Source organism: Caballeronia sp. LjRoot31, from assembly GCF_964253885.1.
GTDB lineage: Bacteria > Pseudomonadota > Gammaproteobacteria > Burkholderiales > Burkholderiaceae > Caballeronia.
The window spans coordinates 799,605-857,275 of the sequence record NZ_CAXURX020000002.1; the positions used below are offsets into that span (position 1 = coordinate 799,605).

The 57,671-nt window shown below is 60.3% G+C and carries 43 protein-coding genes (2 of these 43 cut by a window edge); 33 read left to right on the top strand and 10 right to left on the bottom strand.

Annotation, left to right across the window (positions count from 1 at the left end; translation table 11 throughout):
• The 10 genes from ACSQ8V_RS21990 to ACSQ8V_RS22035 all read left to right on the top strand — a co-directional run.
• On the top strand, positions 1 to 584 hold the final stretch of the coding sequence (locus tag ACSQ8V_RS21990; RefSeq protein ID WP_436207146.1) for an MFS transporter. It extends 1,051 nt beyond the left edge of the window; only the last 584 of its 1,635 coding nucleotides appear in the window; its start codon lies beyond the left edge, outside the window; its stop codon occupies positions 582 to 584.
• 114 nt (positions 585 to 698) lie between these two features.
• Positions 699 to 2,054, top strand: a complete 1,356-nt coding sequence (locus ACSQ8V_RS21995; RefSeq protein WP_436207147.1) for an amidase — start codon at positions 699 to 701, stop codon at positions 2,052 to 2,054.
• A gap of 235 nt (positions 2,055 to 2,289) precedes the next feature.
• Complete coding sequence (locus ACSQ8V_RS22000) at positions 2,290 to 3,750, top strand: mechanosensitive ion channel domain-containing protein (protein WP_436207148.1); 1,461 nt, start codon at positions 2,290 to 2,292, stop codon at positions 3,748 to 3,750.
• A 412-nt stretch (positions 3,751 to 4,162) separates the two neighbouring features.
• Complete coding sequence (locus tag ACSQ8V_RS22005) at positions 4,163 to 7,030, top strand: ATP-binding protein (protein WP_436207149.1); 2,868 nt, start codon at positions 4,163 to 4,165, stop codon at positions 7,028 to 7,030.
• Positions 7,031 to 7,225: 195 nt separating this feature from the next.
• A complete protein-coding gene (locus tag ACSQ8V_RS22010) occupies positions 7,226 to 7,864 on the top strand; it encodes a hydrolase (protein WP_436207150.1) in 639 nt (212 codons plus the stop codon).
• Between the two features lie 131 nt (positions 7,865 to 7,995).
• On the top strand, positions 7,996 to 9,873 hold the full coding sequence (locus tag ACSQ8V_RS22015) for an amidohydrolase family protein (RefSeq protein ID WP_436207151.1): 1,878 nt from the start codon (positions 7,996 to 7,998) through the stop codon (positions 9,871 to 9,873).
• Between the two features lie 91 nt (positions 9,874 to 9,964).
• Positions 9,965 to 10,606 (top strand): HD domain-containing protein, encoded by a 642-nt coding sequence (locus ACSQ8V_RS22020; RefSeq protein WP_436207986.1) that lies wholly within the window; start codon positions 9,965 to 9,967, stop codon positions 10,604 to 10,606.
• Between the two features lie 49 nt (positions 10,607 to 10,655).
• The gene (locus ACSQ8V_RS22025) at positions 10,656 to 10,898 is read left to right on the top strand and encodes a DUF1427 family protein (protein ID WP_213762060.1); all 243 of its coding nucleotides are present in this window, start codon (positions 10,656 to 10,658) and stop codon (positions 10,896 to 10,898) included.
• 69 nt (positions 10,899 to 10,967) lie between these two features.
• Positions 10,968 to 11,903, top strand: coding sequence for a glyoxalase (locus ACSQ8V_RS22030; RefSeq protein WP_436207152.1), 936 nt, complete (start codon positions 10,968 to 10,970; stop codon positions 11,901 to 11,903).
• On the top strand, positions 11,900 to 13,381 hold the full coding sequence (locus ACSQ8V_RS22035) for an alginate export family protein (protein ID WP_436207153.1): 1,482 nt from the start codon (positions 11,900 to 11,902) through the stop codon (positions 13,379 to 13,381). The genes ACSQ8V_RS22030 and ACSQ8V_RS22035 overlap by 4 nt, the downstream gene beginning before the upstream one ends.
• Before the next feature lie 1,056 nt (positions 13,382 to 14,437).
• Here the strand turns inward: ACSQ8V_RS22035 and ACSQ8V_RS22040 are convergent.
• Together ACSQ8V_RS22040 and ACSQ8V_RS22045 are read right to left on the bottom strand one after the other, a co-directional pair.
• The gene (locus ACSQ8V_RS22040; RefSeq protein ID WP_436207154.1) at positions 14,438 to 15,346 is read right to left on the bottom strand and encodes a LysR family transcriptional regulator; all 909 of its coding nucleotides are present in this window, start codon (positions 15,344 to 15,346) and stop codon (positions 14,438 to 14,440) included.
• A 546-nt stretch (positions 15,347 to 15,892) separates the two neighbouring features.
• On the bottom strand, positions 15,893 to 17,302 hold the full coding sequence (locus tag ACSQ8V_RS22045) for an LLM class flavin-dependent oxidoreductase (protein ID WP_436207155.1): 1,410 nt from the start codon (positions 17,300 to 17,302) through the stop codon (positions 15,893 to 15,895).
• Between the two features lie 256 nt (positions 17,303 to 17,558).
• Between ACSQ8V_RS22045 and ACSQ8V_RS22050 the strand changes: the two genes are divergently transcribed.
• The 3 genes from ACSQ8V_RS22050 to ACSQ8V_RS22060 are packed head-to-tail and all read left to right on the top strand — an operon-like array spanning position 17,559 to position 21,532.
• Positions 17,559 to 19,007 (top strand): MFS transporter, encoded by a 1,449-nt coding sequence (locus ACSQ8V_RS22050; RefSeq protein WP_436207156.1) that lies wholly within the window; start codon positions 17,559 to 17,561, stop codon positions 19,005 to 19,007.
• Positions 19,004 to 20,488, top strand: a complete 1,485-nt coding sequence (locus tag ACSQ8V_RS22055) for a sugar ABC transporter ATP-binding protein (protein WP_436207157.1) — start codon at positions 19,004 to 19,006, stop codon at positions 20,486 to 20,488. Before ACSQ8V_RS22050 ends, ACSQ8V_RS22055 begins: the two co-directional genes overlap by 4 nt.
• Before the next feature lie 3 nt (positions 20,489 to 20,491).
• Positions 20,492 to 21,532: an ABC transporter permease gene (locus ACSQ8V_RS22060; RefSeq protein WP_436207158.1), complete on the top strand. Its 1,041-nt coding sequence runs from the start codon at positions 20,492 to 20,494 to the stop codon at positions 21,530 to 21,532.
• 1,085 nt (positions 21,533 to 22,617) lie between these two features.
• Here ACSQ8V_RS22060 and ACSQ8V_RS22065 read toward each other — a convergent pair.
• The 4 genes from ACSQ8V_RS22065 to ACSQ8V_RS22080 all read right to left on the bottom strand — a co-directional run bounded on the left by ACSQ8V_RS22065 (position 22,618) and on the right by ACSQ8V_RS22080 (position 29,217).
• Positions 22,618 to 23,577, bottom strand: coding sequence for an aldo/keto reductase (locus ACSQ8V_RS22065; RefSeq protein ID WP_436207159.1), 960 nt, complete (start codon positions 23,575 to 23,577; stop codon positions 22,618 to 22,620).
• Between the two features lie 78 nt (positions 23,578 to 23,655).
• Positions 23,656 to 26,586, bottom strand: a complete 2,931-nt coding sequence (locus tag ACSQ8V_RS22070) for a bifunctional diguanylate cyclase/phosphodiesterase (protein ID WP_436207160.1) — start codon at positions 26,584 to 26,586, stop codon at positions 23,656 to 23,658.
• Positions 26,587 to 26,830: 244 nt separating this feature from the next.
• Positions 26,831 to 28,069, bottom strand: coding sequence for an MFS transporter (locus ACSQ8V_RS22075; protein WP_213762068.1), 1,239 nt, complete (start codon positions 28,067 to 28,069; stop codon positions 26,831 to 26,833).
• Between the two features lie 122 nt (positions 28,070 to 28,191).
• Entirely contained in the window at positions 28,192 to 29,217 is a 1,026-nt protein-coding gene (locus ACSQ8V_RS22080; RefSeq protein WP_436207161.1) for a GlxA family transcriptional regulator, read from the bottom strand.
• A 103-nt stretch (positions 29,218 to 29,320) separates the two neighbouring features.
• On the opposite strand from ACSQ8V_RS22080, the gene ACSQ8V_RS22085 reads away from it, so the two are divergent.
• The 3 genes from ACSQ8V_RS22085 to ACSQ8V_RS22095 all read left to right on the top strand — a co-directional run bounded on the left by ACSQ8V_RS22085 (position 29,321) and on the right by ACSQ8V_RS22095 (position 31,816).
• Entirely contained in the window at positions 29,321 to 30,004 is a 684-nt protein-coding gene (locus ACSQ8V_RS22085; protein ID WP_213762070.1) for a DJ-1/PfpI family protein, read from the top strand.
• A 69-nt stretch (positions 30,005 to 30,073) separates the two neighbouring features.
• The gene (locus tag ACSQ8V_RS22090) at positions 30,074 to 30,370 is read left to right on the top strand and encodes a DUF4148 domain-containing protein (RefSeq protein WP_436207162.1); all 297 of its coding nucleotides are present in this window, start codon (positions 30,074 to 30,076) and stop codon (positions 30,368 to 30,370) included.
• Positions 30,371 to 30,748: 378 nt separating this feature from the next.
• The gene (locus tag ACSQ8V_RS22095; RefSeq protein ID WP_436207163.1) at positions 30,749 to 31,816 is read left to right on the top strand and encodes a hypothetical protein; all 1,068 of its coding nucleotides are present in this window, start codon (positions 30,749 to 30,751) and stop codon (positions 31,814 to 31,816) included.
• A gap of 66 nt (positions 31,817 to 31,882) precedes the next feature.
• Here the strand turns inward: ACSQ8V_RS22095 and ACSQ8V_RS22100 are convergent, their stop codons facing one another.
• Both ACSQ8V_RS22100 and ACSQ8V_RS22105 read right to left on the bottom strand, forming a co-directional pair.
• Entirely contained in the window at positions 31,883 to 33,679 is a 1,797-nt protein-coding gene (locus tag ACSQ8V_RS22100; protein ID WP_436207164.1) for a hypothetical protein, read from the bottom strand.
• Between the two features lie 219 nt (positions 33,680 to 33,898).
• Positions 33,899 to 34,144: a hypothetical protein gene (locus tag ACSQ8V_RS22105; RefSeq protein WP_436207165.1), complete on the bottom strand. Its 246-nt coding sequence runs from the start codon at positions 34,142 to 34,144 to the stop codon at positions 33,899 to 33,901.
• 1,370 nt (positions 34,145 to 35,514) lie between these two features.
• Here ACSQ8V_RS22105 and ACSQ8V_RS22110 point away from each other — a divergent pair.
• The 13 genes from ACSQ8V_RS22110 to ACSQ8V_RS22170 all read left to right on the top strand — a co-directional run bounded on the left by ACSQ8V_RS22110 (position 35,515) and on the right by ACSQ8V_RS22170 (position 51,093).
• Positions 35,515 to 36,225, top strand: coding sequence for an energy transducer TonB (locus ACSQ8V_RS22110; protein WP_436183711.1), 711 nt, complete (start codon positions 35,515 to 35,517; stop codon positions 36,223 to 36,225).
• A 77-nt stretch (positions 36,226 to 36,302) separates the two neighbouring features.
• Entirely contained in the window at positions 36,303 to 37,208 is a 906-nt protein-coding gene (locus ACSQ8V_RS22115) for a MotA/TolQ/ExbB proton channel family protein (RefSeq protein ID WP_213762075.1), read from the top strand.
• Between the two features lie 12 nt (positions 37,209 to 37,220).
• Positions 37,221 to 37,643 carry an ExbD/TolR family protein gene (locus tag ACSQ8V_RS22120; RefSeq protein ID WP_213762076.1) on the top strand — a complete coding sequence of 141 codons (423 nt, stop codon included), beginning with the start codon at positions 37,221 to 37,223 and terminating at the stop codon, positions 37,641 to 37,643.
• Positions 37,644 to 37,714: 71 nt separating this feature from the next.
• On the top strand, positions 37,715 to 38,146 hold the full coding sequence (locus tag ACSQ8V_RS22125; protein WP_213762077.1) for an ExbD/TolR family protein: 432 nt from the start codon (positions 37,715 to 37,717) through the stop codon (positions 38,144 to 38,146).
• Positions 38,147 to 38,155: 9 nt separating this feature from the next.
• The gene (locus tag ACSQ8V_RS22130; protein WP_213762078.1) at positions 38,156 to 39,361 is read left to right on the top strand and encodes a tetratricopeptide repeat protein; all 1,206 of its coding nucleotides are present in this window, start codon (positions 38,156 to 38,158) and stop codon (positions 39,359 to 39,361) included.
• 306 nt (positions 39,362 to 39,667) lie between these two features.
• Positions 39,668 to 40,243 (top strand): helix-turn-helix domain-containing protein, encoded by a 576-nt coding sequence (locus tag ACSQ8V_RS22135; protein ID WP_213762079.1) that lies wholly within the window; start codon positions 39,668 to 39,670, stop codon positions 40,241 to 40,243.
• A gap of 376 nt (positions 40,244 to 40,619) precedes the next feature.
• Positions 40,620 to 43,364, top strand: a complete 2,745-nt coding sequence (locus tag ACSQ8V_RS22140; protein ID WP_436207166.1) for a TonB-dependent receptor — start codon at positions 40,620 to 40,622, stop codon at positions 43,362 to 43,364.
• A 189-nt stretch (positions 43,365 to 43,553) separates the two neighbouring features.
• Entirely contained in the window at positions 43,554 to 45,194 is a 1,641-nt protein-coding gene (locus tag ACSQ8V_RS22145; protein ID WP_213762081.1) for a peptide ABC transporter substrate-binding protein, read from the top strand.
• Positions 45,195 to 45,298: 104 nt separating this feature from the next.
• On the top strand, positions 45,299 to 45,481 hold the full coding sequence (locus ACSQ8V_RS22150; protein WP_436207167.1) for a hypothetical protein: 183 nt from the start codon (positions 45,299 to 45,301) through the stop codon (positions 45,479 to 45,481).
• A complete protein-coding gene (locus ACSQ8V_RS22155; RefSeq protein WP_436207168.1) occupies positions 45,474 to 47,324 on the top strand; it encodes an extracellular solute-binding protein in 1,851 nt (616 codons plus the stop codon). Before ACSQ8V_RS22150 ends, ACSQ8V_RS22155 begins: the two co-directional genes overlap by 8 nt.
• Before the next feature lie 7 nt (positions 47,325 to 47,331).
• Entirely contained in the window at positions 47,332 to 48,378 is a 1,047-nt protein-coding gene (locus ACSQ8V_RS22160; RefSeq protein ID WP_436207169.1) for a microcin C ABC transporter permease YejB, read from the top strand.
• The gene (locus ACSQ8V_RS22165) at positions 48,332 to 49,483 is read left to right on the top strand and encodes an ABC transporter permease (protein WP_436207170.1); all 1,152 of its coding nucleotides are present in this window, start codon (positions 48,332 to 48,334) and stop codon (positions 49,481 to 49,483) included. Before ACSQ8V_RS22160 ends, ACSQ8V_RS22165 begins: the two co-directional genes overlap by 47 nt.
• A complete protein-coding gene (locus ACSQ8V_RS22170; RefSeq protein WP_436207171.1) occupies positions 49,480 to 51,093 on the top strand; it encodes an ABC transporter ATP-binding protein in 1,614 nt (537 codons plus the stop codon). Before ACSQ8V_RS22165 ends, ACSQ8V_RS22170 begins: the two co-directional genes overlap by 4 nt.
• A gap of 51 nt (positions 51,094 to 51,144) precedes the next feature.
• Here ACSQ8V_RS22170 and ACSQ8V_RS22175 read toward each other — a convergent pair whose 3' ends face one another.
• Entirely contained in the window at positions 51,145 to 52,233 is a 1,089-nt protein-coding gene (locus ACSQ8V_RS22175; RefSeq protein WP_436207172.1) for a hypothetical protein, read from the bottom strand.
• Positions 52,234 to 53,049: 816 nt separating this feature from the next.
• Between ACSQ8V_RS22175 and ACSQ8V_RS22180 the strand changes: the two genes are divergently transcribed.
• The 4 genes from ACSQ8V_RS22180 to ACSQ8V_RS22195 all read left to right on the top strand — a co-directional run bounded on the left by ACSQ8V_RS22180 (position 53,050) and on the right by ACSQ8V_RS22195 (position 57,286).
• Complete coding sequence (locus ACSQ8V_RS22180; RefSeq protein ID WP_436207173.1) at positions 53,050 to 53,904, top strand: oxidoreductase; 855 nt, start codon at positions 53,050 to 53,052, stop codon at positions 53,902 to 53,904.
• A gap of 381 nt (positions 53,905 to 54,285) precedes the next feature.
• Positions 54,286 to 55,251, top strand: coding sequence for a LysR family transcriptional regulator (locus tag ACSQ8V_RS22185; protein WP_436183721.1), 966 nt, complete (start codon positions 54,286 to 54,288; stop codon positions 55,249 to 55,251).
• A 58-nt stretch (positions 55,252 to 55,309) separates the two neighbouring features.
• Positions 55,310 to 56,104 carry an N-formylglutamate deformylase gene (hutG, locus tag ACSQ8V_RS22190; protein ID WP_436183722.1) on the top strand — a complete coding sequence of 265 codons (795 nt, stop codon included), beginning with the start codon at positions 55,310 to 55,312 and terminating at the stop codon, positions 56,102 to 56,104.
• 156 nt (positions 56,105 to 56,260) lie between these two features.
• Positions 56,261 to 57,286, top strand: coding sequence for an aldo/keto reductase (locus ACSQ8V_RS22195; RefSeq protein WP_213762089.1), 1,026 nt, complete (start codon positions 56,261 to 56,263; stop codon positions 57,284 to 57,286).
• 76 nt (positions 57,287 to 57,362) lie between these two features.
• Here the strand turns inward: ACSQ8V_RS22195 and ACSQ8V_RS22200 are convergent, their stop codons facing one another.
• On the bottom strand, positions 57,363 to 57,671 hold the 3' portion of the coding sequence (locus ACSQ8V_RS22200; protein ID WP_436207174.1) for a HigA family addiction module antitoxin. 12 nt of this gene lie beyond the right edge of the window; 309 of the gene's 321 nt are visible here — the last part of the coding sequence; its start codon lies beyond the right edge, outside the window; the stop codon is at positions 57,363 to 57,365.

A 57,671-nucleotide genomic window follows, 5' to 3' on the forward strand; every position in this document is an offset into this window, starting at 1 on the left:
CGTGGCTTGCGGGCCGGTTTTCCAGCGTCACGCTGCTGACCGTTGGGCTTGGCCTGATCGGCGCGGGGAATTTATTGACCGCGTCAGTAGCAATGGATCAAAGATACTGGCTGGTCGCACTCGGCATGATCGTCACGGGTTGTGGTGCCGGCATACTGAACGGGGATACGCAGAAGGCGATCATGGCGTGCGTTCCGCCTAATCGAACCGGCATGGCTTCCGGCATCAGCACAACCACGCGGTTTACCGCGATCGTCACGTCAGTAGGGGTGCTTGGCGCCGTGCTTGCCTCGCGGACTCAGACGGCACTCGACTTAGCCTTGGTTAATGCTCCCGCAGTAAGGCATTCGCTTGGTGCCGACTTCATGTCCAGATTGCTAGCCGGCGACGCGGTTCACGCGACCGAGCATTTAGCGCCAGCCGCAAAGGTGTTCCTGGCAGTTGCGGCCCCGGCAAGTTTCGCTAGTGGTTTCGCTTCGGCGCTGTACGTTGCGGGCGTGCTCGCCCTGGTCATTGCTGCAATCGTGTGGGGTTTGGCTGGCCGGCGCATGCGTCCTGCGACGCAACCGCTTGGAGGTAGATGAGCAAATACTTACCCCTCTTGCCATTATTGTCTCAGGTCAAGTGACTGGCATACTAAGGCATTAGCGCGCTTAGGCCATGGAACACGCGGAACACACACCGGGATTATTCACGAGATGACTGAACCAGCAAACGCATTTACCCTGCTCGACATCCGCCGTGCTGTCGAGAGCGGGGTTCTGACAATCCAGCAAAGCATTGAAGCCGCCGATAAGGCAGCCCGGCAAACCCAACCGTGGTTGCACGCATTTAGTTATCTGCCGGACGCGCCGGTGGTGAATCAAGCCGACATAGGGTTGCCGCTCGCGGGTGTTCCCATCGGCATAAAAGATCTTATCGACACGGCGGACATGCCGACCGAGTACAACTCGCCGGCGTACGCGGGCCGCACGCCCGGCACTGATGCGGTACTTGTAGCGCGCTTGCGGCAAGCAGGTGGAACCATCGTAGGAAAGACGGTGACAACAGAGTTCGCCTGGCGCCACCCGGGTCCGACGGTCAATCCATGGAATGAAAAGCATACGCCCGGCGGCTCGTCCAGCGGCTCTGCCGCGGCTGTGTCAGCGGGGATTGTTCCTCTTGCATTCGGGACGCAGACGTTTGGTTCCGTTATTCGCCCTGCGGCGTATTGCGGTGTCGTGGGGTTCAAACCGACCTATGGGAGCATTGCCAGAACCGGTGTGTTGCCGCTGGCGCCATCGCTGGATCACGTCGGAATGTTCACTGCCAACGTCGCGGATGCGGCGTACGCCTTTAAAGTCGTAGCGGGTTCCGACGACCAGGACTTTCACTATTCCCACGTATGCAGCAAGAACAAAAGCCAGGGCAACGACGGCAGTGCGGTCATCCGTATCGGCATGCTGCGCAGGCAAGTCGGCACTGCGATGGAACCCGCTCAGGACAACGCGCTGGCGCGACTGGCGGCACAACTGAAAGCCGATGGAGCGGACGTCGTCACGGTCGACTTGCCGGCGGAACTGGAGGACATGGGGGCGCTGGTATCGGCGATATTGGCGGTCGAAGCGGCGGTGGTGCATGGCGCGCTTCTGGACCGGTCGCCCGGCCTCATCAGTTCGGTCATGACGTCGTTGATCAACGAGGGCCGCGGCGTATCGAGTCTCGACTATGCGCGAGCGAGGGCTGCGCAGGTGCGGCTGGCCCATCTCTTTGACCGCTGGTTGCTGGAAGACATGCGTCTGGATGCACTTCTCGTCGCGCCGGCCACAGGGGAAGCGCCCGTGGGACTCGGCTATACCGGCGACGCTTCGATGTGCGCTCCATGGACATTCCTGGGCGTTCCCGCCATCAGTCTACCGATCGCCCTCGGGGCCGCCGGTCTTCCGCTCGGCGCTCAACTGATCGGCGCGGCGCAACACGACGAGCGTTTGCTCGCGGTTGCAGAGTGGGTGGAAGCGCGAGCGGGCTGGAAGGCTGTAAAGCTGCAGGCAAAAGGCGGTCCGGACAGCGCCTGACTGTTTAGGGTCCGGCCGCGTGCAGGGCGTATGACGGATCAAGTCGACTCTCGTGCTCTCGCCCAAATCCGTGCATCTGCATCGTGCACGTTGTGAACGCCGGACGCACGACACGTTCTACGGATAAGAGCCGGAAACCGTAGAATGCGAAGGCATTCGGACAAAACATCCGTGACTGTACGCAGCCGTTCGTTGCGCAGCAACACGGGAGGTCCTCCATGTCGGGAGCAGTCCTGTGAAAGATCCGCTGGTTCTTGGCTTCGTGTTGGTCATGGTGGACGTCGTGCTCTGGCGCGCAGCGTTTCCACGCAACGACACCATCCGCTTGCTGCTCAGACTGGTGATTTTCGCGCTGCTGAGCGCGCTGTTGTTCGGATCGGCGCTAAGTCCCTTCACGCCGGCGCCGTGGCCTGAATCTGCGGGCCGTCATCTTGCGGCCCAGATTCTCGAGGTTTCGTGGTGGCTGATCGGCGCGCGTCTTCTCACGTTGTCGCTGGACGCAGCGTTCCGATCGCGCCATTGGCACAGGGAGCGTCTTTTCCAGGACGTGCTGGGTGCGCTGGTTTTTCTTGCAGCCGTCGTCGCCTCGCTTGCATTCGTGCTGGGGCTGCCGGTCACCGGACTGGTCGCCACCTCCGGTGCACTGGCAATCGTGCTGGGTCTCGCCATACAAAGCACGCTTAGCGATGTGTTCGCCGGGATCGTGCTGAACACAACCGAGCCGTATCACATTGGGGACTGGGTCTCGGTTGATGGCGTGGAGGGCAAGGTGCTGGAGATGAACTGGCGTGCGACGCACCTGCTCACGTCCCAGGGCAATGTCGTCATCGTCCCCAACAGTGTGGCGGCCAAGGCAAAAATCACCAACAGCAGCCGTCCCGTTGCGCTTCACGGCGTGTCCATCGCGCTGCAGATTTCACCGGAAGAACGTCCGGCTACCGTCCTTGGCGCGTTGGAGCGTGCGGTCCTGGGAAGCAGTCTGGTGCTGCAAACGCCGGTGCCCTATACACTTATCAAGAACGCCTCGATCAACTCGATTGAATACGCAGTCACGGTTTATATCGATGACATGGGCAAGTCCGTGGTCGTGACGAACCAGCTTTACGACCTGTGCCATCGTCATCTTGCCGCTGCGGGAATCGAGCTCCGGCCATTGAGCGTTCCACGGCCACCACGCCACGACGCCGCTGACAGCCGGCAACGGCTCCTGTCACACGTCGATCTCTTCCGTGCCTTGCAGGGCGAAGAAATCGAAGCGCTGTCGAGGAGATTGTCCCGTCACGAATACGAAGCAAATCAGATGGTCGTCAAGTCGGACGAGGTGACGGACTACCTGACGATCGTGCAGTCGGGTGTCATGTCGGTGATGGTGACGGGACCCTCCGGTCCGGTCGAATCCGCGCGGCTGGGACCCGGCGACTCCATCGGCGAGGCGGGCGTCCTGGCGGGTTTGCCGGTTCAAGCGCAAGTCACGGCTTTGACGCGGGCTGTAGTCTATCGGCTGGACAAGGCGGACCTGACGCCCTTGTTAAAGAGCCGGCCGGAAATAGGTCAGCAGATGTGCCACCTGCTTTCGCAACGGCAAGACTCTCTGCGCAAGCTGAACGCCGAGATACCCGTGCTGGTGGACACCGAACGCACGCTGCTGGACTGGCTGCGCGATGGCATGCAGAAGCTACATGAATTGACCACTTAGCGAATCCGCGAAGTGAGCCGTAGAACAGGGTTCCATCGGTATGCGTGCAACTGTTGGCGGCATAAAACCATCTTTAAGCTGTCACGCAGCGGACTTAAAAAGAGGGCCTTATGTGTCGATACAAGCATCAATAAAGTCATCGCTATAAAAACGTCTGGTTTACTGACTGGTGCGAAAAGCGTATTAGTCATCATGGCGAGGGTGACATACCGTTAGCCTGAGCGCCCGCCTACCGGGTTGCTTACATTGCGCCGCTCGTCTATTTTTCTAACGAAACACATCAAGAATTTCGATGGGTCGAATCGAAATTTTTCAATCTTTCCTTCGTGTCCGTGCCGTAAGATCTGCCAACTGAATCGCTTGGCGCAGTGACCCGTTTTTTCATCCATCACCCTTCGGAATCGAGCGTGCGATGGTCCGGATCGGGCAACTTCTCATCTCCCTCGAAAGCAGGGAAATCCAGCTTAACAGCGAGTCGCTGCGCATTGGCAGCCGCGCATTCGACATTCTCGAGCTGTTGATCCGCGCGCAGGGAACGCTGGTCTCGAAGGACGAGATCATGCGTCGCGTATGGCCCGACACGGTGGTCGAGGAAAACAATCTGCAGGTTCATATTGCTGCCTTGCGCAAGGCGCTCGGCGTGGATCGCGATTTGATCAAGACGGTGCCGGGCCGCGGTTATCGGCTGATACCGGCGCATGAAGAGCCGCCCTCGCAGCGTGAAGATGCCGCAGTTTTGTTGCCATGCACTTCGACCGTGCTTACTGCCGGCGTATCGGCTTTGATCGGCCGGCAACAACTGGTTGCGCAAGTGCTGGATGCACTGAATGCCGCGCGGGTCTTCACGCTGGTTGGCGCGGGCGGTATCGGCAAGACGCGGGTTGCGCTGGAGGTTGCCGCTCAGTCCGCCATGCGTTTTCCAGACGGCGTGGTGTTCGTGCCGCTTGCTTCGGTGTCGAATGCGCGTTTCGCGCTGGAAGCACTCGCCGGTGCACTTGGTATGAAGTTGCCTGCCGGGCGCTTGTCGCCCGATCTGATCGGAGCGGAAACAGCCGGCCGCCGCATGCTGATCGTGCTGGACAATTGCGAACATGTGATCGACGCGGCTGCGGAGATAGCGCGCGCCATGACGGCTGCGAACCCTGCGCTATGCGTGCTCGCGACCAGCCGCGAGGCACTTCGCATTCAGGACGAGTTGCTGTATCACGTGCCGTCGCTCGATGTGCCCCAGGATGCCAGCCTTAGCGACGAGATCCTTCAGACAAGTGCGGTGCAGCTATTCCTTGCCCGCGCCCGCACGATCGATCCGTGCTTTTCTTCTGATGAACGCAGCATCTTTCTCACCGGCCTTGTATGCCGCCGGCTCGACGGCATACCGCTTGCGATCGAACTCGCGGCGGCGCGCGCGGCCGTGCTTGGCATTGAAGTGCTGGCCGACCATCTCGATGAGCGCTTTCGTATCCTGACGGGCGGCTTCAGGGGCGTGTTGCCGCGCCATCAGACGTTGAAGGCCATGCTCGACTGGAGCTATCGTCTTCTCGACGATACCGAGCGCACGTTGCTGCGTTGGCTTGGTGTATTCCTGAACGGATTTTCCTTCGATGCAGCCTGTCATATGGTGGCCGCCCACGGTTTTTCGCAAACCGAGATCCTCGATGCACTTGGGGGCCTGGTTTCCAAGTCGCTCGTGATTCACGATAGCGGCGCGGTGCCGTCGCGCTATCGCCTGCTTGCAACCACGAGGGCCTACGCGTTGCAGCAACTTGAAGACAACGGCGAGCGCAAGGCTGCCGCGCTGGCACACGCGACCTGGGTGCGTACAGTATTCGATCGTGCTCCGTACCACCGCACAGAACGTCCGCCCGGCGAATGGCTGTCCGAGTTCCGCCAGGAAGTGGGCAACCTGCGTACCGCGCTTGACTGGGCGTTTTCTCCCGGCGGGGACCGGTCGGTGGGCATCGAGCTCTCTGCGATGGCAGTGCCGTTTCTCTTCGACGTCTCGCTCGTGGACGAGTGTTGCGAGCGGGCTCGCATGGCTATCGACGCCGCCAGCCATGCCGATACCGCGAGCGTGTCCGTCAACACGAAGCTGCGGCTCCTGGCCGCCTATGCAGCGGGACTCGTCTATACGGAGGGGCCGACAGCGGCGCTCCGCGATGTCTGGTCCGAGGTGCTGTCCCTCGCTGTGGCTGCGAGCGATACCGAGTTCGAATCCCGCGCCCTGTGGGGTTTGTGGAACGCCTACCAGTACGGCGGCGAAGCACGGGCGGCGCTGTTGCTCGCGCGCCGCTTCGGCGCGCTTGCACAGCAGTCCGGGAACCGGACTCAGTGTGTCATCGGCTGCCGGATCGAAGGCATTGCGCTGCACTATGCGGGCGAGCCGTCCGCTGCCCGCGAGCAGCTCGAGGCAATGCTGAACGCGTACGTGCATGGCTGGCATCGCTGGAACACGGTCGGCTTTCGGGTCGATCACGGTATTGTCGCGCGCGCTACGCTTGCGCGGGTGTCATGGGTTCAGGGCGAAACGCAAGAAGCGTTGAGGCTCGCACACCATGCGCTCGATGCCGCGCTTGAATACGAGCACGACATGGTGACATGTTATGTCCTCGTCGAGGCGTTCATACCGGTCGCATTGCTGACGTTTGACCAAGCCGTTGCCGAGGCTGGTATCGCGATGTTGAGAACCCGCGCGTCGCACGCGGGGTTCGCGATCTGGGCGACTTGCTGCGACTGCTATGAAGAATACCTGCAATCGATGTCCGGCGAAGGCCAGTGCCGGTTGCCACAGTTCCGCGCGTCGCTCGACGCATTGCGCAAGAGCGGCTTTCTTGCACCGCTGACGCTGCTGCTTGCGCAGTTCGCACGGGCTTCGCTGGCTGCCGGCCGACGTGACGACGCGACGGCCGCGATCAACGAAGCGTTTCGTCATTGCGAGGAAACGGGCGAACGCTGGTACTACCCGGAACTGTGCAGGGTGAGGGGTGAGATCGCGCTCGCTGCGCACCAGACGACGGACGCCGAATCGTGGTTCGTCTCCGCACTCGATCACGCGGTGCGCCAAGGTGCGGGTGAACTCGAACGCCGTGCCGCCGCCAGCCTCGGTGAACTTCAAATAAGGCTGGGCAAGGCAAGCGAAATGCAGTTGCCGCATCCGTTATCTGACGTACCTAAGCCTGAGCACAGCGATGGCTATATCGTCCCGCCGCTGAACGGCTCCCCCGCGTCGTCCTCCGAACGCGACCTTGCTGCGCGTCCACGCACGAGCGGCTCGATCCTTTAAGAAGCGATCCTTTAAGAACGATTCAGGTCGTCCTCAGGACTTTAAGACTTCCTCTCTGTAGCCTCGAACCGGAATCGAGATGCGGCTCATGTGCGTCATGTGCGCCTCATGCCTGCCATCCCGGTTACCGACATTTCCCACGGTGGCGTGCGTCGCCGTCCCGATTCAGTCTGAGGCCAGACCAAGGAGCATTCCATGCCGCATGAATTACTTACCCCCGACACCTGTGCTCTCGCGTTGATCGACTATCAGCCGCAGATGTTCTTCGGCACGCATTCGCACGATCGTACGACCATCGTGCATAACGTCCAAGTCCTCGCAAAAACCGCCAAGCTGTTCAACGTTCCCACGATCCTCACGACGATCGCCGCACAGACTTTCAGCGGCGAGTTCATCCCGGAACCCCAGGCCGTCTTTCCCGAACAAAAACCGATCGACCGTACCTCGATGAATTCCTGGGAAGACGTGAACTTCCGCAACGCCATTGAAGCGACCGGGCGCAAGAAGATCGTGATCGCCGGCTTGTGGACCGAAGTCTGCGTGACGTTTCCGACCGTGCAGATGCTGGCCGCTGGCTACGAGATCTACGTCCCGACCGACGCTTGCGGCGACATCACGGAAGAAGCACATGAGCGTGCCGTGCAACGCATCATCCAGGCGGGCGCTGTGCCTATGACCTCATTGCAATTCATGTGCGAGCTGCAACGTGACTGGGCTCGCGGCGAGACTTACGACGGCTGCATGGATATCTTCAAGGCACATAGCGCCTACGGTATTGGCGTGCGTTACGCGAAGCAGATCCTCGGCGAGCACGCAAGCGAAGCGGGTGGCTAAAGGCAGGATGCCGAAGTACATCGAAGAAGCACATCGAACCAGCACGTCAACACGCGGCCGCGATCGGTGATTCCCACCTTCCGGTGGAACCCGTTCGCCGCCGTTGCGCACTCTAAAGCATGAGGACGACGATGACAGCGCCAACCCCTGCCGCCGCGTCCGCGGATGCCATTTTTTTCAACGGGAAGATCGCTACCCAGGATGACAAGCGATCTTTCGCGACGGCACTCGCGGTCAAGGACGGAAAAATTCTCGCCACCGGCACCGACGCTCACGCGATGCAATTTGCCCATGCCGGCACTCAGCGTGTCGACCTGAAAGGGCGCACGGTAATTCCGGGGCTTAACGACTCACATCTGCACGTGATACGAGGCGGCCTGAACTTCAATATGGAATTGCGCTGGGACGGCGTGCCGTCGCTTGGCGATGCGCTCGACATGTTGCGCCGGCAAGTGGCGCGCACGCCGGCGCCGCAGTGGGTACGCGTGATCGGGGGCTGGAACGAACTGCAGTTCGCTGAACGCCGCGCTCCGACGCTGGACGAGATCAACGCCATTGCGCCAGACACGCCCGTGTTCATTCTGCATCTCTATGACAGCGCATTGCTGAATGCGGCGGCGCTGCGTGCAGTGGGATATACCAAGGACACGGCTGACCCGCCGGGCGGCGAGATCCAGCGCGACAAGCGCGGCAATCCAACCGGCATGTTGATAGCGCGCCCCAACGCGGGTTTGCTGTACGCGACGCTGGCGAAGGGACCCAAGCTTGCCTACGACGACCAGGTGAATTCGACGCGGCATTTCATGCGCGAACTCAACCGTCTCGGCGTCACAAGCGCAATCGATGCGGGCGGTGGATATCAGGCCTATCCCGACGACTATGCCGTGATCATGGCGCTGGCTAAACGCGGCGAGCTGACCCTGCGCATTGCCTATAACCTCTTCACGCAGAACGCGAAGAAGGAGATCGAGGACTTCGCGCGCTGGGTGAAGATGACCAAGCCAGGTGAAGGCGATGACTTCCTGCGGATGAACGGCGCAGGTGAAATGCTGGTCTTTTCCGCGGCCGATTTCGAGGACTTTCTCGAGCCGCGTCCTGATTTGCCGGAGACGCTTGAAGCGGAACTGGAAGCCGTCGTTCGGCTGCTTGTCCAGAACCGCTGGCCGTTCCGTTTGCACGCAACGTATGACGAGTCCGTCGACCGCTTCCTGAACGTGTTCGAACGTGTCAACCAGGACACGCCGTTCAACGGGCTGCGCTGGTTCTTCGACCATTGCGAAACCATTTCACAGCGCAACATCGACCGTATCGCGGCGCTTGGCGGCGGCATTGCCATCCAGCACCGCATGGCGTTTCAGGGCGAGTATTTTGTCCATCGCTATGGGGCGCAGGCGGCCGCCAGAACGCCACCAATCCAGCAGATGCTGGCAGCAGGCCTGCCTGTAGGCGCAGGTACCGACGCCACGCGCGTGGCAAGTTTCAATCCATTTGTTTCGCTGTACTGGATGGTGTCGGGCTGCACGGTAGGTGGCATGCAGATGTATGCGCCGCAGGACCGCCTGGACCGGATGGAAGCGCTGCGCCGCTACACGGTTGGCAGTAGCTGGTTCTCGGGCGAAGAGGACCGCAAGGGCGCGCTTGTGCCCGGACAGTTCGCGGACTTCGCAGCGCTCACCGACGACTATTTCACGGTCGATGAAACGCGCATCAAGTACCTGTCGTCCGTGCTGACCGTGGTCAATGGCAAGGTCGTTCACGCGGACGCCGAGTTCAGCGCGCTCGGACCGCCGCCGTTGCCGGTCAGTCCATCGTGGTCGCCGGTAGCGGAGTTCGGCGGTTATAGCCGATACCAGCCCGGCACGATCGTCCAGCAGGCGTGCGCCGACGGTTGCGCCAACCTGTGCGGCATTCATGCACATGGTCACATGTGGGCATGGCGCAAACAGGTGCCGGTCAGCGATCCAAACGGTTTCTGGGGTGCGCTCGGCTGCAGTTGTTTCGCGTTCTGATGCGTCAAGGCGGATTAAGGACGATTCAGGTTGCTTGAGGGCGCATGAGGAGACGTATCGTGCAGGCCGGGGCAAGGAGAGGGCGATGACGATGACAAAGCGCATCGCGGGAATCACGATTCCGGACAGCGAGATGGCGTGTGCGGCGGCTGCCGCCGCGCGCGCGATTGAGCCGGATATCCTCTATCGCCATTCATCGCGGGTGTTCCTTTTCGCGTCGCTGATCGGCGTTCGCAGGCAGCTCGTCTTCAATGCCGAGTTGCTGTACGTAGCCGCGCTTTTCCATGACATGGGCCTGACCACGCCCTACCGCGACTCCCAGATGCGCTTCGAAGTAGACGGTGCGAACGCGGTCAGGAAATTTCTTGGTGGCTATGGCGTGCCCGAAGATGCTATCGCCGACGTCTGGAATGCCATCGCCTTGCACACCACGTTCGGCATCTGCTCGCACGTGTCCGCGTTGACCGGGCTGGTTGCAGCCGGGGTCGAAACGGATCTGCTCGGCATGCATTTTGATGAAGTCGGCCGCGTGGAGCGCAACGCGGTGCTGGTCGAATATCCGCGCGGCGCGGGCTTCAAGGAACAGATCATCGATGTGTTCGCACAGGCGATGGCGAACCGTCCCGCAACAACATTCGGTACGGTCTACGCCGACGTGCTCGAGCGCTGCGATCCCAACTATCGGCGCATGAATTTCTGCGGCTTGATCCTGGGCTCCGAATGGAAAGAGTAGCGTTCCCCGCTTTATTGGCTTGGGTAGCTTTTGGAAAAGAGGCTTGACGATGCCCTATCTTATTTCGCTTGCGGCAGGCTTCGTGGTCGGCCTGCTGTATTGCCTGGTGCGCGTGCAATCACCCGCACCGCCGTTGATCGCGCTCGTAGGATTGCTGGGGATCGTGCTAGGGGAACATACGATACCGATGGTGCGCGCGCACCTGTTCCCGGACAGTGTTCAGGTCCAGCAACTGGAGACGCCCGCATCCGCGAAACCGGCGCCGGGCGCTGACGCGGGACGCACCAAGTGAATTAAAAAGCACTCTGCTTTTTAGCGCTGTCTTATCTCCCTTTATACCGAATAGAAACAGGAGCTTTTCATGTCGCGCATTCCCGTCTCTCGGCTTGCCGCCGCAGTCGCCTTTGCCTGCGTGTTGCTCGGCACGGCGAGCGCGCCCGGTGTTGCCCAGGCCGCAGCCGAACTCAAGCCCGCGTCGGCGAGCACGAACGTATCCGTCGGTCCTCAGTACGATACGACTCACGTGTATGTGTCCAACGAAGATATCGATGCATTCGTCAACAGCTTCCTGGCGACCTTCGGCGGCAAGGCATCACCGCGTGCGGTCTTCACCGTGACGCCGACGCCAAGCAAGACCGCGTCGCAATACGTGCAGACCCCCGTCGGCATGTTGTCCGTGTTTGCGTTCCAGACGCCGATCCCCTATCCGTTCGGCGACGAGCGTACCGGCTATCTCGTGACCGATATGGACCAGGCCGTGCACGCGGCCCGTGCCGCGGGTGCGGATGTGACCGTCGAGCCATTCGACGACCCGATCGGCAAGGACGCGCTGATCCGCTGGCCCGGCGGCTTGAACATGCAGTTGTACTGGCATACGAAAGCGCCGTCGTACGGGCCGCTTGAATCGGTGCCGGACAATCGCGTGTACATGTCCCGTTTTGCCGTCGATGGTTTCGTGCGCCGGTTCGTGCGGTTCTCGCAAGGCAAGGTGGTCTCCGACGACCGGCATGCGGACGCCGGTGTCATCGGTCGTCCGGGCGAGACCATGCGCTGCATCCGGATTGAATCGGGCTTCGGCAAGATGGTGGTGTTCGTCACCGACGGCAAGCTCCCGTATCCGTTCGGGCGCGAGACGACCGGCTACCAGGTGACCGACCTCGCGGCGACGCTGGCGAAGGCCGAGGCGGCGGGCGCCAAGGTGTTGTTTGCGCCGTACCAGACCGGCAAGGGCAAGACGTCGATTGTCGAATTCCCGGGAGGGTATATCGCCGAGATCCACGACACAGCCGCTCAATGATCCAGACGCGACGTTCGCGGTGTTCGGGCCGTTCGCGGCGATTAATGGCGCTTTCCGGCTTCACGCTGGCGGTGAGTACGAGCGTCGCGGCAATGGACGCTCGCGCTGCATCGGATGCCGGCGATGCACAGCCGCCTGCGTCCGCGCCAGTGACGAGTTGTGACGCCAAACGCCCCACGGTCTTGTTCAATCGATGGCAAGAGGACTGGTCGGTGCTCGCGAATCCGTGTGTGCCGCGCGAGCCGCTGGATGGCCTCAAGTACATGCCGCTGGTTGGCGATCCGGCGTCGTACCTGTCGCTCGGTGCGAACCTGCGCGAGCGGCTGGAGGTGAACAACGCCGCGTTGTTCGGGGTGGGTGGGAACCACGGCGATACGTACCTGTTGCAACGTGCAGAAGTACACGCCGACATTCACCTCGGCGACCACTTGCAGATCTTTACGCAGATCGAGGATGCTCAGCCGTACGGCAAGGATTCGGTGACACCGGTCGACAAGAACCCGCTTGATCTTGAGCAGGCGTTCATCACCTACGTCGGGGCGCTTGGTGGCGGCACGTTCAAGTTCAGGCTCGGGCGTCAGGAGATGGCGTTCGACTTGCAGCGTTTCATTTCGGTCCGTGACGGCCCGAACGTCCGGCAAGCATTCGATGGGCTCTGGACCGACTGGGAGATCCAGCGTTGGCGTTTCATCGCCTATGCTACGCAGCCGGTGCAGAACCGGGACGTCAGCAACTTCGATGACGTCTCGAACCGGCACCTGACCTTCAGCGGCGTGCGTTTCGAGCGTCAGGGCGTGGGACCGGGCGACCTGTCGGGATACTACTCGCGCTATAACCGCGACAACGCGCACTTTATTGATGCGACGGGCGATGAGCATCGTGATGTATTCGACCTGCGTTACACCGGCAAGGCTGGACGGGTGGACTGGGATATCGAGACCATGCTGCAAAGCGGGCACGTTGGCAACGACACCATTGGTGCGTGGGCGCTCGGGTCGCTGGCCGGTTATACCTTCAGCGACGTCCCCGGGACGCCGCGTGCGGGCATTCAGATCGATGCGGCGTCCGGTGACCGTCATCCGGGTGATGGCCGGATCGGGACGTTCAATCCGTTGTTCCCGAATGGATACTATTTCACGCTTGCCGGTTATACCGGTTACAGCAACCTGATTCACGTCAAGCCGAGTATCACGTTGAAGCCGGCTAGCAATTTGTCTTTGCTGGCAGCTGTCGGATTTCAGTGGCGCGCGACCACGGCCGATGCTGTGTATGCGCAAGGTTCCGTGCCGGTGCCGGGGACGGCTGGTCATGGGAGCTTGTGGACGGGCATGTATGTGCAGTTGCGCGCGGACTGGACTATTGCGGCGAATCTGATCGGCTCGGTCGAGGCGGTGCATTTCCAGGTCGGCGATGCGATCCGCGAGGTGGGTGGCAGTAATGCCGATTATGTTGGGGTGGAGATTAAATATGGGTGGTAGGAGTTGGGGGAGTGCGAGGGTTTTGGGTTAGTGGTTGGTCAGTGCTGGGGTGGTCGGTGCTGGGGTTAGCGGTCGGTCGGGGTCATTGCCGGGTTGCTGCTTTCGGTGTTAGTGGTCTGCGAGAGTCGGATTTTCTCTTTATCACTGTTAGCCACTGTGCGTGGCGGCACGTCATTTCTTTGTCCAAAGCGACAAAGAAACGAAGCAAAGAAAACGCTTTTAAACACGCTACCCTAAGTGTCCACAGCGTGCAGTTTTCATTCATAGGTGCCCCAAAAGCACGGTGCTCGCCAGAGCGGAGGATGTGTGAACCCCTCCTTCTCCGAACACCGATACCCACACGCTTCGCCACCAGTGATTGAACCTGCCCAAGGAGCACCCCGCGCTATCCGCGGACGACCAACCACCAAATGTGCACGCGCCTCGAACCACGTAGCCAACCCTGCTGGAAACGAGGTCGCGAAAATGCGTAAGGCCGTAACCGACGAAAATAGCTGTACAGAACGCGCAGCCAATTCACAAAAACTGAAGCAGTAAACACAAACACGCATGAAGCTCTGGCCAAATGAATACGGTCGCACAGACCAGGTAGCTAACCTGTCAAAAAGCCGCAGCCGTAAATATCTGTAAGGCCGTGCGGGTTCATTGGCAATTGTGCTTGCCCGAGAGCGTACGGGGCGAAGCGTGTTCGTGTCAGGATTCGCGAGAAGGAGGGGTTCACACATCCTTCGCTCTGGCGAGCACCGTGCTTTTGGGGCACCTATGAATGAAAACTGCACGCTGTGGACACTTAGGGTAGCGCGGTTTAAAAGCGTTTTCTTTGCTTCGTTTCTTTGTCGCTTTGGACAAAGAAATGACGTGCCGCCACGCACAGTGGCTAACAGTGATAAAGAGAAAATCCGACTCTCGCAGACCACTAACGCTGAAAGCAGCAACCCGGCATAGACCCTGACCGCTAACCCCAGAACCGACCAACCCGGCATCAACCCCGACCACTAACCCCAAGAACCTGGCCCCCCAAAACCCACCCCCAATCGCGAGCGAAAACCAACCCCGTCATATGCGCGCTATGAATCGATCGATCAGATCAGGCTGATCCAATTGCTCGACCCACCAGCGCAGCGCTCGCCCAGTTTCATCGTCGCGCCACGCAAGATAGCAATCGGTAACTTCTCGCATGCCCGTCACGCGCTTAGCCACGAGCTTACCCTCGGCGATCGGTTTCGCAGCAAGACACTCCGGGATGGTACCCACCGCCAAGCCCTCGCACTGTGCGGCGAGCTTGGCGCTAAGCGTGGGCAGCGCAATGCATTCCTGCGTGGTCCCGGTCGCGACCGAACGCGGCCTCAACTCCCGCGAGGTATCGCTGATCACGGCGCCGCGATAACGCATGACGGTATCTATTCCAAGCGGCTCAGGCAGGTCCGCAAGCGGGTGATCAGGCGCGACCACGAACACATGCCGCAGCGACCCAACCGGGCGTGCCACGAGATGCGGCAGATGCGGCGGCTCGCCGGCCGCGCCGACCACAAGATCCGCGCGCCGCGTAACCAGCGCGTCCCAGGTACCACCGAGTACTTCTCTCGACAGACGCAGCCGCGTATCCATTTTCAGGTCGTAGAACGCGTGGACATAGGGCCAGAAAGCATCGAGCGGCAAGATCTCGTCGATACAGATTCGCAGCTCCGCCTCCCAGCCTTCCTGAATGCGTTGCGCCCGCTGTTCCAGTTGTTCGGCTGCGAGCAAGAGTCGCCTGCCATCCTCGACCACGACACGTCCCGCATGCGTGAGCCTCGCGCGCCTGCCAGTGCGATCGAACAACGCAACGTCGAGATCGCTTTCGAGCTTCTGGACGAGATAACTCAGGGACGAGGGCACCCGGTGCAGCAATTCGGCCGCTTCAGCAAACGTGCCGGTGCGATCGATTGCGTCCAGCGCTTCGAGAACTTCGAACGACAGCTTCATTTCAGCTTTCCATTTTGTAATCTGACCGAGGATGCGCTTCACGCGTTGTCTGGCGTGTCTGGCGTGTCGATTTGAACCGATCGTGTATCGACTGTGTATGTAACCGGAATGCAGCCTCTTGTGCGGTGCGTTTCAGATCAATTCAGGCCGCGTCCGTGCCCGAAGCGCGTTATTTCGCGAACACGGTATGCCGAAGCCGATAGTCGCGCCAGCGCCAGGCGTGTGTTCGAAGTAGGTGAGTCGTATTATCGCGGCTGTGTCCAGTTCGTCAATAAAGTCCACGAGCCGGCTGGACGTTGATGCGCCCGGAAATCGGCCAGAAAGAAACGCATGCAGACGTCACATGGGACGTTGCCACGCAGACCGCTTGAACTGCGATATAAGGTGCCGCAGTTCAAGCGCGTGGCATTGGAGGCTATCTATGGAGGACGGTGTGGACCGTGTCGTGAAGCGAGTCTGACGTCGGCAGCAGTGGTCCGCATTGAGGGTGGAAGAATGCTCGTTGATGAACGAGATCCTTGTTAGTGGTAAAGAGAACGCCGGCTGTCACTCATGTGATGTAACGAATGATCCGGCCGCTTCGCCACGCTTGAACGCCTCGATGTCCCTATACCTCGCACCGGGATGCCCGGCCGGCAACAAGCGTCCCTTGCCGAACAGCTTTTCGCGCAGCGTGCCGGCCGTATATTCCTTGCGATAAACGCCGCGCTGTTGCAACTCCGGCACCAGATAATTGACGACGTCTTCGAAGGTCTCGTGAGCGACCGCATACGCAAGATTAAAGCCGTCGACGCCGGTTTCTTCCACCCAGGTTTGCAGAATATCCGCAACGGTTGCCGCCGAACCCACGAAGACCGGCCCCATGCCGCCGATACCACCCCATGCCGCGAGTTCATCGATGGTCCAGGACTTCGCACCGCCCGCCAGATGTTCGATGGCGGAGACAATAGCGTTGGTTTCCACTTTCCTGACCAGATCAGTCGGCGCGTACTGACCGAAATCAACGCCCGTCCAACCCGACATGAACACGAGCGAGCCATCGTACGAGGTGTAACGGCGATACTCCTCGAACTTTGCTTGCGCCTTGGCATCCGTTTCATCCACGATGACCGTGACCAGGTTGTAGATCAGCAGTCCGCCCGGTTCACGTCCCGCTTGCGCAGCTTGTTCGCGGACATCAGCAACATAAGCCTTCAACACTTCTTTTGTGGGCGCAGCGACGAATACGCATTCGGCATGTTGGGCGGCGAACGCCTTGCCCGCACCCGACGCACCGGCCTGATAGAGCACAGGTGTGCGTTGAGGTGAGGGTTCGCAAAGATGGTAGCCGGGCACGTCGAAGTATTTGCCGTGGTGACCTATCTCATGGACCTTCTCGGGATGCGTAAAGACCCGGTTGTGACGGTCGCGTACCACGGCATCTTCTTCCCAGCTTCCCTCGAAAAGTTTGTACAGCACTTCAATATATTCCGCTGCCACTTCGTAACGATTCGCGTGTTTGCGCAAGCCGCCTTCGCTGATATTCTTCGCACCGCTTTCCAGATACGACGTCACGATATTCCATCCTACACGGCCTTTAGTGTGGTGGTCTGCCGTTGATAGGCGGCGGGCGAAGGTGTACGGATGCTCGAAGGTCGTCGACGCCGTGATGCCTATGCCCAGATGCTCGGTCACCATCGCGATAGGCGCTGCAAGCTGCAGCGGATCGTTGACGGGGATCTGCGCGGCCTGATGGATCGCGTGATAGTTACTGCCCTTATAGACGTCGTAATAACCGATCACGTCGGCTATGAAGATGCCATCGAAGAAACCCTTTTCGAGAACTTTTGCGAGATCCGTCCAGTACTCGAGGTCCTTGTATTGCGATGAGCGGTCGCGTGGATGAGACCACAGGCCCGGCGACTGATGGCCGACGCAGTTCATCTCGAACGCATTGAAATGGATGGTTTTGCTCATGGCAGCCGGCTTCTCGATTTTCGCTTTAACAACCGGACAATCTAGTCCCCGAATAGACGGTGCGCTCTAACGATTTCAGCTTTGCATATGCACATGGCTGTAAAGGCAAGCGCTTCAATCCAGCGCATGCGGGCGACCATGAAGGCTTGCCATCACGCGGTTCATATCGAAAGAAAAACTCGTTCTTTGCGTGACGCGATAGCTATCCGTATAAAGCTTCTTTGCCCTGCAACCCGCAAGCCCAAGGAGCCGTATCTTGAGCACAGTCGACATTGAAACCGTCCTGCCTGCATCATTGCCGATTGGATCGGCCAGCGACGTATCGCGCCTCATCAACACGAGCGTCTCCAAGAACAATCATGCGCGCGTGATTGTCTTGCTCGCGCTAGGCGGCGTGTTTCTAGACGCTTACGATCTCACCACACTGTCATATGGCATTCAGGACGTCACGCGTGAATTCAATCTGACCCCTGCGTTAAGCGGTTTTGTCAGTTCGTCGATCATGATCGGCACGATTCTCGGTAGCCTCGCCGGCGGATGGCTCACCGACAAGATCGGTCGTTACCAGGTCTTCATGGCCGACATGCTGTTCTTCGTTGTGGCGGCCATTGCGGCCGGCCTCGCACCGAATGTCTGGGTGCTGATAGCGGCGAGATTCGTAATGGGACTCGGTGTAGGGATCGACCTGCCCGTGGCGATGGCGTTTCTCTCAGAGTTTTCGAAATTCAATGGACGCGGCAATAAAGCGTCGCGGCTCGCAGCGTGGTGCCCGATGTGGTACGCGGCGTCATCGGTGTGTTTCCTGATCGTGTTCGCGCTGTACTTCTTCTTGCCGGCTCAGCATGCCGACTGGCTCTGGCGAGCGTCGCTGATCTTCGGGGCCGTACCGGCGCTGATCATCATCATGGTGCGCAGCAAGTTCATGAACGAGTCGCCACTGTGGGCCGCGAATCAGGGCAATCTGAAAGAAGCGGTGCGAATCTTGCGGGAGTCGTATGGCATTCACGCGCATGCCGTGGACGACACACGAGAGCAGAAAGCGTCGAAGCAGCCACCGGTCAAATTTCGCGTGCTGTTCCAGCGGCCTTATCTGCAGCGAACGCTCGTTGCCAGTGTGATGAATCTCTGCATCCCGTTCGAATATACGGCGATCGCCTTCTTCCTGCCGTCCATCCTGTCTCAATTCCTGGGTGCTGGCGTGTTTGAAACGATCGCGGCATCGCTAGGGCTTAACGTGCTGTTTGCTTTGACAGGTGGTTTGCTCGGCATGCGGCTAGCTTATAAATTCCCCTCGCGTCACGTAGCAATCGCGGGCTTTGCATTGCAGTTCGTTTCGTTGATTGCGCTCGCGTTGATCGGACATCCGCAGGCGGCGCTAGGTATTGGTGTTGCCGTGCTGATGTTGGGTACGTGGTTGTTCGCTGAAGGTTTCGGCCCGGGCGCGCAGATGATGATCTACCCGGCCTTGTCTTATCCGACTTCCATTCGCGGCACCGGCGTGGGTTTCGGCCGGTCGCTCGCTGGCATTGGAAGTGCACTCGCGTTGTTCGTCTTGCCGATCCTCAAGGCCCGGTTTGGCACCGATATGTTCTGGATAGTTGCGTTGGCCGCCGTGATTCCGATCGCATTCCTGGTGCTGATCCGCTACGAGCCGACCGAGCATGATATTGACGACGAAAACGCGCCCACACCGGCGAAAACGTGACAGCCGACCTGCCCGTGATAGTCGCGAGGTCGGTGTCGAAACGCTTCGGCCCGACTGTCGCACTTGATCGATTCGATCTCTCCGTTGCTGCGGGCGAGGTCGTGGCGCTAATGGGCGCCAACGGGGCGGGCAAGTCCACGATCGTCAAGATACTGAGCGGTGTTTATCCCGGCGATGGCGGGTCTCTTGAACTGCATGGCAAGCCGTACGCGCCGGCCTCACCGCAAGAAGCGAAGGCGCTGGGTGTAGCAACAATGCATCAGTCGATCGCTGATACGGTCGTGCCCACCCTCTCGGTCGCGGACAACCTCCTGCTTGATCGTTTCAACAATGCGGCCACGCCATGGTTTATCAGGCCCGCGGCGTGGCTTGAAGAGGCCCGTTCCATTGCTGAGCTGGTTGGCCTTGACGTTGACCTGCGTGCGCCGCTGTTCACGCTGCCGCTTGCAACGAGGCAGCTCGTCACGCTGGCCCGGGCGCTGGCCGTCAAGCCTGCAGTCCTCATACTCGATGAACCGACGGCAAGCCTCTCGGCCGCCGAAGCCGAACGTCTTTTTACCGCACTCGACATGTTGCGCAAGCGCGGTGTCGCGATGCTGCTGGTTTCGCATCGACTAGGTGATCTCAAGCGAATGGCGGACAGGGTTGTGATTGTCCGCGACGGCCGGCTGGTAGCCAATCTGAAAACGCCGATCGATTTCGACGATGCCACTGAAACGATGATTGGCCGCGCATTGCCGAAGACACGTGAACGAAAAGCGGTGCGTTCGACGGCGAATCAGGGGCTTCAGGTCCGGGGCTTGAAATTGTTCCCAAGCGCCGATAGCCCGGCACTCGACTTCGACGCTGCTCGTGGCGAGATCGTCGCGTTTGCGGGTCCCTTGGGAGGGGGCAAGTCGCGGTTAGCCCGGACGTTGTTTGGTATCGAGCGAGTGGTCGACGGCACGATGACACTCGATGGCCAGCCATGGCAGCCGCGCTCTACCGCCGAGGCTATCCGCCGTGGCGTCTTCCTTGTAGGCGAGGACCGCTGGAGTTCGTCGCTCTTTCCGGACAGCGTGCCGTTCGCGTCGATTGAAGGCACATTGAGTTTTCCGTTCCTGTCGAACTGGTTCAGGGGCGGGTGGATCAACAGGTCGCGCGAACGTCGCGAGGCTGCGTCCGCCATCGAGCGTTTCTCCATTCGATGCAACGGCCCGGCAGATCGGGTGGTCAACCTCTCCGGCGGCAATCAGCAAAAAGTCGTACTTGCGCGCTCGCATGCAGAACCCGCCCGCATGCTGTTGCTTGACGAGCCGTTTCAGGGTGTCGACGCCGGCGCTCGCGCGGACATTGCCGATGTGTTGCGAGCGAATGCGGCGGGGCGGGTGACGCTGGTGTTCGTCAGCGCTATCGAGGAGGCGTTCGAGGTCGCAGACCGTGTGCTGCGCTTCGATCGTTCGATCATCGGAACAAACATTGAAGATCTTGCCGGAGCCTGACGCATGAAACCTGGCGCTTCTACCGAAGTAAGCTCCGTTGTTCGAACGGAGTTCAGACATACCAGCATCAGGACGAAGCTGGAACGCAGCGGCATCTTGTTGCTGCTCGTCGCGATGGGTGCGGTATTTACATGGCGTGAGCCGGCATTCTTGAGCGTGGACAATCTGTTCAGCATTTTGCAGGCTGCGTCGATTGTCGCGCTTCTGGCCGTGGGGGTCAGCATTACGCTGGCGGTGGGCGGCTTCGATTTGTCGGTCGGCAGCACGGCTGCAACGGCGCAGATGGCCGCGAGCTACGTGCTGGTTGTGTGGCATGGCAATGCGCTCGCAGCGGTTGCGGCGTGCCTTGTGTTGGGTGTCGGTGCGGGACTTTTCAATGGCTTCCTGATCACGCGTCTTCGCGTCCCGGACCAACTCGCGACGCTCGGAACCTTGTTCCTGCTAGCGGGACTGCAGTTGATTCCGACGGGTGGGCGCTCGCTCGCGACTGGCACGATCTTGCCGGATGGCACGGAGGCCACGGGATCGTTTCCGGCGGCCTTCCTGGCATTGGGCCGGGCTCGCTGGCTGGATGTCGTGCCGGTGCCGGTCATCGTGCTCGCGGTGGTGACGCTGGTCGCGGTGCTCGTGATGGAATTTACCCGATGGGGGCGTGTGCTCTATGCGACCGGCGGGAACGAGACGGCTGCGCGGCTGGCGGGTGCGCCGACGGCGCGTTATCGTGTGGCGGCGTATGTCGCGTCGGGTGTGATTGCTTCGCTGGGCGGCGCGCTGATTGCCGCACGCGTTGGGCGGGGTGATGTTGGCGCCGGTAATTCGCTGCTTCTGGATGCGGTTGCCGCTGCGCTTATTGGGTATGCGGTGTGGGGGGCTAAGCGTCCTAATGTATTGGGTTCGGCCGTCGGTGCCGTGTTTGTTGGCGTGTTGCTCAACGGATTGACCATGCTCAATGCGCCTTATTACATGCAGGATTTTATCAAGGGTGCATTGCTCGTTGGGGCGCTTGCTTTTACGTTTAGCATTGGTCGGCAAGGGGGGAGGTGAATTGGTTTTTGGCGTGGAGGAATTGTTGATTAGGAATGCTGTGGTGTTGGGTTAGTGGTCGGGGTCTATGCCAGGTTGGTGGTTTTGGGGTTAGTGGTCGGGGTCAATGCCGGGTTGCTGCTTTCGGCCGTGGTGGTCTGCGAGAGTCGGATATTCTCTTTATCACTGTTAGCCACTGTGCGTGGCGGCACGTCATTTCTTTGTCCAAAGCGACAAAGAAACGAAGCAAAGAAAGCGCTTTCAACCACGCTACCCTAAGTGTCCACAGCGTGCAGTTTTCATTCATAGGTGCCCCAAAAGCACGGTGCTCGCCAGAGCGAAGGATGTTTGAAACCCTCCTTCTCCGAACACCGATACCCACACGCTTCGCCACCAGTGATTGAATCTGCCCAAGGGGCACCCCGCGCTATCCGCGGACGACCTCCCTCCAAATCAGTACGCGCCTCGAACTGCGTCGCCAACCCTGTTGGAAACGAGGTCGCGAAGATGCGGGCGGCCGTAACCGACGAAAATAGCTGTACAGAACGCGCCGCCAATTCACAGAAACTGAAGCAGCAAACACAAACATGCATCAAGCTGTGGCGAACGAATACGGTCGCACAGACCAGGTAGCTAACCCGCGAAGAACCGCAGCCGTAAATACCCGTGGGGCCTTGTGGGTTCCTTAGCAAATGTGCTTGCCCGAGAACGTACGGGGCGAAGCGTGTTCGTGTCAGGATTCGCGAGAAGGAGGGGTTCACGCATCCGTGGCTCTGGCGAGCACCGTGCTTTTGGGGCACCTATGAATAGAAACTGCACGCTGTGGACACTTAGGGTAGCGTGGTTGAAAGCGTTTTCTTTGCTTCGTTTCTTTGTCGCTTTGGACAAAGAAATGACGTGCCGCCACGCACAGTGGCTAATAGTGATAAAGAGAAAATCCGACTCTCGCAGACCACTAACGCTGAAAGCAGCAACCCGGCATTGACTCAGACCACTAACCCCAGAACCGACCACCCCGGCATAGACCCCGCCCGCCCCAAACCTAGCAACTCACCACCGCCCCAACCCCAAAAAACCGTCCACCGGCGCGAGCGAAAACCACATCCTCAAATCACCGCCGCCGCAATGCGCTGTCTCATCAATTGATCCGGATAACTACCAAATCCCGCACGCACATTATCCCGCATGTACTCCGGCCGCCCGGTGCCGGGAATCACGCAGGTCACCGCCGGATGCGCGAGCACAAACTTGAGCAGCAATTGCGCCCAGGTCGCGCACCCGATCTCCTTGCTCCACTCGGGCACCGGCTGTCCCTTCAGTTTGCCCAGCAAACCGCCGCCGCCGAACGGCTGATTCACGATCACGCCAATCCCGCGTTCCCTCGCAAGCGGCAGCAAGCGTTCTTCAGCGGCGCGGTCATCGGCAGCGTAGTTGATCTGGACAAAATCGAGTGTCTCCGAGCGCATCACGGCTTCCACGTCGGCAAACGCGCCCGACGTGTAATGCGTAACGCCGAGATAGCGAATCCGGCCCTGCGCTTTCCATTCACGCAGCGTAGCCAACTGCGTGCGCCAGTCGAGCAGATTATGAACCTGCATCAGATCGATGCGCGGTTGCTGAAGACGCCGCATCGACTCTTCCATTTGTGCGATACCCGCTTCACGGCCTTCAGTCCATACCTTGGTCGCGACAAACGCACTGCCATGCCCGCCGATGCGCGTCAGCACCGCCCCGGCAACTGCCTCCGAAGACCCATACATCGGCGATGAATCGATGACCGAGCCGCCGTTATCGAACAGGATGCGCAGCACCTCGCCGAGCGCGGCTTGCGCTTGTAGATTGTCGCCGACATCGAAGGTGCGCCAGGTACCGCAACCGACCACCGGCAGCGCTTCACCCGTGGACGGGATAGGGCGCGTGTTCATGCGCGGCAGCGGCACACCGGTGGCGGCCGGCGTTTGCGCGAAGCTCGCAGGCAGGCATAAGGGCAGGCTCAAAGGCAGCAGCGCGCTGCCGGCGGCAAGGAGGAGGTGCCGACGGCGGGCGTCGGCGGAAGTGGGGCGCATGGGCAGTCTCGCCGTGACGGATCAGACCACAGGATAGGCGAAGTCACGAAGGTGCGTGGTGAGCACACCACTCGGCGATCACGCCCTCAAGGTTCTTGAGTCAGCACCTGCCAGGCGCGGCGCGAGGGTGGTCAGCAAGAGCTCGTCCAGCGGCATCGGCCGGGCGAAGTGATACCCCTGCGCCTGCGCGGCACCCATCTCCCGCAGCTCCGCGAGCGTGGCGGCGTCTTCCACGCCTTCCGCCACGAGCGTCAGGTCCAGCGACTCCGCCATCCGCACGATTGCCCGCACGATTGCGCGGCTGCGCGGGCTGGTAGTCAGTTCGAAGATAAACGACCGGTCGATTTTCAGACCGCTGAAGCGGTACTGATGCACATAACTCAGCGACGAAAATCCAGCGCCGAAGTCATCGAGCACCACCGACATGCCGTGATCGGCGAGACGTTGCATTGAGCGCCTGGCCAGATCGGGCTCGGCAACCAGCGCGCCTTCCGTGAGTTCGAGGCAGATCCGCGACGGCGCGACGCCGTGGCGCGCGAGCAGGGCAAGGACGTCGTCGGCGAAGTCCGGGCGCGTCATGCTGTAGCTCGAACAGTTCACATGCACCGGCGGCCAGTCGGCGTGTTGCGGCTTCGCGAGGATCACCGCGACGCGCGTGAGCATGTAGAGATCGAGCCGCCCGATCAGCCGCAAGCCTTCCATTGCGGGAAGGAATTCGCCCGGCGTGATGACGCGGCCATCGGGTTGGCGCCATCGGATCAACGCTTCCAGCGCTACGAGCTGGCCGCTCTTCACGCAAACAATAGGCTGAAAATACGGCACCAGTTCGTCGTCGCGCTTGAGCGCATTGCGCAACGCCCCTTCGCGTGCGACCTGATCGGACACTTCGCAGCGCAGCGCATGGTTGAACACGACGAAGCTGTCACGGCCGCCATTCTTCACGCGATACATGGCGGTATCGGCATCGCGCAGCAAATCGGCCGGCTCGCTGTGAAACTGGCTGTCGGGACTGACAATACCAATGCTGCACGACGAGAACACCACGTGGTCATCGATATGAAACGGCAGGTCGAACGCCGCCAGGATCCGTTCCGCGATGGCTACGGCAGTATCCAGCGGCGCGCCCGGCGACAGCACCGCGAACTCGTCGCCGCCGAGGCGCGCGAGCAGGTCGTTGTCGCGCAGGCAGCTGCGCAAGCGGGCCGCTGCCTGCACCAGCAGCAGGTCGCCGAAATGATGGCCAAGACTGTCGTTCACCACCTTGAAACGGTCGAGGTCGATAAACATCACGGCCAGTTGCTCACCTTCGCCATGATGATCGAGCCACGCCTCCCCCAGCCGCTGCAGCAAGTGACTGCGGTTCGGCAGTCCGGTCAGCGCGTCGTGCGAGTTTTCGTATTGCAGCCGGGCGTTGGCGAGATCAAGCTCGCGCGTGCGGTTCTTCACGCGCTCTTCGAGCTCATGGTTGGCCGCATGGAGGGCTTCGGCGGCGCTGCGTCGCGAGAGGGCGGTATCGATATGGCGCGAGACGAACGTCAGCAGTTCCTGGTCGCGCAGCGAATAATGCACGCGCGTGGAATAGCTTTGCACGGCGAGCACGCCGCGCACGATGTCGCCGTCGAACAGCGGAATGCCCAGCCACGAACGCAGCTTGATGCCCTCGGCCGAGCGTTCTATTTCATTGCTGTCAATGAGCCGCATGGCTTCAGCGAGGTCGATCAGGCAGGGGCGGCGTTGCCTGATCACATACTCGGTCAGGCCGCGCCGGTTACGTCGTGGCGTGGGATGGTCGTTCAGCAGTTCATCGACATGATAGGGGAAGGACACGGTCGCAGTCGACCTGTCCACCAGCGCGATGAAGAAGTTTCGCGCATACAGCAACTCGCCGACAATCCCGTGCAGGCTCTGGAAAAACGCCATCATGTCGCCGTGCCGGCTCGACAATTCGGCGATCTGGAACAACGCCCCTTGCAAGTGTTCGGCGCGTTTGCGCTCTGCGATCTCCTGCCTCAATGCATGGTTTAATTCGGATAACTCAGCAGTCCGGCGCGATACCGTTTCTTCCAGATCGTTGCGATGCAGGATCCGGTCGAGCGCCATTGCCACATGCCGGGCGACGACCAGGAAAAGCGCGCGGTCCTCCACGCTGTAGATTCGGGCGACGTCGTACACCTGCATGGCGATCATGCCGAAGACTTCGTCGGAGGCGTTCTTGAGCGGCGCGCCCATCCAGAATTCGGGGCGATCTCCCACGCAAAAGAAGCGGCCTTCCTGCTCGGCGGCGCGGATTCCGGCGGCGTCGATCAGAAGCGGCTGGCCTGAGCTCAGCACTTGGCCCGTGAGCGACAGGCGTGATGGATCGAGCGTGTCGTAGGTCGCGCATTCAAGCGCGCAGGTATCGATCACATCGACGTAATACGGGTAGGTGATCCCGCCGCTCGACGAGTCGTAAAGGGCGAGATAGAAATTTTCCGCGTCGATCAGCGTGGCGAGTTGGCGGTGCACGCCGAGCAGGAACGCCGATCGTTCGCGCATCGAGCTCGCGAGATAGGCGATTTCATAGAGTACGCGCTGGGTGTTTTGTGCGCGTGCCAGCGCGTCGGTCTGCAGGGCTTCACCCAGGCTGCGGGCAAGGTTGCACAGCGTGGGACTTCCCGCATGGCTGGCAGGCGCGAGCAGCCAGCCGAGGATGTTTTCGCCGCTGCCCGTTGGCCAGAGACACAGACGCTGGGCCGTGCAAAAGGCGTGGAAGGTGTCGGCCGTGAGAAGGCTGGGCCACTCTTGCGCGGCATCGCCCTGATCCGCGAGATGCAGGTTTTCGTCAACCTGATACCACGCCCAGTCGATGGTATCGACTCGAGCGCGGGCAGTGCGCAACAGTACATCGACCGAGCTGTCCGAGCGGGGCCACCGCGCCGGGTCAACGATCGCGCGAGCGACGTCCGCGGCGGAGTCGTCGCTACTGTCGTCGGCCATCGGCGTGGCAGGGTTCGCGGGAAAGACGGTCATCGGCGCTCCGAGCCGAAGGCTGCCCCGGCTCCTGATTCAATCTCGTTCGATGTCGATGTTATCTACTCTTCATCCGGACACTGGAAGGATTGAAAACGCCCGCTCCTTCGTTTGTGCGCACACGCACCTGATTACTATAACGGCAGTACAGCTTGGGGCTTGAGGGTTTTCGTAAGGATCAACCGGTCCTGTTCCTTGCTTTGCTCCCAGGTGAGCGTTCAATACGGCGCATTGCAAGTACGCGTCATGCGCCCGACGAACCGCAGACCGTCGCAGGACGGGACGTCAATGAGCGCCGCTCCACCGCTACGGAAACACCCAGCAGCACGATCCCGCCGCAGGCGAGCAGCGCACCGGTCCAGCCCGTGGCCTCCAGTCCGAAACCCATCGCGACCACTACGCCGCCTGCCCACGCACCCAGCGCATTCGCAATGTTGAAGGCCGAATGATTGAGCGCGGCCGCGACGGTCTGGGCATCGCCGGCCACGTCCATCAGGCGCGTCTGCACGGCGGGGACCACGGCTATGCCGAGTCCCATCGCGAACAGGTTGAGCGTGGCGGTCCATTCGTTGGCCGAAGAATAAGCGAAGGCGGCCAGCGCGGCGGCGTTCCAGATCAGCATGCCGAAGATGGTCCAGAGCCGCGACTTGTCGGCCAGGACGCCGCCAATCAGGCTGCCTGCCGTCATGCCGACACCCAGCGCGCCAAGCAACAGCGGCACGCGCCAGGGCGCCACGTGGGTCACGTTCAGCAGCGTTGGCGTGATGTAGGTGTACACCGCAAACAGTCCGCCGAAGCCGACAGCGATCACTGACAGCGTCAGCCAGACTTGCAGGCGCCTGAACACGCCAAGCTCCCGGCGCGGCGTAGCGCCGCCCGCGTGAATGGGCGGCAGAAAGATGCGCACGCCAATCATCGTAAGAATGCCGAGCATGCCGACAAGCAAGAAATCCGCGCGCCAGCCAAGCCATTGACCAAGCCAGGTCGCGAGCGGCACGCCGAAAATATTGGCAATCGTCAGGCCCAGCATCACGCGTCCGACTGCCCGCGCGCGCCGCTCGGGCGGTACGAGCGAGGCGGCCGTCAACGCCGCTACACCGAAATACGCGCCATGCGGCACGCCGGAAATGAAGCGCGCGATCAGCAGCAGCGGGTAATTCGGTGCGAGCGCGCTGAGCAGGTTGCCGAACGCGAACATCAGCATCAGGCCGATCAACATGGCGCGGCGTGGGAGCTTCGCGAAGAAAATAGTGATGAGCGGTGCGCCGATCACCACGCCCAATGCATACGCGCTGATGATGTGGCCCGTGGTGGGCAGCGACGTACCGAGGCCGTTCGCGATGATCGGCAGGATGGTCATGGACGCGAACTCACCCGTGCCGATAGCCAGGCCCCCGACGGCGAGTGCGAGTTCGGCGGGACCCGCGCCATAGGGCGGGATCACGCGCGTGAGCGGGTCGTTGGGGACATCGATAATGGACATTGAGAAAAAATTGTGAGTGGTGAGCGAAGCGCAATGCAGCATTATCGCGAAAGAATAAATCTTCCGCATCTGCGAAGGTGCGAACGGCCGTGCGGATGGACGACGCTGCGCTGCCGTAGGCGCTAGCCCTGCGTGAACTTCGTCGGGCGTGACTCGTGTGCGACCTCGCCGTCGCCGCCTCCGGAGAAGCGTTCACGGTAAGCCTGCGGTGTGACACCCATTGAACGCAGGAAGCTGCGACGCATGGTTTCCTCCGATCCAAACCCGCAGCGCGCGGCCACGCGTTTGACCGGAAATGAGGTATCGCCAAGCAGGCGACGTGCAGCTTCCAGACGTAATTGATCGATGGCGCGTGCCGGCGTGATCCCCGTTTGCGCCCGATAGTGGCGCACAAAGCTGCGCTCGCTCATGCCCGTGCGTTCGGCCAGCGTCGCGATCGACAGGTCGGCTGCCATGTTTTCAGCTATCCATGCATGCAGGTCGCCGAAGCGGTCGCCGGTTTTTTGCAACGACAACGTCGTGCTGAACTGCGCCTGGCCGCCCGGCCGCTTGAGGAACACCACCAGTTCACGTGCTACATCGAGCGCGAGCGCGCTCCCGAGATCGTCCTCGATCAATGCAAGCGCGAGATCGATGCCGGCTGTCACGCCCGCCGATGTCCAGACCGCGCCGTCGCGGATAAAAATGGGCGCAGGGTCCACGCGGACAGTCGGATAACGCTGCCCAAGATCCTCGCAATGCGCCCAGTGAGTGACCGCACGGCGCTCGTCGAGCAAGCCGGCGGCCGCCAGCAAAAACGCGCCCGTGCATACCGACGCAACGCGCCGGCACTGTGCCGCGCGCTCCCTGACCCAGGCCACCTGCGCGGGATCTTTCGATGCCGCATGCACGCCGCGTCCGCCCGCGACGATCAGCGTGTCTGTCGTTTGTTGAGCGGTGGGCAAGGGCTGGGCGAGCAGGCCGAGACCCGCGGTGCTTTGAATCTCCCCCGCGGCGGTAGCGACAACACGCGCACTGTAGGGTGCGCCGGCTCCGCGTGCGAGCGAGAGTTCGTTGGCGGAGGTGAAAGCCTGGAGCGGTCCGGCGACGTCGAGCAACTGGACGTCTGCAAACGCGAGGATGTCGATACGGCGCGCAGCGTAGCTCATGGTTTGAAACCGGGTTGGCGTGAAACGAGGGTTAATTGACAATTTCGCCAAATCGTAGCGAGGTATTGTGAGCGCGTCTACTTCCATTTAAAGGTTCATCGCCATGGCGTTGCATATTGGTTTCCTCGTCTTTCCGCGCGTTCAGCAACTCGACCTGACCGGCCCGCATGACGTGTTCGCGTCGGTGCCGGACGCGACTGTCCACCTGATTGGAAAAACGCTTGATCCGGTCAACGCGAACAGTGGTCTCGTGCTGACGCCTACTATTACGTACGCTGACTGCCCTGCGCTCGATGTCTTGTGCGTGCCGGGTGGAGTGGGTGTCGGCAAGTTGATGGAGGACGACATCACGCTCGATTTCATCAGGCGGCAGGCGGCGCAGGCCCGCTTCGTCACGTCGGTGTGTACCGGTGCGCTGGTCCTGGGAGCGGCCGGTTTGCTGCGCGGACGGCGCGCGACCACGCACTGGGCGGCTCATCATTTCCTGGAGAGCTTCGGCGCCATTCCCGTGAAAGAGCGCGTTGTCCAGGATGGCAATCTGATGACGGGTGGCGGCGTGACAGCGGGCATCGATTTTGCGTTGACGCTTCTTATCGGCTTGATTGGCGAAACAGAGGCTCAGGCAATTCAGCTTCAATTGGAATATGCGCCCGCGCCGCCTTTTAATTCAGGTACGCCCGACACAGCGCCGAAGGCGGTGGTGGATCTTGTGTGGAGTCGCGGCGAAGTGGAGCGTGCTCAGCGCACTGCAATCGTTGAACGCGCAGCGGCGCGATTGAATGGGTAGCAGGCCCGGCGTAGTACCGATGGCGGTAACTCGGTTCGACGGGCATGCTTTTGACAGGAGGCGGATGCCATGCCACGCGTACAGGTTGCTTCAATCACGGTTCTCGCCTCGCTCGGCATAGTGCTGGGCGCGACGCCCGGCGCATTTTCCCAGGGCGCCGATGCAACGCCGGCCGAGCCATCGCCGGCGTCGCCCACACCTAGGCAGGCACAGAAAGCGCAACGCAAAGCCGATAGAAAAGCGGCATGGGCGAAGAATTCGGCGGAACTGAGTAAGCTGGAGAAGAACGGCTATAACCCGGCCGATGATCGTAGCGACTACCCGGATAACTTGCGCCGCGCGCAGAACAAAGCGAACGGGCAATGAGTCCGGGAGGGTTACAGCTCTATGCTGTCGTTGTTCCAGGCATGCCGATGCCGTGCAAGTAACGACGCCTTGGAAGACGACCATGTCGAAATTTCACTTTGCGCGGGTGGTCTTTGCATCCGCGACCATTTCTATAGCGCTTCCCGAGCGCGGCTTTTGCCCAGACCGTTGCTACCGGGTCTACCGCGCAACCGGCGCTGCTAACACGAAGACGCCCACGAGCCCGGACGACTGATTGATTCCTTCATTGATGCTTGCGTTTCTCCGCTCAGAATTGCCCGCCCAGAAAGCGGATCGGAAGGGAACGGAAGTTGCGAGCGCCGCCGTTGGCTAGGCAGCAGCCTGCTGCCCGCACTACCTAACCAATGGTCATCGTGAATGAGACGAAAAGCCCTGCTGTCCGCTGTATTGTGTGTTTGCGTTGCCGCGAGTGGCTGCACCACTATCGGTGCAAACCGTCTCAAGGCCGATCAGGTTGATTACGCGAGAGCGCTGGGTGAAGCCAAGAAGCGCGAAATACTCGCAGCTATAGTAGGCATCCGGTTTGCCGATTCGCCTGCGTTCCTGAGCGTCAGCCAGATCATTGCCGCTTATACCTTCGATGCCACCGCCGGTTCCACCCTCAGCGCCGGCGACACCACGCAGAATTTCGCCGCCGCCAACGGCAGCGTTTCATACTCCAACCATCCCACGTTCACATTCACGCCGACCACGGGGCAGGCGTTCGCGACAGCTTATATTCGCCCGCTTGCGCCCGCGCTGGTGTTGCCGCTCGCCGAGAGCGCGATCCCCATCGACTTGCTGTTGCGCATCACCGCGCAGTCGATAGGAGGCATGCAGAACGCGAACGCGCTGGGCGGCCCGAATGGGAACGGCAGCGTCGAATTCTTCGAACTGATCCAGGCGTTGCGACGCCTTCAACTAGCGGGGCAACTCAACGTGGAGTCGCGCGACGAGGATCATGGCGGGCGCGTCTACTTCACGCTTGGCGCGACCACGAGCGGTGAGACCGGACAGACGACAGCCGATCTTGCGCTGGTCCGCAGGCTGCTCAAGCTTTCGCCGAAGACCAAGACCTATGAGGTCGTCTATGGGCAATCGGCCGAGCGTGGCGAGCGGATTCCCATGGTCACGCGTTCCGTGCTCGGGATTCTGACGGACCTGGGCGCGCAGGTCAGGGTGCCCGAGGAGCTGGTGAATCGCGGGTCGACCAAGCCGACTATCGGATTGATCGGCGTGGAGACGCGGCCTACGATCATTGTCAATGTGGGCAAGAAGGCGCCGGAAGATGCCTATATCGACATTCAGTATGGGCCGTCGCAATACTGGATCGACCGACATGACTTCGACTCGAAGTACGCATTCACGGTCGTGCAGATGTTGATGGCTCTGGCGGAAACCAATCAGGACGCGAAGACGCCGATCGTGACCATTCCAGCGGGATAGGCGGGCGTGATGTGCAGCGAGGCGTCGACGCGGAGTGGCCTCCGGTCGAACGAACCTCGATGCGCTTCAATGCGCTTCGCCGCGACCGGGCGGGCGAATGGGTGCGCCGTTGTCTGGAGGCTTTGACTCTGACGGTTCCGTGTCCGCATTCCGAACCGGCTGGAATGCCACGACAGGTTCACGTACTTCCTGCTGTACATGCGTCTCGCGCGCCTCATGCGTTATGTGAGTTTCGCGCGGCGCACGCGTGGTGGCCGGGTTCGCGAACAGGTGCGGCGCGCCGGTAGTGGTCGGAGCGCTGCTCGTGCTCGCAATCGCAGCCGTGCGCGGGATGGCGACGGCCTCGCGGATCGGTGCCGGATGCATCGGGCCGCGTTGCGCGATGGCGGCTGTCTGAACCGCCGCGTCTTCGGCAGCTTTCTTCGCTTCGGCAATCTTGATGGCCACATGCCTGAGGAAGACGCGCGAGCCGGTGTAGCTCGAGTCGATAGCAAGCGCGTCCTTTGCATAACGCCGTGCGCATCGCCATGAAGCCGATTGGTCGCATGCGCGGGCGTGCCGCATGGCGGTGTCGCGGGCCGCTTCACGTTGGGCGAGGTCGTCGCGGACCCGCTGGACGTCGGGGCTGGCGAGCTGGTTCTCGGGCACGTTGCCGAGGTTCTTTCGCGCCGCGCTCAGGTCGTTGGTGACTAGTGCGAGGCGGGCGAAGTAGAGGCTTTCGCCGGGGCTGCCCAACGGCGGACGCTCAGTGGCGATGACCGGCGAGACGGGGGGCAACGACAGCTTCGGCAGTTCCTGTTCCTTTGGCGTGGACGGCTGAGGCGCATGGCTGGCGATGGGGACATCGGCGACGGCGCCAGGGCTAGGCACGGGCGGTAAGGCGGCAAGCGGCGCCGCAGCGGTGATGACAGGCGCTGGGTTCGATGTGTTCGTCGAGCTCGTCAATGGCGGTGTAGCCGTGTTTTGCGCGAGTGCGACGGGCGCTGGAGGGGCTGCTGGAGGCGGTGAGTCATCCGGCGTGAGCGTGGCCACTGCCGCGTTGGTCGGACTCTTTGATGCGGGTACCGCCACCGGGACTGGCGCGTGCGTCTCGTTCGCCGTTGTGGTTGTCGTGGCCGGTGCGCTCGGTGTCGCTCTTGTAGCGGGTCCCGTCGCCGGGCTCATCGCGAGCGTTGAAATCTTCGCCCGCAAGGCCGCAACGGCAGTTGTCACCTTGTTCCTGATCGACGCGATCATCTCGGTCGCTGGATTCGGTGCCGGTGCGAGCGTCGGGGTGGGTGCTGGAGTTTGCGTCGGGGTTCGCGTCGGTGCGGGGGCCGCCGCATAGGTCGCTACAGGTAGCGTAGCCGGGTTCACCGCTGGGGTCCTGGCTACGCTCACCGAGACCGGGTTCGCCGGCTTCGCCACTGCAACGACCGTCGTTGTGCTTGCCGGTGCGGCGGCTTTCGCTACATTGTCAGTTGCTATTGGAACGAACGCGGGTGTCCTCGCCGGTTCCGGCAGTGCAGCAAGCCGTTGAACCACAGGCGATCTCAGGCCGGGCGCGTAAGTCAGCGCCAGCGCGACGGCGAGCAGTCCGCCGCTCGCCACACCGAACGCCACGCGGCGGACGACGCGGGCGCGTTGCCGCGCGATATTCATTGCCGCGTCGACTTCCTCGGGCACGCTCGGATACGGCACGAGCATGCGGCCGGGCATCATCATGACGTTGCTGTTGTTGAAGTCGACGGAGTTCGGTGCACGCAAGGCCCGGGACTGATTCGTGCCGCAATGCGGGCATTCATCTTCTCCGTGCGTCAGCGCGTTGCCGCAGCGATGACAAGCCGCGTAAAGGACAGGCGTGCGAAAAGATAACAGGTTCATGCCGAACCCCTCGGGCAGGTGTCGACGCCGGCTCGTGATGCGGCCGGATCGTTCGTATAAGAATAGTGCAATTAATTCATAAGTTAGTACCCCGGTATGTTTTGTAGGCCGCATTGATGCATATCGGCGACACTTCTCCGCGCCCGCATCACGCTACATGGGGCTTTGTTCGTGGTACTTGTCCGAATCTGACTTGGATGTGGCGGATAACAGCGGAGATCAAGATCGCACGCCGGAATGGCATGTATAAGCCACGGGCAGGTTGAGCTGGCAATACGACGCCGCGCCCGGACGGTAACCAGTCACGCCAATAGCGCCTGCTGCAAAGTTCGAATCTGGGCCCGTGTGTTGGGAGTAGAGGTCCGTCGCGAGCTTCCGATAATTCCAGGCCACGTCCGTGTTGGCCTTCCAGGGCGAGAAGCTTGCGCCGAAGGCGCTGGAATACAGTGCCATTGTCGCCGGCATGATCCCGCTTGGTCGAGCGGATCGGATGTGCATCCTCAACATCGAGATAGGCGGGTAACGGAAGTGCGAAGCACCGCTTAAATAAATTAGTAATCTTAACGAATGTCTGGCCGATCATCTGGTCGCGGATGATAGGTATGTTGACCTGTCGGTAGGTCGCCGCGATATTGCGTTCACCGGCCACCTGTTACAACGCAGCCGGTCAAATGAGCCCATCAGGTTCCCGGTCCCCGCGTCCGCAAGCTGATGGCCGTAGCAGGTGACATGCAGACTGGCCAGTAGACAACCGGAAGTCTCAAGCGGTTTCATTCAGATAACAGAAGTTTCCCATTCAACATGGCTTAACTTCCAATACCCAGAAAGTGCGGATTTATTATGCTATATAACAGGATGTTATGAGACACAAAATATAAACTCCAGAAGAGTGCGGATTTATTATGCGCTATAACAAGATGTTATGTATTAGCTCACGTTAGTTCCATGAGAACTAATTACCGAGCGTCCTGCAAACTAAAGCAGACTATTATCAACGCCGTTGGCTATATGTAATAATTTAGAATGTTTTTGTAATTTAATAAATGACGTAATTCAAATGCGCATTTAGAGTGTCGTAAATACCGCTAAATATTGTCAAAAATTGTCTCTCTTCATTTTTATTTTCTCGCTTTGACCGTTAGCCTCTAGTCAGCGCTCGATCATCACGTTAGACGTACCGTTCGCGATTCGTCCCCCGGGTGCCGCGAAATGGTCGCGAAGGCCCGCCCAGCGGGCTTTTGAGCCATGCGCTATTCACTATCCGTCGACAGTTCATGGCGTGTTATGGAAAGCCGCAATGGCGGCTGCATCCCAATTAGCGAGCTGCCAAACGCGCGCGTGTATCCGTTCAAACATTCGCTTCTTCTTTTAAAGCGGCGCAAGTGCAGCGCGAGGCCAGCATTAGTTAGAGTGTTTTCTCTAAACTTGGTCTGCTGTCATCAAATAAAGTTTGACCGTGCATTTTTTGTCCTGTTATCTTCGCATCCCATGAAACGCCGGTGACAATCAACGCGCGGTGACAATCGCGCAAAAAGTTCAGAAGCCGTAGCGCGCTTCGTTCAAGTTCTCTCCAGGTGTTAATGCCAGACCGAAAAGAGCGAGTCGAATTTTATTTGTCGTAGTTCCAGTTTGATGATCGCCCAGCGGGAATGAAATTCCGGGGCATCTCACAGCCGTATCCGTGTCAACGCATCAGATTTGACCGCTGTAGCATAAATTCGGACTGCAAATCAAGGGTCGGAGCGAAGGAAGCGGTTGTCCGAGGTGGACGTTGGTTGTCGTATGTAAGCGCACTGCAGTTACAGAAATGGACGGTTCACGCCGGAGGAGTAAAGGTGGGTACGAAAGTCGAAGGGCAATTTCCGGCAGCAGCGGCCCGTATGGAGAGGCCAGGACGCCCACGTGAGTTTGGGCGCAAGCAGCAAAACCCAGTACGCCGCTTCGGCGGAATCGCAGTTGTTCTGCTCCTGCACGTCGTGTTGATCTATGCACTCATCAACGGCCTTGCCACCAAGGTCGTACAGGTCATCCAGCATCCTATCGAGACGAAAATCATCGAGCCGGTGAAGCCACCGCCTCCGCCGCCGTTGCCTACCGTGCAATTGCCGCCGCCGAAGTTCGCACCGCCGCCGCCGCCGTTCGTGCCGCCGCCGGAAGTGCAAGTGCAAACGCCGCCCCAGCCGACCATCACGCACCAGGCCGCGCCGGTCGTGTCGGCACCCGCCGTGGCGCCGCCCGCACCGCCGGCGCCGCCCGCGCCGAGCAAGCCCGTGAGCGTTGAAGTCGGGGTCGTCTGCCCGAATTCGGATCAGATTCGTTCGTCGATTCGTTACCCCAAGGAAGCGCAGGAGAACAACGTGACGGGTGATGTGCTGATTGAATTCGTAGTCGACGCGCAGGGCCATATTACGAATGAACGTGTTGCCAAGTCTGCGGAAGATTCCTCACTCGATCGCGCAGCCTTCAACGCAGTCAAGCAGTTTACGTGCGTTTCCCAAGGCCAACCTGTCCGTGTGCAAGTTCCGTTCTCGTTTAACCTGAACTGAAACCCACAGACTGTTCGGTACCGGCAGCGATTTATCAGTCTTGGTTTAGAAGTTGTACTAATGAACTTGGAGCAGGCATGAAAAAGCGTACTCTCGCCGCATTGGCGGCAACCCTGTTGTTCGCCGTAACCACGGTGGATACCTTTGTGGCACCGCATATGGCACACGCGCAGGCTAGCGACGCGACCGCGTCGGCTACCGCCGCTGCCACCGCAGCACCGCAAACGGCCGGCTCGGCCACGGACGACGCCGTGCCGCCGCCCCAGCCGGCTACGTCTGAAACAGTCAACAACCCATACGGTCTCGGCGCGCTCTGGAAGAACGGTGACTTCGTTGCACGCTTCGTGCTGATTCTGCTGGTGCTCATGTCAATGGGCAGCTGGTACATCATGGTCACCAAGTTCGTCGAACAGTTCCGTGCAAACCGTCGTGCGAAGAGCGCCGACGAACAGCTGTGGACCGCGCCGTCGCTAGCCGAAGGCGCGAAGCTGCTCGACGAAGCTTCGCCTTTCCGCTTCATCGCGGAAACAGCCATCGAGGCGGGTGAACACCATAACGAAGCGCTGCTTGAAGCCGTCGACCGCAATACGTGGATCGACGCCTCGGTTGACCGTGCCATCACCAACGTATCGAATCGTCTGCAAGACGGTCTGGCTTTCCTCGGCACAGTCGGCTCGACAGCGCCGTTCGTCGGTCTGTTCGGAACGGTGTGGGGGATTTATCACGCGCTGACGGCAATCGGTATCGCCGGCCAGGCTTCGATCGACAAGGTCGCGGGCCCGGTGGGTGAAGCGCTGATCATGACTGCGATCGGTCTCGCCGTGGCCGTGCCGGCCGTGCTCGGCTACAACTTCCTGGTTCGCCGCAACAAGTCGGTGATGGAGCGGGTTCGTGCGTTCGGCGTACAACTGCACACCGTCCTGCTCGCTGGCAGCCGCCGCTCGGCGCGTGCTACGGCTCGCGAAGCAGCGCTGGCCCAATAAGCGGAGTTCGTCATGGCTATGAGCGTTGGGCAAGATGATGACGACGAGGTCATCTCAAGTATCAACACCACACCGCTCGTCGATGTGATGCTGGTCCTGCTGATCATCTTTCTGATCACGATTCCGGTGGTGACGCATACGATACCTTTGCAACTGCCGAAGGAGACGATCCAGCCGCTGCAGACCACGCCTAAAAGTATCGTCATTGCAGTCAACCGCGACGGCGATTTCTTCTGGAACGAGAAGCAGGTGGATGGGCCGACGCTGCTGGCACGTCTGAAGACCGTGTCGGTCATGACGCCGCAACCGGAAGTGCACGTTCGTGGTGACCAGAGCGCGCGTTATGAATTCATCGGCCGGGTCATTACCGAGTGCGAACGCGCCGGTATCGCCAAGGTGTCGTTTATTACTGAGCCGCCTGCGCGCGGCGGCTAGCTTTGCATGGGACCGGACTAAGCGCTAAAGCGCCAAGTCCGGTCGAGCCTTGCATGGGACCGGAGAAGACCATGGGAATGAACGTATCGTCGGGCGGTGGCAACGCTGAGCCGGAAGTGATGGTCGATATCAACACCACGCCACTGATCGACGTGATGCTGGTGTTGCTGATCATGCTGATCATCACGATCCCGATCCAGACGCACGCCATCAAGATGAACTTGCCGATCGGCAATCCGCCGCCGCCAATCACGCAGCCGGAAGTGGTGCAGATCGATATCGACTTCGACGGCACCACGACCTGGAACGGCCAGCCGGTGCCGGATCGTGCTGCACTCGAATCCAGGCTCGCACAGGTGGCCGCTGAACCGGTGCAGGCGGAAATCCATCTGCGGCCTAACAAGCTGGTGCCGTATAAGGACGTCGCGGCGGTGATGGCGTCCGCTCAACGACTGGGCGCGACGAAGATCGGCCTCATCGGCAATGAGCAGTACATGCAATAGGGAAGTGGAATGCTAACGATCCATCAACGCTTCAAACGCGCCGTCATGGCGGCCGCTATTGGAGGACTGTCCGCGCTTGTCGTGCTGCCGGTCACGTCTCATGCCGCGGACACCTTGCGCCCGGATGTGTCGAAGCCGCTGAATGCCGCACAAGACCTGTATCGCGCGCACAAGTACAAGGACGCATTGACGAAGATCGATCAGGCGGCTGCCGTGCCGGGCAAGACGCCGTACGAAAGCTATATGGTCGAAGAGATGCGCGGCGCGGCTGCTGCGGCGGCAGGCGACAATGGTGTAGCGGCTCAAGCCTACGAAACGTTGCTGAGTTCAGGGCGCCTCACCGGTGCCGACGAACAACGCACCACGGCGGCGCTTGCAGGCATCTACTTCGAGCAAAAGAACTACGCACAGGCTATCAAGGTCGCGCAGCGCTATCAGAAGTCGGGCGGCAACGATCCCGATATGCGCACTCTGCTCGTCCAGTCCTACTACCTGTCGAACGATTGCGGCAATGTGGTGAGCCTGCTCAAACCTGGGGTCGATGCACAAGTGCGTGCCGGCCATGCGCCCGACGAGTCGCAACTGCAACTGCTCGGCACGTGCGCGCAGCGTGTAAAAGATGACACCACATATCGCAGCACGCTCGAAAAACTGGTCGCCTATCACCCGAAGCAGTCTTACTGGGATGACCTGTTTCAATCGATCCGCGCGAAGCCGGGCTATTCGTCGTCGCTCGATGTCGACACGTATCGGCTGCGTCGCGCGACCGGATCACTCACTACCGCCGACGATTACATGGAGATGACCCAGCTCGCGATCGTGGCGGGTACCACGGCCGAGGGCAAGCAGGTGATCGATCAGGGCTTCGCCTCGGGCGTTCTGGGCCACGATGCACAAGCGGATCGCGAAAAGCGCTTGCAGGCACTCGCCGCGAAGCGGGCACAAGCGCCGGCTGATGCGGCGAACCCTGTAGCGCCGGTCGACGTCGGCTTCAACCAGGTCTTCGCGGGGCAAACCAAGCAGGGTCTTGCAGCAATGGAGGCGGCGATCGCGAAGGGTGGGATCGATCACCCTGACCAGGCGCAACTGCATCTCGGCGTGGCCTACTACGTCGCAGGCGACAAAGCCCGGGCAGTGCAAACCTTCCGTGCGGTGAAAGGCTCCGACGGTTCGGCCGACCTCGCCCGATTGTGGGTGCTGGTGGCGTCGAAGTAACGGCATCCCGGTTCCAACATGTCCCATCGCGTGAGGTGTCGCCGGGCTATCCGTGCGCTGACCCGCGCGGGACATGCTCGCCGTATGGAACGCAGGTCCTTGACAGGAGAAGTAGAGGAAGTTGGTTGCGTATGCAACCAACTTCCGGTTTTAGGCAAGTGCGAAGTGTCCCGATGATCGCATTGATTGCACCACGCATCGCGGCAGCTAACCGGGCATATGGCGCATGTCTTAGGGAGGATGTTGCGTCCAATAAAACATAGTTTGGTATACAAACTAATTTTGACCACGGGATTCTGTCTTGCTATGGTTTTGCCACTCGATAACAAGGCACAGATCGCAGTTTCCATAGGTAGCAAAATTCGCGCGCTTCGCCAACGGTTCAAGCGCACGCTGGATGAAGTGGCGACGAGTGCGGGGATTTCCAAGCCCTTTTTATCGCAGGTGGAACGAGGTCATGCAACGCCTTCCATTACATCGCTGGTTGGCATTGCGCGAGCGCTAGGCGTCACAGTGCAGTACTTCGTTGACACGCCAACCGAAGACAAGTCGGTGCGTAGAGGGAGTGAGCTGGAATACTTCGGGTTCGACGGAACTGCGAATCTTTTTGGACGGCTGACCAACTTGTCGGTCGGCGGCATGCTGGAAGCGATTCTCGTCAGGATGCCGGTGGGACAGAACCCATCGGAAGTCACGACACATGCAGGGGAAGAGTTCTTGTACGTGATGAGCGGCCAGATATCGCTCACGTTAGAAGGTACAACGTTCGTATTGCAGGCAGGTGACACCGCGCATTACGAGTCTACCGTGCCTCACGCCTGGTGCAATACGGCTCGCGAAGAAGCGGTGATTGTATGGGTGGGAACGCCAAGATTGTTCTAGGTGATCCTGTTCCGTGCTTTCGTTAAAAGCACTCGCGAATGTGTTAGTAAGGATTGCGAATGGTTTTATGTAAGCTTGATCTGATGAAAGGGCGTTGCCCGGTCCATCACGCAAAGTAGTCGAAGTTAAAACAATTAGAAAGCGCTGCGCATGTCGTTTTGCAGTAGATAAGTAGTCCGATATTGAAGCATTTGAAGTGTCCCGTCTTTCTGTCTGTATTTGCAATTTGGTGCGTTTTTGGCCGTTTGCCTGGCAGTGGAAGCGCGGGTCAGCTTTAACGGAGCGCGGCGCAAGAACGCCGTATATCGAGTGGAGAGGTCCACAAGACCTCTCTTCACACACAGCTGTGCCTTACTGACGAGCGAGAAGGGGAAAAATGAAACAACGGGCATTGGCGCTGGCCATCAAAAGAATAGTCTGGGCTGAGCTAGCATTGTCAGCCGCAATCGCCGTACCTGCGTTTGCGCAAAGCCAGCCGGCCACCGCGGGTACGGCTGCGGGCGCAACGACAACGGAAAGCACGCCGGCGGTAGCGGCGGCGCCCGCATCGGGCACCGCTGCAACACCGTCCGCGGACAACAACACCGCGACACCGACTGCTGACAAGGGTGTCCAGCAAATCAAGAAATTCGAAGTGACCGGGTCGCTGATCCGCAGCGCCGACAAGGTCGGCTTCAATGCGGTTCAGACGGTAACGCAGAAAGACATCCAGAACAGCGGCGCCACGACCGTCGCCGATTATCTGCGCACGACTTCAGCTAACTCGGCTAATAGCTGGGGCGAAGGCCAGTCCGGCAACTTTGCCGCAGGCGCTGCGGGTATTGCTCTGCGCGGTCTCAGTGAAAAGTACACGCTCGTGTTGGTGGATGGACAGCGTGTTGCGCCTTTCGCGTTCTTCTCGAACAGCGTCGACTCGTTCTTCGACTTGAATACGCTGCCGTTGAACTCCATTGACCGCATCGAAATCGTGAAGACAGGTGCCGTGTCGCAATACGGTTCAGACGCCATCGCGGGCGTGGTCAACATCATCACGAAGCATGACTTCCAGGGCCTGCAACTCGACGGCAGCTACGGCAGCGCCATCAGCCAGGGCGGCGGCGCGGGCACGACCAAATTCGGCGTGCTCGCCGGCTTTGGCGATCTCAACGCCGATCGCTTCAACGTGACGGCCGCGGCAAGTTACTACAAGTCGAACGGCTTCACGCTGGCCGACCGCGATGCGACAAGCGGTCAGGATTTCACCAATAATCCGGGCGGCCATTCGTTGCTCGCGCCGTCATACTGGAATATGCCCGACGGCAGCGCGCAGGCATTGAGCGGCTGTGCGAACGGCGGTGCGGTGCATCCCGCAGGCACGAACTCGCTGACGGCAGGTTTGCCGGGCACGATCTGCGGCTACAACTCCGCAGAAAGCACGTCTATCGCGCCGATGACCGAGCGTTTGAACGCGAAGCTTCACGCTGATTTCAAGATCAACGATGAGACGACGGCGTTTGGCGACTTCCTGATCAGCAGCAACAAGACCACGACGAACGACGGTCTGTGGAACAACGTTATCGGCAATCCGCAGGTCCCCGCGCTCGTGTGGAATCCGCAGACCAAGCTGCTTTCGCCGTTCAACTTCACTGTGCCGGCGAGTAATCCGTACAACCCGTTCGGGGCAGCCACGCCGCTCACGTATGCGTTCCCGGGCGCAGTAGCGGAAGACACGTATTCGACCTACTGGCGCGCCTCCACGGGCATCAAGGGCTCGTTCAACCTGCCGAACGGCGAGTGGGATTGGGCGACGTCGGTCAGTCACTCGCAAAGCACGGTTTCGAACACTTATACGAACCAGCTCAACACCGCGGCACTGACCAATATTTACCAGAACGGGACGTTCGATTTCTCGAATCCCGCGGCTACGCCGAACGGCCTCAACGGGTTGTACCAGGATGCGAACAACCTGGCTATCTCCAAGCTCGATACCGTTGACGCGACGCTGTCCACGCCACACCTCTTCAGTCTGCCGGCGGGTGATGTGGGTCTCGGCTTCGGTGCACAGTTCACTCACCAGAGTGAAGTGATGAACCCGGGTGCGGCATTCGAGCAGGGCCAGGTCATCAGCCCGAATCTTCAGACGGTGAACGGCCAGCGCAACGTGGCTGCCGTGTACTACCAGGTGGACATTCCTATTGTCCGCGCGCTGACGTTCAGCCAGTCGGGCCGTTACGACCACTACAGCGATGTCGGTGGTGCGTTCTCGCCGCGTTTCGCGTTGCGCTATCAGCCGGTTCAGGCACTCACGATGTACACCTCGTACAACCGTGGCTTCCGTGCGCCGACGTTCGTTGAGAACAGCAACTCGCAAACGATGGGTATTCAGGTTGACCAGACCACCGGCCAGAACTACACGTCGATCACGGAGGGTAATCCGGACCTGAAGGCGGAGCGTACGAAAAACCTCAGCATCGGCTTCCAGTTGTCGCCTACTCGTACGACCGATATCGGCCTGGACTGGTACAAGATTCGTGTCGATAACGTGATCGGCCAGGGCTCGCCTTCGCAGGTTGTCACCGACCCGGTCACGGGCGATCTCCTGTACAAGGTCATCCCGTACCAGAACCTCGGCTATCTGGATACGAACGGTTTCGAAGGCACGTTCCGCCAGTCGCTGCCGACGAAGACCGGAACGTTCACCCTGTCTGCTGACTGGGCATACGTGAACAGCTTCAAGCTCGGCTCGCCGGGTCAGGCGCCGGTGAATGGTGCGGGTAACGACTACACCCTCACACAGCCGTTCGGCGGCAGCTTCCCGCGCTGGAAAGGCAACACCACCCTGGACTGGGCGTACAACAAGTTTGACGCAGCGTTGACGTGGCAGTTCACGGGCCCGTATGCGCAGAATCTGGTCGCCGCCGGGCCATCCCACGTGGGATCGTACAGCCAGTTCAACCTGATGATGACGTACACGGGCTTCAAGCACTGGACGGTCTTCGGCGGCATCGACAACATCTTCAACCGTGCGCCGCCGTACGATCCGATCTTTGCAAATGGCACGCTGGATCAGAATGGCTATGACCAGTCGATATACACGAACATTGGCCGCTTCGCGCAGATTGGCGCAACGTACAAGTTCTGATGTCGCTGTAGTTTGTTTGACTGATGGAATGGTTGCTCCGGCGCGTGTCATGCGGCGCTGGAGCAACCTCGTTTTCGGAATCCCGGACCATTCGATTAAACCATCGATCGTTCGACGCCTCATCGCACGACGTGCTCAAGGCCGCAGTCAAAGCCGAGCGCGGAAGTCACGAATACCAGGAGTTTCCAGATGTTTTTCGCGCCACGTCCTTATCCTTCAATCCGTCTTCGCTGTGCATCCGCGGCACTTGTTCTGGGCGGCTTCATGCTCGCCGGCGCCGCGCAGGCAGCGATCATTCCTCCTGGCGTGCAACTCGCTGCGAAGCAGGAACTGGTGCGCAACAACGGCACTGAAGTGGAGACGCTTGATCCGAACGTGGCGGAATCAGTGCCGGCCAATACCGTGGCGCGCGATCTGTTTGAAGGGTTGACCGCGACGCGTGCGGACGGTGAGACCGTCCCCGGCGTCGCGGAAAAGTGGGAAATGAAGGACCCCACTACGTGGGTCTTTCATCTGCGAAGGAATGCGAAGTGGTCCAACGGCGACCCGGTTGTCGCCGCTGACTTTGTCTACGGATGCCAGCGTCTCGTCGATCCAAAAACGGCTTCGCCGTACGCGACCACCTACGGCATGTTCCTCCTTAACGGAACAGACATTGTCGCGGGCAAGAAACCGGTGGCGTCGCTTGGCGTGAGCGCACCCGACCCGTACACGGTCGAAATCAGGACGCCCTATCCAGTGCCGTTCCTGCCTGACCTGATGTCGAATACGAACCTTGGGCCGGTAAACAAGGCGGCCGTCGAAAAGTACGGCCGCGACTGGACCAAACCCGGCAAGCTGGTCAGCAATGGCGCGTTCATGCTGAAGGACTGGCAGGTGAACAACCGCCTTGTGCTGCAAAAGAACCCGCAGTACTGGAATGCTGCTTACGTGCAATTGAACCAGGTCACATACCTGCCGGTGGAGGATGAAAACACAGACGTGGATCTGTACAAGTCCGGCGGTGACGATTGGGTGAACCAGCTTCCCTCGGGCACCTATGCCCGCTACAAGGAGCAGTACCCGAACGAGATGCGTGCGGCGCCCATGCTCGGTTTGCGCTATTACTCGTTCAACAACAAAGACCCGCTCCTGAAAGACGTACGTGTGCGCCAGGCGCTGTCCATGGTCATCGACCGGGACATTCTCGCGCAGCGTGTAACTGCTGACGGCCAGATCCCGGCGTATGGCGTGATCGTGAAGGGCGTGAAGGGCGCCGACGTCAGCGCGTACGACTGGGCCTCGTGGCCCATGGCGAAGCGCGTGGACGAAGCGAAAAAGCTGCTGGCTGAGGCAGGCGTGAAACCTGGCACCAAGTTGCAGTTCGTCACGAACACGAGTGAGTATCACAAGAAGATGGCGATCTTCGCGGCTTCCGAATGGAAGACGAAACTAGGCCTGGATACTGAAATCCAGGCGATGGAATTCAAGGTGTTGCTCAAGAAGCGGCACGACGGCGACTACCAGATTGCACGCAATGGCTGGGTGGCGGATTACAACGACGCAAGCACGTTCCTCACGCTGGTTCAATGCGGTTCCGAGCAGAACGACAACCAGGCGTGCAACCCCAAAGCCGATGCGTTGATGCACGAGGCGTCCAACTCCACCGACCCGGCCACGCGCCAGCGGTTGCAGACCGAAGCGGCCAAGGTGGCAATGGAAGATTATCCGATGCTGCCGCTGCTGCAATACACGCTGGTGCGGTTGGTCAAGAGTTACGTGGGCGGCTATTCCACGAAAAACCCGATGGATCACTACCGCAGCGAAGACATGTACATCATCAAGCATTGAGCGCGGTGCTGCGCTTGCGCCGGCCGCTCGACTTCCGCGCGGCAAGGGCCCCGCGGCGCGTTTTCATCCGGACGCACGCGCCCATTTCATTCTCCAGGCTTGTTATGAACGAACCGTGTCATCCCCTGAAAGGCGCGCTGTGGGCGCCGGTACATTCGGAACATCGGCCGCCGATAGGCGTGTTTATCGCAGCCGGCAAGGGATATAAAGGCGAGAAGAACCCGCAGCCGAATATGGGTGACGCGCAGTTCCCGGTCAAGACAGCGGCGGCAAGGGACGATGAATAGACGCTGCATCAGAAACTGCGCCACGCTGGGGTTTGCGGCACTGCTCGTTGCATCGCAAGCGTTCGCGAGGCCGTCGATCGCGCAATACGACGAGCCGAAGTATCCGGCGAACTTCACGCACTTCGACTATGCCGACCCGGACGCGCCGGCTAACGGCGACATGAATTTCCAGAACTATGATGAACTGCAAAGCTACGATTCGATGAATCCCTTCCTGGTCCGCGGCGCACCGGCGCCCGACCTGAAGAACCTGATGTTCGACACGCTGATGCAGCGAAGCTGGGACGAACTGGCGTCGGAGTATCCAGTGATCGCGGACGACGTGGAGGTGGCTCCGGACGGCAAGTCGGCCACGTTCCATATCAATCCGAAGGCGCGTTTTTCCAATGGCGACCCGATCACCGCCGCCGATGTGAAGTATTCATACGACACGTTGGCCAGCCATCAGGTCTCGCCGATCTACAACTCGCAGTTCGCCAACATCAGCCGCGCGACCGTGGTCGATCGCTTGACGGTGCGCTTCGACTTCAGGGAAGCGCGCCGCGATGCGCCGCTGATCGCAGGCGACCTGCCGGTTTTCTCGCCGAAGTGGGGTATGAAAGCGGACGGCACGCGTCCGCCGTTCGATCAGATATCGGATGTGCCACCGGTGGCAAGCGGTCCTTACCTGATCGAACAGCGCAAGAACGACAAGCAGATCACTTACAGGCGCAACCCGGATTACTGGGCCGCCGACCTGCCGTCGCGACGCGGCATGTACCGCTTCCAGCGCATCACGTTCCGGCTGTTCACCGATCACTACACGTCGCTGGAAGATTTCAAGGCGGGCCACACCGATCTGCGTGCAGAGTATTCATCATCGACCTGGGCGCGCAAGTACGTCGGCAAGAACTTCAGCAATGGGTCGCTCAAAAAAGGCGAGTTCCCCGATGGCCCGGCGCAGATGCAGGGCCTGATTTTCAATACCCGCAAGCCGCTGTTCTCGGACACTCGCGTGCGTCGGGCGCTGACGCTCGCTTTTGACTACGACTGGCTGAACCGGCTGGCGTTCTATGGTCAATATCGTCGCACGGGAAGTTACTTCCAGGACTCCCCATTCGGTGCGACCGGCGTGCCGGATGCGAAAGAGTTGAAGTTGCTCGAACCCTACCGGGCGACGCTTCCCGCCTCCGTGTTCGGCCCGATGCTGAAGCAGCCGGACACCGTGCCACCGCATTCGTTGCGCGCCAATTTAAGGGAAGCCCAGACGCTGCTGAACGAAGCAGGCTGGCAGTACCGTGACGGGGCATTGCGCAACGCCAGCGGCACGCCGATGACCATCGAGATCATGGACGACCAACCCGGCATGGACGGGGTCGTCTTGCCCTACATCCAGCAGTTGCAGACACTCGGTGTGCAGGCGCATCTGCGAGAACTCGACAGCGCGTTGTACGAGAAACGCATGGACGCGTTCGACTTCGACATGACTACGTATATCTACGCACCGGTCACTATTCCGGGCGGCGAATTGACGCGCCGTTTCGGCAGCGCGGCAGCCTCGCAGCCGGGCTCGGAGAATTTCCCGGGGGTCCGTTCGAAAGCCGCCGACGCAATGATCGACGCTGCGTTAAAAGCGCAGACACTCGGCGATCTGGAGACCGCCACGCGCGCGCTCGACCGGATCCTGATCAACGGGTACTACATGGTGCCGGAGTACTACTCGCCGAATACGCGGGTGGGGTACAGGGCTCGAATGGGCTTTCCCCGGGTCTCGCCGCTTTCGTACCTTGCTGAGGACTGGCTGGTCGACTACTGGTTCGTGAAGGCGCCGTCCGGTGCCACTACGGCTGCTTCAACACACTGAGATTGCCATGGCCGCTTATATCCTCAGACGCCTGTTGCTGATGATCCCCACGCTGATCGGCGTGGTCACGCTGACGTTCTTCGTGACGCAGTTCGTGCCAGGTGGACCGGTCGAGCAGATTCTGACCCAGATGCGCCATGGCGGGAGTCGCGGCGAGGCGGGCGGGGCCGGCGGCTATCACGGCAGCCAGGGTGTCGACCCGCAGCAGGTCGAGCAACTGAAGAAGCAGTTCGGCTTCGACAAGCCGCCGCTCGTGCGCTACGCGAGCATGCTCAGGAACTACGCGAGTTTCGATCTTGGTCAGTCGTACTACCAGCATCAAAGCGTCTGGGCGGTGATCCGTTCCAAGCTGCCGGTGTCCATCACGCTGGGACTCTGGACCGTGCTGCTGACCTACCTTATTGCGGTGCCGCTGGGGATTTCGAAGGCTGTTCGAAACGGCTCCCGCTTCGATACCGCCACGAGCGTGCTGGTGCTGACCGGTTACGCCATTCCCGGTTTCGTGCTGGGCGTGCTGCTGCTGATGTTATTTGGCGGCGGTACGTTGTGGCAGGTGTTCCCCATGCGCGGCCTTACCTCCGACGACTTCGACCAGCTCAGCATTGCGGGAAAGGTACTTGATTATCTGTGGCACATCGCGTTGCCGGTGACCGCTGCGGTGGTCGGCAACTTTGCGATTATCACGATCCTCACGAAGAACACGTTCCTCGAAGAGATCAGCCGGCAATACGTGCTGACTGCGCGCGCGAAAGGTGCGCCGCAACGCGACGTCTTGTGGAAACACGTACTACGCAATGCGATGATTCCACTCCTGACCGGACTGCCGGCAGCGTTTGTCGGTGCGTTCCTCAATGGCAACCTGCTCATCGAGACATTGTTTTCACTCGATGGCATGGGCCAGCTTTCCTACGACTCGGTGATCCGGCGCGACTATCCCGTCGTACTCGGTTCGCTTTACCTGTTCACCCTGATTGGTCTTGTGACCAAGCTTATTGCGGACGTTTGTTATGTCCTCGTCGACCCCCGTATCCAGTTCGACCGGCTGGACCGGTGAGAGCATGAACGTCTGCACGAATCCGATCATGGGCGAAGCCGCTATAGCAACACCCCCGCCGTCCGAGTCGCCCGGCCGTCGCGTATGGCTGCGTTTCAAGGCGCAGCGCCTGGGCTACTGGAGCACGATTGTTTTCGTGGCGTTGTTTGTCATCAGCCTGCTGGGCGAAGTGCTGGCGAACGACAAACCGCTGTTGATCCGCTACGAGGGACACTACTATTTCCCGATTGTTAAGGACTATTCGGAGAAAGTATTCGGCGGCGATTTCCCGGCGCGGGCGAACTATCTCGACCCGTATATTCGGGACCGGCTGGAATCGAAGGGTAATTTCGCGATCTATCCGCTTAATCATTTTCACTACGACACCGTCGACTATTTCGCGACCACGCCGAACCCCGCGCCGCCCTCGGCCGCCAACTGGATCGGGACGGACCAGTTCGGCCGCGACGTCCTTTCGCGGCTGCTGTACGGCTTCCGGCTCTCTGTGCTCATGGCGCTCGCACTCACCGTCTCCGGCGTCTTCCTGGGCGTCCTGACGGGCGCAGTGCAGGGTTTTTACGGCGGACGCACCGACTTGATCGGCCAGCGCCTGATCGAGATCTGGAGTTCGATGCCCGACCTGTACCTGCTGATCATCTTCGCGTCGATCTTCGAGCCGACCTTGTGGCTGCTGTTCATCCTGCTCTCGGCGTTCGGATGGCTGACGCTGTCGGACTATGTGCGCGCCGAATTCCTGCGCAACCGTTCGCTCGACTACGTTCGCGCAGCTCGCACGATGGGCTTGTCGAACTGGCAGATCATGTGGCGTCACGTGTTGCCCAACAGCCTGACTCCCGTGATCACCTTCCTGCCGTTTCGCATGAGCGCGGCGATTCTCGCGCTGACCAGCCTCGACTTCCTGGGGCTTGGCGTGCCCGCCCCGACACCTAGCCTGGGCGAGTTGCTTGCCGAAGGAAAAAATAATCTCGATGCATGGTGGATCTCCGGCGCGGCGTTCGGCGGCCTTGTCGTCACCTTGCTGCTGCTGACCTTCATGGGCGACGCATTGCGCAACGCACTCGATACCCGTACGCGCGGTTCCGCATTCGGAGGGGCACAGAAGTGAGCGTCCCTCTGTTGCAACTCGACGGTTTATCCATCAGTTTCGGCGACAAGACCGTCGTACGCGACCTGAATCTTTCTATCGGGCGTGGCGAACGCGTGGCGCTGGTGGGCGAATCGGGATCGGGCAAGAGCGTCACGGCACTGTCCATTCTGGGTCTTGCGGACAACGCTCGCCAGACTGGGCGCATCCTGCTGGACGGCGACGATCTCCTGCAAAAGACCGAGCAAGAAATGCGCGGCATTCGCGGCCGCGACGTCGCCATGGTCTTCCAGGAACCGATGACCGCGCTCAATCCGTTGTTCACTATCGGCAAGCAGATCGCGGAAAGCCTGCGTCTGCACGAAGGTTTGCGTCCCAACGCGGCCCGCGAGCGCGGTATTGAGTTATTGCGGCGCACCGGTATTCCCGAACCGGAACGGCGTATCGACAGCTTCCCGCATCAGCTCTCCGGCGGTCAGCGGCAACGCGCGATGATCGCGATGGCGCTCGCATGCCGCCCGCGCTTGCTGCTCGCCGATGAACCCACCACGGCCCTCGACGTGACCGTGCGCCAGCAGATAGTGGAACTGCTGATTGGCTTGCAGGAACAGGAGGCGGCCGAGCGCGGCATGGCGGTGCTGCTGATCACGCACGACCTGAACCTGGTGAAGCGCTTTGCGCAACGCGTGGCGGTGATGGAGAAGGGCGTGCTGGTGGAAACCAATTCGACCGCGGAACTGTTTGCGAATCCGCAGCACCCTTACACGCGCCGCCTGCTCAACAGCGAGCCTGAACGCGCGATCGATCCGATCGCCTCGAACGCGCGGCGGCTGCTCGAAGTGCAGGGCTTGTCGGTGGACTACCGGATTTCGGTGAAAGGCTGGCGGTCCACGTTTTCGAAGTCTTCATTCCGCGCTTTGCAGGACGTCGGCATCACATTGAGACGCGGCGAAACGCTCGGGATAGTGGGCGAATCCGGATCAGGAAAGTCCACGCTTGCCGCTGCCATCCTGGGTCTTCAGCGGCCGACCGAAGGGCTGATCCATATCGATGGACAGGCCTTGTCCACGCTCAAGAGCATGAACTCGCGGCGCAGCGTATCGGCGCGGCTGCAAGTAGTATTTCAGGATCCCTACGGATCATTGTCGCCGCGCATGACGATCGAGCAGATCGTGGGTGAGGGGATTGCATTGCATCGGCCGGAGGTGACGGCCACGGCGCGGCGCCAACGCGTGGTGGCGTTGCTCGACGAAGTGGGAATGCCCGCCGATGTCCTGCCGCGTTATCCCCACGAATTTTCCGGTGGTCAGCGCCAACGTATAGCCATTGCCCGGGCGCTGGCGGTCGAGCCGGAACTGCTGGTGCTCGATGAACCCACGAGCGCGCTCGATGTATCGATACAGCAGCAGGTGCTTAACCTGCTCACGCGGCTGCAGAAAAAATACACGCTGAGTTATCTGTTCATCACGCATGACCTTGCCGTGATGCGTGCGATGGCGCACAGGGTGGCGGTCATGAAGGCAGGGCGAATTGTGGAGATGGGCGACACGATGGACGTTTTGCAAGCGCCCGTGCATCCCTATACGCAGGCGCTGCTTGCGGCTTCGATCGTGGCGGGCGCGGCGGCTTGAAATGGACGGCCTCGGCAAGCGTTTGCCTCTTACGCCATTACGTTAGTCAACTCAGGACACGGGCTCGTCGCTCTTTTCGTTCAGGCGGCGCTTTACGCGCAGCGCGCTGAACGGACCGGGCTCCGGCGAGTCCGGCTCGGAATTCGGTGCGGCAGCCGGTTCGTCACCTGACGACGCCGGCTTGCCCGGCACGATCATCTTGCGCAGTTGCGGCGCGATCGAGGTCGCCTCAAAACACAACTTGATGCCGAAGCGCGCGCGGTTGAGAAGATGTGCCGTCGTCACCGTCCGCCAGAAGCGATTTGGGTCAAAGCCGGGATAACGCGCCTCGCGTTCGATCAACGCCTTGCCATCGGGCAAATGGACGAAGCAGCAATGCTGGAACCATCGAAGGTCGCGATGCGTGTTGCCGGTCCAGTGCCGGCCGATCGCCTGGTACGCTCCCAGTTCCACGATCTGCTGCCCTTCGTCGGCAAGAGTATTGAGCGCGGCGGAGACAAACGACTCGTCGCCATGATGCTGCAGGCGCTCGATCTCTCCAACATACCGTTCACAGTGCGCGCGGGCACGAGGCACCAACGCCCTTAAGAACGCGCTCGTGCTGAGCAGGAACTCCCCGCCATACCAACGCGGATTGAGCAGATGCCGGCCGGCCACGATCTCGAGATCTTTAATGACGTTGGCGCTTCCATAAGCTGGGAACACTTGGTCCGATATATCGAACGCGCCGACTCCTGCATCGGCACAGAGTTGAAGCAACTCATCGCCCAGGGGACGGATGGCGACAATGTCCGAATCGAGCAGCAACAGCAACATATCGGGTGCGAGCAGGCCGGCCACTTGTTCAAGCAGATCGAGCTTGAAGTGCGCCGCGTAGAACTCCGTGTTCCTTGGAACGTTGACGCTGGTGATCAGTTCGTGCACAAGCGGACGCCGCTCTTCCGGCACAAGGGAAAAGCATGCGTTGACCGCGTCCGGTGCATTCGTGAAGACGTTAAGCCTGGGCATGCCTGCATGAAGCAGGGTCTTGTTTAAACAAAGTGCCTGACGGGCGTAGGACAGCGGATCTTTACTCGTGCTATTGGGACTGGCGGTTGCGTCGACATCGACGAAGACCAGGGTACAAGGAAAAATTTCCATTGTTGAGTTATCCAATTCCTTAATCGAGAATTTGTTGCTGATTTGAATCGGGTCATTTGAATCACCCGCTGTTATAAGCATCGTGGAAGATACAAATACTATGTGTCCGCCAAAATGCCGGACACGTGAGACATATAGACAGGAATTAGCAGGATTCGGATTACCGCCAATGACGCACAGGGGTTCTCATTGAGCATGCTCGCAAAAGCGTAACGGACGGCAGTCGAGGCTCAGCGGGCGATGAGATCTAATGCGGTTTGAAAAATCCATTATCAAACGGCAAGAGCTACCGTGGTTTCGCAATAACAGTAAGCTTGACCGTCCTGTTTATGATCAGGACGTATATTAAATATTACCGATGCCTTTCGAGCCAAGGAACTGCACCTTTGGAGGGCGCTAGTTAATTTCGCCACGGCATAAAAACGGGGTATTAACGCACAAAAGAAATGCCTCGGAGAGGGGTTTCAGTGCATCGGTTCCTTATGGATTTCTGGGCGTTGGTAAAGTCGACATGCAGGCCGGTCCTGGACCAAACTAATGAACTAAATCAGATTCGACCTTGACCGGCTTCGATGCCCGGCTATAACCAGGACTCAAGCTGTTGCCGCCAGCAGAATCAGGCAATCGAAAGCAGCGACATCAACCGCGCCAACACAGCCGCGTCGTGCTGCGTTTGCGTATCGCGAGTAAGCTCTAGCGGGGATTTCTGCGCGGGTATGGTTCTGGCGACGCATCCTCACGCTTCGGCCCGAACGATCCCCCTCATTCCGATGCACCAATACAACCGACTTTCCGATCTATAAACAGGAGCTTTCCATGATGAATCGAGACAACCCCGTATGGCTCATCACCGGCTGCTCGACCGGCTTCGGCCATGAGCTGACAAAACTTGTACTGGAACGCGGATGGCGCGCCGTGGTGACGGCACGGGACCCGTCCAGGCTCGCGGATCTGGCCGAAGGCCATGGGGACCGCGCGCTGGTGTTGCAACTTGACGTGACCGACCGCAAGCAGATCGCCGATGTCGTCGCGAAGTCGCAGAAACATTTCGGCCGTATCGATGCGCTGGTGAATAACGCGGGCTACGGTTATCTGGCAGCGATTGAAGAAGGCGAAGACGACGCCGTACGCGCCATGTTCGAGACCAACGTATTCGGTCTGGTCGACATGACGAAGGCCGTGCTGCCCATCATGCGTGCCCAAAAAAGCGGCCTCATCGTCAACATTTCGTCGATAGGCGGGATCACGAGTTTCGCGGCCACGGGCTACTACCACGGCACCAAATACGCGGTGGAAGGCATCTCGGAGTCGTTGGCGATCGAAGTGAAACCGCTGGGCATTGACGTGCTGGTGGTTGAGCCCGGACCATTCCGTACCAACTGGGCCGGGCCGTCGATCAAGCAGTCGGCTACGCGTATTGATGACTATGCCGCGACAGCAGGCGAACGGCGCAAGCAGACCGAAGCGCGCAGCGGTAATCAGGCGGGCGATCCGGTGCGCGCGGCACAGGCGATCATTGACGCAGCACTTTCCGACACCCCGCCGCTGCGCCTGTTGCTTGGCAAAGCCGCGCTTGAACTGGCACGCAAGAAAGTCGCTTCGCTGACTCAAGACTTCGACGCGTGGGAAAAGACGACTATTGGCGCCGACTTTCCGGAAGGCGCGAGCTAAGCCGGGACATCGCGGGGCGCATGCCGGGTATTTAGCATTGGGCTGTCATGTGCCGCGCGAGGGTCTTTCTGATCCCTTGCTGCGCGTTGTAATCGAGGCGCACGCTTCTTTGGTTTTCCCTGACTGAAATGCGTGCGCCTTGACTGTTGGACACCGCCAAACGATAAAGCGCGCCTGGCGCATCTCACCCATATCCTGACTTCCGCCACGCTGCATAAGCTCCTGCGTCACCGCGATCCTGGAAACACCGCTTCCGTAGAAATTTTGCATAAGGCAAACTTATGGACATCGACGGAAAACACTGCAGCTTCGCACCGCCCTTGGCAGCACGGGCATCCTGTCATCCTTGCTAAGCTGGCGCCGCGCCAAACCGGAGCGCCCATGAGACGACCGCGTCACCCTATCGACCTGCGCGCGCTGCAGGCGTTTGTTGCCGTCTGCGATACAGGCTCGATGACCGCCGCTGCCAGGCAGCTCGGCGTGAGCCAGAGCGCGATCAGCCAGGCTGTATCCGCGCTCGAACGCGAGCAGGGTACAAGCCTGTTCGACCGGGACAGCCGGCCGCCGCGTGCCAACAGCGCAGGGCGAGCCTTGCTCGAACTGGCCACGCCCTTGCTCGATCACGCGCAACGTGTGAGTGCACGCATCGACGAGGTATCGGATGCAGGCAACGCTTCGGTTCGGCTGGGTTGCGTGGACTCGTTCGCGGCCACTATCGGTCCGGAACTGATTCGCGCACTCTCGGGTTCGTCGCGGCAGATTGCGTTGTGGTCGGGACTGACGCCGGGGCTGACCAGGCAGTTGCACGATCGCGAGATCGATCTGACCGTATGCACCCAGACTGTCATTTCGGACCCGCGCATTGTGGAGATTCCGTTGTTCTCCGAGGCGTTCGTGGCGGTTGCGTCGCGGCGCTTCCTCGCGTCGCGACCCGCGGCGGACTGGCGTATGCTCGCCGGCAATCTGCCTTTGATCCGTTATACGGGGCGCTCGGTAATCGGCCAGCAGGTCGAGCGTTTTGCGCGGCACCTCGGTATCGACAGCCCGCGGCGTTACGAATTCGACGCCACCGATCCCCTGCTCAGCCTCGTTGCCGCGGGTCTCGGTTTCGCCATCTCCACGCCGCTTTGCTTGTGGCAGGCGCGTCATTATCTGGACGAAATCGATGTCTTGCCGCTGCCACCGGGCGGCCTTGCACGCCGCGATTTTTTCCTGCTGCATCGTGAGAGCGAATGGGATGGTTTTGCGGCCGAACTGATCTCGTTGACGCGTGGCGTGCTCGACCAGCGCATTCGCCCGGCGCTTCAGCAAGCGCTACCCAACCTGCCGGACGACGCGATCCGATAACCGCTTATCGACTTCTTTCCACCCCTCTTTCTTACGCTTACTTCGCCCGGAATCCATCATGACCGATCTCTACACCTTGCATCGCGGCGACGCGCCGCTGCTTATTTCCATCCCGCACCTGGGCACTGAAATTCCCGAGAGCTTGCGGCCGCTGTACACGGACATAGCGCTAACCGTTGCGGACACCGACTGGCATCTCGACCGCCTGTATGACTTCGCCCGCGAGATGGGCGCGACGATTCTTGGCGCGCGCATCTCGCGTTATGTGATTGACCTGAACCGTCCATCGAACGATGAAAGCCTCTATCCGGGCCAGACGACAACGGGCCTGTGCCCAGGCGAAACCTTCCGTGGCATGCCGCTGTATCGCGATGGCGCGGGACCCGACGCTGCCGAGAAAGCGCGGCGCGTGGTGACTTACTGGCAGCCGTATCACGATGTGCTTGAGGCCGAACTGGCGCGGTTGCGTGCGGCGCATCCGAACGTGTTGTTGTGGGAAGCGCATTCCATTGCAAGCGTGTTGCCGCGCTTGTTCGAGGGCAAGCTTCCCGATCTGAACCTTGGTACGCAGGATGGACGCACGGCCGCGCCGGGCGCCTTGCAAGCCGTCACGAATGCCGCTGCGCGGAGCGCTTATACGTGGATTGCCAACGGCCGTTTCAAGGGCGGTTACAACACGCGTCACTTTGGAACACCCGAGACCGGCATTCACGCGATACAACTGGAAATGTGCCAGTCGACTTACATGGATGAGACGGAACCGTTCGACTACGCGCCCGAAGCAGCCGGTCAGGTTCAGGTGGTGGTGAAGGACATGGTGGGCGCGGCGCTGGATGTGATCCGGGCGCTGTAATCGCTTTAGCGTAAGCGTCTGAGTGCAGGACGGCTGCCGCCGCCAGCATCCAAGCGCGCTTTTCGACGATCTCTTAACATGGCTGATGCATTCATGAAGCTGCCTGCGTCGCCGGCGCGGTAGCAGCTCATTGGCTTTCAATGGAAAGGAGTGGACATGGAATATCGCTTACTGGGCGAAACGGGTTTCAAGGTGCCCGTGCTGAGTCTGGGCACCGCCACGTTCGGCGGCAGCAATGATTTCTTCAAGGCGTGGGGCAGCACTGATGCCGACGGCGCGCGCAGCCTGGTCGACATTGCGCTGGAGGCGGGCGTCTCGATGTTCGACAGCGCCGACGTCTATTCCGACGGCATGGCGGAGGAGATCCTCGGCAAGGCCATTGCCGGACGCCGCTCGAAGGTGATCGTATCGACGAAAGGAACGTTTCAGTTCGGCTCGGACGTGAACAGCGTTGGCTCGACCCGGCATCACTTGACGGAAGCCATCAATGGCAGCCTGAAGCGCCTGAACACCGACTACATCGATATCTATCAACTCCATGGTTTCGACGCACTGACACGCGTGGAAGAAACCTTGCGCACGCTCGACGACTTCGTGCGCGCGGGCAAGATCCGCGTGATCGGCTGCTCGAATTTTTCGGGCTGGCACTTGATGAAATCGCTGGCGGTGTCGGACCGTGAAGGGCTTGCGCGGCATTCAGTGCATCAGGCGTATTACTCGCTGATTGGCCGCGATTTCGAGCATGAACTCATGCCGCTGGGGCTGGACCAGAAGGTCTCGACCATTGTGTGGAGTCCGCTGGGGTGGGGGCGTTTGACAGGCAAGATCCGTCGCGGCAGCCCGTTGCCGGAGAACAGCCGCTTGCACAAGACGGCGGACATGGGACCGCCGGTTGCCGATGAATATGTCTACGGCATTGTGGATGCGCTGGATGCCGTGGCCAAGGAAACGGGAAAAAGCGTGCCGCAGATTGCGTTGAACTGGCTGCTGCAGCGGCCTACCGTTGCCAACGTGATTGTGGGTGCTCGCGACGAGAAGCAGTTCCGCGAGAATCTGGGCAGCGTGGGGTGGTCGTTGAGCGCGGAGCAGATTGCGGCGCTGGATAAAGCTAGCACGTTGCCGCTGCCGTATCCGTACTGGCATCAACGTGGGTTCGCGGATCGCAATCCGTCGCCGGTGTAGGGAGGGGGCGGGTGGTGGACGTACTCGCCGATTTTGTTGTGCGGGTTGCGCGTGCCACCCGCAGTTATTTCCCGGCTTAACGCAGCGAAGCGATTGATTCGTTTGCTGCACCGTTGCGCCTGATTTGCATAAGCCGATCGCCGAGTTTTTCGCGCGCCTGTTCGGTATCGTAATGCGTTTGGAGGTTCATCCAGCTTTGCGGATCGACGCCAAAAAATGCACCGAGACGAACAGCCGTGTCGGCGGTGATGGCGCGTTTGCCCTGCACGATTTCATTGATGCGACGTGCCGGTGCATCGATTGCTTTTGCGAGCGCGTACTGAGTGATGCCCATTGGGGCGAGCCATTCTTCCGCGAGGATATCGCCGGGTGTATCAAGTGGAAT

What these genes read in the sequence shown, in the direction of transcription:
- ACSQ8V_RS22150 (WP_436207167.1), top strand. Translation starts at nt 45,299, where the DNA reads ATGAACGAACCGTGTCATCCCCTGAAAGGCGCGCTGTGGGCGCCGGTA.
- ACSQ8V_RS22140 (WP_436207166.1), top strand. Translation starts at nt 40,620, where the DNA reads ATGAAACAACGGGCATTGGCGCTGGCCATCAAAAGAATAGTCTGGGCT.
- ACSQ8V_RS22125 (WP_213762077.1), top strand. Translation starts at nt 37,715, where the DNA reads ATGGGAATGAACGTATCGTCGGGCGGTGGCAACGCTGAGCCGGAAGTG.
- ACSQ8V_RS22040 (WP_436207154.1), bottom strand. Translation starts at nt 15,346, where the DNA reads ATGAAGCTGTCGTTCGAAGTTCTCGAAGCGCTGGACGCAATCGATCGC.
- ACSQ8V_RS22160 (WP_436207169.1), top strand. Translation starts at nt 47,332, where the DNA reads ATGGCCGCTTATATCCTCAGACGCCTGTTGCTGATGATCCCCACGCTG.
- ACSQ8V_RS22165 (WP_436207170.1), top strand. Translation starts at nt 48,332, where the DNA reads ATGTCCTCGTCGACCCCCGTATCCAGTTCGACCGGCTGGACCGGTGAG.
- ACSQ8V_RS22065 (WP_436207159.1), bottom strand. Translation starts at nt 23,577, where the DNA reads ATGCGCCCCACTTCCGCCGACGCCCGCCGTCGGCACCTCCTCCTTGCC.
- ACSQ8V_RS22095 (WP_436207163.1), top strand. Translation starts at nt 30,749, where the DNA reads ATGAGACGAAAAGCCCTGCTGTCCGCTGTATTGTGTGTTTGCGTTGCC.
- ACSQ8V_RS22005 (WP_436207149.1), top strand. Translation starts at nt 4,163, where the DNA reads ATGGTCCGGATCGGGCAACTTCTCATCTCCCTCGAAAGCAGGGAAATC.
- ACSQ8V_RS22070 (WP_436207160.1), bottom strand. Translation starts at nt 26,586, where the DNA reads ATGACCGTCTTTCCCGCGAACCCTGCCACGCCGATGGCCGACGACAGT.
- ACSQ8V_RS22010 (WP_436207150.1), top strand. Translation starts at nt 7,226, where the DNA reads ATGCCGCATGAATTACTTACCCCCGACACCTGTGCTCTCGCGTTGATC.
- ACSQ8V_RS22155 (WP_436207168.1), top strand. Translation starts at nt 45,474, where the DNA reads ATGAATAGACGCTGCATCAGAAACTGCGCCACGCTGGGGTTTGCGGCA.
- ACSQ8V_RS22135 (WP_213762079.1), top strand. Translation starts at nt 39,668, where the DNA reads ATGGTTTTGCCACTCGATAACAAGGCACAGATCGCAGTTTCCATAGGT.
- ACSQ8V_RS22195 (WP_213762089.1), top strand. Translation starts at nt 56,261, where the DNA reads ATGGAATATCGCTTACTGGGCGAAACGGGTTTCAAGGTGCCCGTGCTG.
- ACSQ8V_RS22080 (WP_436207161.1), bottom strand. Translation starts at nt 29,217, where the DNA reads ATGAGCTACGCTGCGCGCCGTATCGACATCCTCGCGTTTGCAGACGTC.
- ACSQ8V_RS22060 (WP_436207158.1), top strand. Translation starts at nt 20,492, where the DNA reads ATGAAACCTGGCGCTTCTACCGAAGTAAGCTCCGTTGTTCGAACGGAG.
- ACSQ8V_RS22015 (WP_436207151.1), top strand. Translation starts at nt 7,996, where the DNA reads ATGACAGCGCCAACCCCTGCCGCCGCGTCCGCGGATGCCATTTTTTTC.
- ACSQ8V_RS22115 (WP_213762075.1), top strand. Translation starts at nt 36,303, where the DNA reads ATGAAAAAGCGTACTCTCGCCGCATTGGCGGCAACCCTGTTGTTCGCC.
- ACSQ8V_RS22035 (WP_436207153.1), top strand. Translation starts at nt 11,900, where the DNA reads ATGATCCAGACGCGACGTTCGCGGTGTTCGGGCCGTTCGCGGCGATTA.
- ACSQ8V_RS22020 (WP_436207986.1), top strand. Translation starts at nt 9,965, where the DNA reads ATGACAAAGCGCATCGCGGGAATCACGATTCCGGACAGCGAGATGGCG.
- ACSQ8V_RS22105 (WP_436207165.1), bottom strand. Translation starts at nt 34,144, where the DNA reads ATGCCGGCGACAATGGCACTGTATTCCAGCGCCTTCGGCGCAAGCTTC.
- ACSQ8V_RS22025 (WP_213762060.1), top strand. Translation starts at nt 10,656, where the DNA reads ATGCCCTATCTTATTTCGCTTGCGGCAGGCTTCGTGGTCGGCCTGCTG.
- ACSQ8V_RS22120 (WP_213762076.1), top strand. Translation starts at nt 37,221, where the DNA reads ATGGCTATGAGCGTTGGGCAAGATGATGACGACGAGGTCATCTCAAGT.
- ACSQ8V_RS22090 (WP_436207162.1), top strand. Translation starts at nt 30,074, where the DNA reads ATGCCACGCGTACAGGTTGCTTCAATCACGGTTCTCGCCTCGCTCGGC.
- hutG (WP_436183722.1), top strand. Translation starts at nt 55,310, where the DNA reads ATGACCGATCTCTACACCTTGCATCGCGGCGACGCGCCGCTGCTTATT.
- ACSQ8V_RS21995 (WP_436207147.1), top strand. Translation starts at nt 699, where the DNA reads ATGACTGAACCAGCAAACGCATTTACCCTGCTCGACATCCGCCGTGCT.
- ACSQ8V_RS22175 (WP_436207172.1), bottom strand. Translation starts at nt 52,233, where the DNA reads ATGGAAATTTTTCCTTGTACCCTGGTCTTCGTCGATGTCGACGCAACC.
- ACSQ8V_RS22085 (WP_213762070.1), top strand. Translation starts at nt 29,321, where the DNA reads ATGGCGTTGCATATTGGTTTCCTCGTCTTTCCGCGCGTTCAGCAACTC.
- ACSQ8V_RS22130 (WP_213762078.1), top strand. Translation starts at nt 38,156, where the DNA reads ATGCTAACGATCCATCAACGCTTCAAACGCGCCGTCATGGCGGCCGCT.
- ACSQ8V_RS22145 (WP_213762081.1), top strand. Translation starts at nt 43,554, where the DNA reads ATGTTTTTCGCGCCACGTCCTTATCCTTCAATCCGTCTTCGCTGTGCA.
- ACSQ8V_RS22045 (WP_436207155.1), bottom strand. Translation starts at nt 17,302, where the DNA reads ATGAGCAAAACCATCCATTTCAATGCGTTCGAGATGAACTGCGTCGGC.
- ACSQ8V_RS22180 (WP_436207173.1), top strand. Translation starts at nt 53,050, where the DNA reads ATGATGAATCGAGACAACCCCGTATGGCTCATCACCGGCTGCTCGACC.
- ACSQ8V_RS22030 (WP_436207152.1), top strand. Translation starts at nt 10,968, where the DNA reads ATGTCGCGCATTCCCGTCTCTCGGCTTGCCGCCGCAGTCGCCTTTGCC.
- ACSQ8V_RS22185 (WP_436183721.1), top strand. Translation starts at nt 54,286, where the DNA reads ATGAGACGACCGCGTCACCCTATCGACCTGCGCGCGCTGCAGGCGTTT.
- ACSQ8V_RS22100 (WP_436207164.1), bottom strand. Translation starts at nt 33,679, where the DNA reads ATGAACCTGTTATCTTTTCGCACGCCTGTCCTTTACGCGGCTTGTCAT.
- ACSQ8V_RS22075 (WP_213762068.1), bottom strand. Translation starts at nt 28,069, where the DNA reads ATGTCCATTATCGATGTCCCCAACGACCCGCTCACGCGCGTGATCCCG.